Source organism: Streptomyces sp. S.PNR 29 (genome assembly GCF_030386795.1).
Lineage (GTDB): Bacteria > Actinomycetota > Actinomycetes > Streptomycetales > Streptomycetaceae > Streptomyces.
The window spans coordinates 1-41,347 of sequence record NZ_JANUQM010000024.1 but is presented as its reverse complement, the minus strand read 5'-3'; the positions used below and the strand labels follow the sequence as shown (position 1 = coordinate 41,347).

Here is a 41,347-nt window from a genome sequence, read left to right as displayed (position 1 = left end):
GGAACTCCTTCAACGAACCAGGATCAATCCCCGCCCGCTCCAACGCCTCCCACGACGTCTCCAACAACAACCGCTGCTGCGGATCCATCGCCAACGCCTCACGCGGCGAAATACCGAAAAACCCCGCATCGAACTCCGCAGCGTCATACAGAAACCCACCCGACCGCGCGTAACTCGCCCCCACACGCTCCGGATCCCCATCGAACAACCCCGCCAGATCCCAACCCCGATCCGCGGGAAACCCACCCACAGCATCCACCCCACCCACAACAACACGCCACAAATCCTCCGGAGAGGACACACCCCCCGGAAAACGACACCCCATCCCCACGATCGCGATCGGCTCGTGGCTCTCTTCCTCGATTTCTTGCAGGCGTCGGTTGGCCTGCCGCAAGTCAGCCGTCACGCGCTTGAGGTATTCGAGGAGCTTCTCCTCGTTCGCACTCATAGTTCATCCTCCTCGGGATTCCAGAAACCAGGCGCGGGCTGTGTACGGGTCAGGAGCTCAGGCTTTGCCGAATTCCTTGTCGATGAGATCGAACATGAAGTCCGCACTCGCCGATTCGATATCGCCGTCACTCGACGGTTCCGGCCCGGAACCGGTGCCCGTACCGCTGGCCCATTGATTCAGGAGTTCCTCAAGACGCTGTGTCAGTTGGGCGCGTACCGTGTCGTCGTCGATCGTCTCGAATCGTTCGGCCATCGTGCCGATGTCCCGGATGAGGGATGCGGAGACGTCCTCACGGCTCGGTACGAGCTGGGTGGACAGGTATTTCGCCAGGGCACCCGGTGTGGGGTAGTCGAAGATGGTGGTCGGCGGCAGTGGAAGTCCGATCGTCGCCCCGATCCGGTTGCGCAGTTCCAGGGCGGTGAGCGAGCTGAATCCCATGTCCAGGAAGCCGCGGTCGAGGTCCACGGCACCGGGGTTGCTGTGGTTCAGCACCGCCGCCGCCTCTTCGCGGACCAGTTGTTGCAGTGACTGCACCCGCTCCTGATCGGTCATGGCCGCCAGGCGGTCCTTGAGCGTGCTGCCGTCCGGCGGTACAGCCTTCCGTTGCTCGGCCGCCGGGGGTTTCGCCTGCCGGCGCGCGTACTTGGTGAGCAGCGGGGTGGGGGGCGCCGTGATGCTGTCGGAGAGGTGTCGTAAAGCCAGGCGGACCGGCAGCAGTACCGGCTCGTCGAGGCCGAGTGCGATGTCGAAAGCCGTCAGGGCGTCGGAGGTCGACAGCGGGGCGATACCGGTGCGGGCCAGGCGCAGCAGGTCCGCCTGATCGAGTTTCTCGCTGATTCCGCTGCGTTCCTCCCACAGTCCCCAGGCGAGCGACAGCGCGGGGAAGCCCGCTGCTCGCCGTCGCTGTACCAGCGCGTCGACGCAGGCGTTGGCGGCCGCGTAGTTCGCCTGGCCCGCCGTCCCCCACCAGCCCGCGACGGACGAGCAGGTCACGAACCATTCAAGATCCATGCCGCGCGTCAGCTCGTCCAGATGAGCCACGGCATCGGCCTTCGCCCGCAGTACGGTCTCCAGACCGTCGGGGGTGAGTGCTTGGACAACGGCGTCGTCCACCACACCGGCCGCGTGAATCACCCCGCGCAGGGGGAAGTCCTGCGGCACCCGCGCGAAAACCGCCGCCAGCTGGTCCCGTGCGGCGGCGTCGCACGCTTCGACGGTGACCAAGGCGCCCAGCTCACGCAATGCTGTCGCCAACTCGGCCGTCCCGGCTGCCCGTTCACCTCGGCGGCTGAGCAGAATGACATGGCCCACTCCCTGAGCGGCGACGGCATGCCGGGCCAGTGCCGAGCCCACGACACCGCCGGCCCCGGTCACCAGCAGCGAAGCGGTGCTCCAGCGGTCGCCCGGCCGGGTACGCGGGGCGGCCCGCGTCTCTTCCCGCAGGCCCGGGCTGCCGGCCCGTACGAGGCGTGGCATGCGCAGTTCGCCGGCGCGTATGGCGATCTGGGGTTCCTGCGAGCGCATGGCCGCGGCCACCGCCGCGACCGACACCGGATCTTCATCGAGGTCCACCACCTGGAAGACGCCCGGATGCTCGGTCTGCGCCGATCGCACCAGACCCCATAGCGCGGCCTGGGCCGGATCCACGTCCTCGCCCGGCACGGCCGCCACAGCGCGGCGTGTCACCAGCGCCAACCGCCCGTCGGCCGAGCGTCCGTCGGCCGGCCATGACTGCACCACGCCCAGTGCAGCGGCCAGACCGGCCCGCACCTGCTCCGGCAGTGGTCCACCGGTGGGCGCACCCGCCGGTGGCTCCTCGGCCGCCACGCCGATGTCGGTCAGCTCCCCGGCCAGGCTGCCTCCGGCCAGCACCACGCACCGGTTCTCCGGCTCCCCGGCACCCGTTGCCGTGGATGCCTGAGGCTCCCACACCACCCGGTACAGAACGTCCCGGGCGGGCGACACGGCCGTCCGCATCCGCTGCCCCGGAACCGGGAGCAATGTGACTGTCCCGGCGGTGACCACGGGGTCCCCGGCCGTGTCCCAGGCCGACACGGACACCGTGTCCGCGTCGACGGCCGTCAGCCTCACCCTCAGCTGGGAAGCACCCGCCGCCCGGACAGCCAGACCGGAGAAGGAGAACGGAAGCCGCGCTCCCCCATCGGCCCGAGGCAGCAGGTCACTCGCGTACACCGCGTGCAGAAGCGCCTCGAAGAGCGCCGGGTGCACCAGATACCGGTCCGCCTGGTCCGCCGCTCCCCGGGGCAGGCGCACCTCCGCGAAGACCTCGCCCTCGGCCGTGCCGTGCCAGACGGCCTCCAGCCCGCGAAACGCCGGGCCGTACTCCAGTCCGTCGGCCGCGAGCCGCTCGTACAGGCCGTCCAGCTCGACCGGCGCCGCTCCGACCGGGGGCCAGCTCTCCAGCCGCTCGTCCGGGGCGACCGGCGCTGAAGCCAGCACGCCCGAGGCGTGCCGGTCCCACTCGGCTTCCCCCGCGGGTCGGGCCAGCAACTCCAGATGCCGTTGTGCGGGCGTGCCGCCCGCTGCCACCCGGACCTGGACATCCAGCGCGCCCTCGGCCGGGACGACCAGCGGGGCGTGCAGGAGCAGCTCGTCCAGTCGCGGGAAACCGACCTGCGTGCCCGCCCGGAGCGCCATCTCCGCCAGCCCGGTGCCGGGCACCACGACGGCTCCCCCTGCTCGTCCGTCTGCGAGCCAGGGCACACTTCGGGCGGACAGCCGCCCCGTCAGGACGGCTCCGTCGTCCAGGGGCAGGGCCGCACCGAGCATCGGGTGTTCCACCGCCTCCAGGCCCGCCGACTCCACATCGGCGGCAGAGGAGGCCGGGTCCAGCCAGTACCGCTCGTGCTGGAAGGCGTATGTCGGCAGTTCGGTGCGGAGCGTGCCTGATCCGGCGTGGAAGGCACGCCAGTCGACGGAGGCGCCCACCGCGTGCAGGTGCCCGAGCGCCAGGTTCAGCGCCACCGCCTCGGGCCGGTCCCGTCGCCCTGTCGGCACCACCAGGTGGCCGGTCATGTCCGGGCAGTTCTGGGCCATGGCGGTCAGCACACCGTCGGGTCCCAGCTCCACGAAGCGGGTGACGCCCTGCTCACGGAGGTACCGCACACCGTCGGCGAACCGTACGGTCTCGCTGATGTGCCGCACCCAGTGATCCGCCGATCCCAGCATCTCCACCGGGAGCGGTGTCCCGGTCAGGTTCGACACGACCGGGACGGCGGGCTCGGAGTAGGCCAGTCCCTCGGCTGTCCGCCGGAACGCGACGAGCATCGGCTGCATCAAGGGCGAGTGGAACGCGTGGCTCACCGCAAGCCGCCGTGTCTTCCTTCCCCGCGCTTCCCAGTGCAGCGCCAGGTCGCGTACGGCGTCCTCGTCGCCCGACAGCACCACGGCATCGGGTCCGTTGACGGCGGCGATGCCGACCCGGTCGGTGAGCATCGGCCGGACCTCGTCCTCGGCCGCCTGCACGGCCACCATCGCTCCGCCGTCGGGCAGTTCGTCCATCAGCCGACCGCGGGCAGCCACCAGGGCGGCCGCGTCCGGCAGGGAGAACACTCCGGCGACATGCGCGGCCGCCACCTCACCGATCGAGTGTCCGGTCACGAAGTCCGGACGAACATCCCAGGACTCCAGCAGACGGAACAGCGCCACCTCGAAGGCGAACAACGCGGCCTGGGTGTGGACCGTGCGGTTCAGCAGGTCTGTGTCCTCGCCCCAGACCACTTCGCGCAGCGGTCGGCCCGTGTGCCGGCCGAGGTGCTGGTCCAGCTCGGCAGCCACGGAGTCGAATGCACGGGCGAAGACGGGGAACTCGTCGTACAACTCCCGTCCCATGCCGAGCCGTTGAGCTCCTTGGCCGGTGAACATGAACGCGATACGGCCTCCGGCACGTGCCCGCCCCCGTACGAGGTTCGCCGCGGAACGACCGTCGGCCAGGGCCTCCAGACCACCGAGCAACTCCTCGCGGTCCCGGCCGACCACGACGGCGCGTTGGTCCAGCGCTGCCCGTCCGGTCGCCAGTGAGTACCCGACTTCTTCCGGACTCGTCTCCGGCTGCCCGGACAGGTGCGTCAGGAGCCGGCGCGCCTGCGCCGCCAGCGCCTCGGACGTGTGACCGCTGACCACCCACGGCACCACACCCCCCGAACGTACGAGCTGCTCGCCCTCAGCCTCCTGCGGGGCCTGCTCCAGCACGACGTGCGCGTTGGTGCCGCTGATACCGAAGGAGGACACCGCCGCCCGCCGCGCCCGGCCCACCTCCGGCCACGGCCGCGCCTCCGTCAGCAGCTCCATCCTGCCCGAGGACCAGTCCACGTGCGGCGACGGACGGTCCACATGGAGGGTCTGCGGCAGCACACCGTGGTGCAGCGCCATCACCATCTTGATGACGCCCGCCACACCGGCCGCCGCCTGCGTGTGCCCGATGTTCGACTTCAAAGAGCCCAGCCACACCGGGCTGCCTTCGTCCCGCCCCTGACCGTAGGTCGCCAGCAACGCCTGCGCCTCGATCGGATCCCCGAGCGTCGTGCCCGTACCGTGGGCCTCCACCACATCGACCTCGGCCGCCCCCACGCCCGCATCCGCCAGCGCCTGCCGGATCACCCGCTGCTGCGCCGGACCGTTCGGCGCCGTCAACCCGTTCGACGCCCCGTCCTGATTCACCGCCGAACCCCGCACCACCGCCAGCACCCGATGCCCATGACGCCGCGCGTCCGACAGACGCTCCACCACCAGCACACCCGCACCCTCGGCCCAACTGGTGCCGTCCGCCGCGGCTGCGAACGCCTTGCACCGACCGTCCGCCGCCAGCCCCCGCTGTCGGCTGAACTCCGTGAACATGGACGGTGTCGCCATCACCGTCACGCCGCCCGCCAGTGCCAGCGAGCACTCCCCGCTGCGCAGCGCCCGTATCGCCAGGTGCAGGGCCACCAATGACGACGAACACGCCGTGTCCACGGACACCGCGGGACCCTCAAGCCCCAGCGCGTACGCCACCCGGCCCGACACGACACTGCCCGCGCTGCCGGTCAGCAGGTAGCCGGCCAGGTTCTCCGGGGTGTCGCGGAGATGACGGGCGTAGTCGCCGGCCATGGCCCCGACGAAGACGCCACTGCGGCTGCCCCGGAGCGAGTGCGGATCGATGCCCGCCTGCTCCAGCGCCTCCCACGACGTCTCCAGCAGCAGCCGCTGCTGCGGATCCATCGCCACCGCCTCACGCGGCGAAATACCGAAGAACGCCGCGTCGAATGCACCGGCGTCGTGGAGGAAGCCGCCCTGGTAGGGCTCGGCGCCCCAGCCTCGGTCGGTCGGGGGGTCCCCTATGGCGTCGCCGCCTTCGGTGACGAAGGCCCACAGGTTCTGTGGCGACCGTATTCCTCCGGGTAAGCGGCAGCTCATGCCGACGATGGCGATGGGGTCGCCGGGGAGGAGTGGGGCCGCCGACGGTACCGGCTCCGCGTCTTCGTCGACGGGGCTGCCGCCGCTGGTCAGCTGCGACTGGATCTCCGTCGCGAGCGCGGCGGGCGTCGGGTGGTCGAAGACCACACTCGTCGGCAGGTTCAGAGAGGTGACGGCGTTCAGACGACGACGGAGCTCGACGGCCATCAGCGAGTCGAAACCGAGGTCCTTGAAGGTGCGGTCGGCGTCCACCTCGTCAGGGGTGGCGTGGCGCAGCACGACGGCGGCTTGGGTGCGGACGAGATCCAGTACGGAAGTGACGTCGTCGAGCCGGTGACGCTGGTGCTGGGGGGCGTACGGGGGCAGGTCCACGGGGGTGTCCGGGGTGCCGGTGACGGTGTTCCAGTCGACGTTCGCACCGCGGACGAAGAGTTCGGCGGCCGAGGCCAGCACACGCTCCGGACCGCCCTCGTCCCGGCGCAGCGTTCCGGTGGCCACCACGTCGGCCACGCCCCTGTCCGCGGCGGTCTCCTCCACGCCCACGGTCAATACCGGGTGGGGGCTGCACTCGACGAAGAACCGGAAGCCCTCGTCCAGCAGCCCGCGCACCGCCTCCTCGAACCGCACGGGCCGACGTTCGTTGCGCACCCAGTACCCGGCGTCCAGCCGACTACCGTCCACCCAAGCGGCCTCCACCGTCGAGTACACCGGCACCCGCGCGGCCCCCGGGGACACTCCCGCCAGCTCCCGCTCCAACCGGTCGGCGATCTGCTCCACCTGCACCGAATGCGAGGCGTAGTCCACCGGGATCCGACGGACCCGCACCCCCTCTCCCTCACCGATGGCCACCAGCCGGTCCAGAGCGGCCAGTTCTCCGGAGACCACCACCGACGCGGGCCCGTTGACCGCCGCCACCGACACCCCCTCCCCCACCGACACACACCACTCCCGCACGCGCTCCACCGGTGCCGCCACCGACACCATGCCTCCCCGGCCGCTCAGCTCGACGACCGTCCGGCTGCGCAGCGCCATCACCCGGGCCCCGTCCTCCAGCGACAGCGCACCGGTCACCACCGCGGCAGCGGTCTCCCCCATCGAGTGCCCCACCACCGCATCGGGACGGACTCCCAGGGACTCCCATACGGCCGCGAGCGCCACCATCACCGCCCACAACGCCGGCTGGACCACATCCGACCGCTCCAGTGACGCGGCTCCCGCGGCTCCGCCCAGCACTTCGTGCAACGACCAGTCCACGTACGGCGCCAGCGCCTGCGCGCACTCATCGATCCGCGCGGCGAACACCGGTGAGGCCGCATACAGTTCCCGTCCCATTCCGATCCACTGCGGCCCCTGCCCCGGGAACACCAACGCGACCTTGCCCGTCACCGAGGCCGCGCCCGTGATCACGCCGGCGCCGGGCACACCCTGTTCGACCTCACCCAGGCCGGCGAGCAGCGCCTCTCGGCCACTGCCCAGCACCACGGCACGGTGCTCGAACACCGGCCGGGAGGACGCCAGCGCCCCCGCGACACGCCCGGCATCGAGCCCCTCGGTCTCCCGCACCCACTGCGCCAGCCGGGCCGCCTGCCCTCGCAACGCCTCCGGGGTGTGACCACTGACCGTCCACGGCACGACGGACGCCCGCTTCTTGGCCAGTACGGTCTCGATGAGTCCGACGATGCCGGACGCCCCGAGAAGGCCGGTGTTCGTTTCGGCGGCGCTCAGCACGCAGTGGACGGTGTCTCCGTCGGCGACGGCCCGGCGTAACGGCTTGAGGACGACCAGACCGCCGGATTCCTCGTCCGCCATCGTGTTCTCGTGCTTCGGACCACGGTGCACTCCGCCCGCGAGGGCGAGTGCGGACTCTCCGGTTCGCAGGCTTTCGCAGGCCAGGTGCACGGCCGACAGGGAGGAGACCTGTTCGGGCTCCACGGTGCAGCTCGGTCCGCGCAGGCCAAGGGCGTGGGAGACGTGGTGGGCGAGGCGCCCGCGACTCAGGCCGGTGGCGCCGAGGAAGACGCCGGTGGGTCCGCCAGTCAGGCTCTCCGGGACGATGCGAGCACTGTTCAAGGCCTCGCGGGCGAGTTCGAGCGCCAGCCGCTGCTGGGGGGTCAGGCCGGGGCCGTGGAGGGCCTCGGCGTCCCGGGGCTCCCCGGGCGGGCGGCAGGCGACGCCGATGACGGCGATTCCGCCGTCGACACGTGCGGTATCCGGGGAGTCGGACGCGTTCTCGGGCCTCGTCTGGTCAATCACGCCTTCTCCCGGCTCTTTGATGACTGCCTCGATGCCGACCGGGCGCCGGTTCCCGGGCACCCCTTCCTTCACTCTGGCAGGGCGCACTCGCAGGTAACTCGAACACCAGCAGTGCCGTTCCGAGCTCCGCGCCTGTCCGGACGGACAGGGCGTTCGGATCGCGCCGCGTCTCGGCCGGCCACTGAGTCGGCTACGAGGTGGCGCCCCAGCTCACGGCCCTCTTCCTTGTGCCTTCGGTGGTCAGCGGAACGCCGCGTGGCCGGTGATCGCCTGTCCGACGACCAGGGTGTGCATCTCACTGGTGCCTTCGTAGGTCAGGACGGACTCCAGGTTGTTGGCGTGGCGCAGCGGCGAGTACTCCAGGGAGATGCCGTTGGCACCCAGGACGGTGCGGCACTCCCGCGCGATCGCGAGGGCCTCCCGGACGTTGTTGAGCTTGCCGACGCTGATCTGCTCGGGCCTGATGCGGTGCCGGTCCTTGAGCCGGCCCAGGTGCACGGCGAGCAGTGCGGCGCTGCCCAGGGTGACGCTCATGTCGGCGAGCTTCTTCTGGGTGAGCTGGAAGGCGCTGATCGGCTTGTCGAACTGCACCCGGGAGTCGGCGTACTCGATGGCCGCCTGGAGCGAGTCGCGGGCAGCGCCGACCGCGCCGAACAGGATGCCGAAGCGGGCCTCGTTCAGACAGGACAGCGGTCCGCGCAGGCCCTCGGCGAGCGGCAGTCGGGCCGAGTCGGGCAGCCGTACGTCGTCGAAGGACAGCTCGGAGGTGATGGAGGCGCGCAGCGACATCTTCTGCTTGATGTCCTGGGTGGTGAAGCCGGGCGTGCCCCGTGGGACGAGGAAGCCACGGACGCCGTCCTCGGTCTGCGCCCATACGGTGGCCACGTCGGCGATGCCGCCGTTGGTGATCCACATCTTGGAGCCGTTGAGGATCCAGTCGTCGCCGTCGCGGACGGCTCTGGTGCGCATCCCGGCGGGGTTGCTTCCGAAGTCGGGCTCGGTCAGGCCGAAGCAGCCGATCGCCTCACCGGCGGCCAGCCGGGGCAGCCACTGCTGCTTCTGCTCCTCCGAGCCCCACTTCCAGATGGAGAACATCGACAGCGAGCCCTGCACGGAGACGAAGCTGCGGAAGCCGGAGTCGGCGGCCTCCAGCTCCAGACAGGCCAGTCCGTAGCTGACGGCGTTGGTGCCGGCACAGCCGTAGCCCTCCAGATGCATGCCGAGCACGCCCAGCTTGCCCAGCTCGGGAGCGAGTTCGCGGGCGAAGTGGGCGTTCTCGAACCACTCGCCGATGTGCGGGCGCACCCGGTCGGCGAGGAACCTGGCGACGGTGGCCTGGATCTCCCGTTCCTCGTCGGTGAGGGTGGAGGAGAGGTCGAGCAGGTCGAGAGGGTCCTTCATCGGCTTGCGGGTCATCGTGAGCTCCTGTTGGTCGCGGTGGTCGGTTCGGTCGTGGTGCCTGCGCGGGGCACGGTCATGTGGCCGGTCCTTCCGGCGCGCGGGGGTGGTCGGAAAGGTGGTCGAGGATCTCGGCGGTGTGCTGTCCCAGGCGCGGCGGCGGCAGGCGGTACCGGGCAGGCGTGCCGCTCAGCCTGATGGGGTTCGCGACCTGGCGGGAGGGCCCGCTCCCCGATCCGTCGGCGGGTGCGGCGGGCAGGTCGACGATGCCGGGAACGCCGAGTTGCCGGGCGAAGGCGAACGCCTCGTCGAGGGTGTTGACGGCTCCGGCGGGCACTCCCGCGGCCAGCAGGGCGGCCGACCAGTGGTCCGCGTCTGCGGCGCCCAGCCGCTCGGTCAGGATGTCCCGTAGTTCGGTGCGGTGGGCGACCCGGTCGGCATTGGTGCGGAAGCGGTCGTCGAGAGCGAGCCCGGGATCGCCGACGACCTCGGCGAGCGCCGCGAACTGCCGGTCGTTGCCCACCGCGATCGCGATCGGACGATCGGCGGCCGGGAACGTCTCGTACGGAGCGATGCTCGGGTGGGCGTTGCCCAGGCGGCCCGGGACCACGCCGGCGACGGCGAACGCCGACGCCTGGTTGACCATGGCCGACAGCAGCGAACCGAGGAGGTTCACCTCCACCCGCTGCCCCTCGCCTGTGGCGTCCCGGTGCCGGAGGGCCGCGAGGACACCGAGCGCGGCGTGCAGACCGGTGATCACATCGACCAGGGCGACGCCTGCCTTCATCGGCTCCCCGGCCGCGTCCCCGGTCACGCTCATCAGACCGCCGACGGCCTGCACGAGGAGGTCGTATCCGGGGATCGCCGCGCCCGCACCGCTGCCGAACCCGCTGATCGAGCAGTAGATCAGCCCGGGGTGCCGGGCGCGGAGTTCGCCAGGGCCGAGCCCCAGCCGTTCCATCGTGCCGGGGCGGAAGTTCTCCACCAGGACGTCGGACTCGGCGACCAGGGCACGGGCCTGCTCGACGCCGGCGTCGGTCGTAAGGTCCAGGACGACGGACCTCTTGTTCCGGTTGACGCCGAGGAAGTACGTCGAGGTGCCGTTGTGGTCCGCCGGGGGATGCCAGGCCCGGGTGTCGTCTCCGGTGCCCGGCCGCTCGATCTTCACCACGTCGGCGCCGAGGTCGGCGAGGAGCATGGTGGCATAGGGCCCCGCGAGAACCCGGGAGAAGTCGGCGATGCGCAGACCGTCCAGTGCGCCTCGCTCCGCTCCGTGGAGAACGCCGGCCCATCCGTCCGGCGCGTTGTGCTGGGTGCCCACGCACCCTCCTCTCTTTCCCGTCACCACCAACGCTCCGAAGGCGGCGCCGGCGAGGTGAGTTCGACAACGGGAAAGCCCTGACCGAGGTGGGCGACGGCCCGTACGACCTTCACCCGCGCGCCGACCGCGACCGCGACCGGCGCCGTCCTGGTGACCTGGCAGACCAGCGTGAATCCCTCGTCCATCGCGACGAACCACGTGTTCTGCGTGGAGGGGCCGTTGCGGCGGACGACGACCCCGGCGCCCGCACTGCGCTCCCCTTTGAAGGCCATGGACCCGCAGGCGCGGCAGAACGAACGGCGGTAGGCCGGAGTGCCGCACCAGAGGCAGCGGTGGAAGAGCAGATCAGTGGCGGCGGCCGCCGTTTCGCGCTCTTCCCCGGGATCGGTGTGTTCACGGGTGTCTGTCTGGAGCATCACGGCCTCCTGCACGCAGTCCGGTGACCGAAAACGGGTGATCGGAATCCGATATGGCTCCACCAGACTGGCGTTTCCGCAGATGACCGGTCAACGACGAACTGCCGCATCTTTGTGCGCGACAAGCGCACAGGCGCCGGGCAGCAAAAAGCCGGGGCCCCCGGAAGGGGGACCCCGGCCGGCGAATCCGTCGGCTACGCGGTGTGTCAGGCGAAGTGGACGTTGTCCTTGGCGAAGCCGGTCCCGATCACCACATCGCGGTCCCAGGGCATCTCGTTGAAACCCCGGCCGTTGTGCCACGCCTTCACATCACCGTTGTCCAGCACGGTGACAATCTCCGAGCGCCCATCACCATCCAGATCCGCGAAATGCACGTTGTCCTTCGCGAACCCCGTCCCGATCACCACGTCACGGTCCCACGGCATCTCACTGAAACCCCGGCCGTTGTGCCACGCCTTCACATCACCGTTGTCCAGCACGGTGACAATCTCCGAGCGCCCATCACCATCCAGATCCGCGAAATGCACGTTGTCCTTCGCGAACCCCGTCCCGACCACCACATCACGGTCCCACGGCATCTCACTGAAACCCCGGCCGTTATGCCACGCCTTCACATCACCGTTGTCCAGCACCGTGACAATCTCCGACCGCCCATCACCATCCAGATCCGCGAAATGCACGTTGTCCTTCGCGAACCCCGTCCCGATCACCACATCGCGGTCCCACGGCATCTCACTGAAACCCCGACCGTTATGCCACGCCTTCACATCACCGTTGTCCAGCACCGTGACAATCTCCGAGCGCCCATCACCATCCAGATCCGCGAAATGCACGTTGTCCTTCGCGAACCCCGTCCCGACCACCACATCACGGTCCCACGGCATCTCACTGAAACCCCGGCCGTTGTGCCACGCCTTCACATCACCGTTGTCCAGCACCGTGACGATCTCGTCCCTGCTGTCACCGGACAGCGACGACCCGCGGTCAATGATGTTGCGGTACCGATAGGGCTTGAAATCGCTCGGCGTACTGAAGTACGGGTAGGGAATCTTCCGGTAGACCGTCCCGGTGTCCCCCGCCTGTTCGTAGCCCCAGTACGAGGTCTGCGCGCTGTCGGCCCACCTGTCGAAGAGCACGACATGGCGGGTGTTCGCATCGCCCTGGGCGTCGAGCAGTATGTCGCCGGTCTTCAGATCGCCCTTGGCGATGGGGTAACTGTGGTCCAGCAGACCCACGGTGTTCGGCCCGGGCCCTGGCAGGCCCCAGGCCATCGACACGTATCCCGAACAGTCCGTGCGGTAAGTGCCGTACTCGTTGCGGTGGGTGGCGGTCTGGCTGTACGGCACCGAGGGCCGCAGCCAGCTCTGGGCCCGGGTGATGACCTCCTGGCGGCTGATCAGCGGGGCTGCCGCGAGGGCAGCCGCCTCCCCCGACCGGCCGTCGGACGCTGCCTCACCGATCCCGGAAGCCGGCCGGGCCACGGCCGGCTGAACCGTGGTGGTCAGCAGTGCCGCGATCACCGCTGTCGTGGCGACGGCCCATCTGGTGGCGCTGGCGTTCTTCCTACCGGACATGTGACTCCCCCCTGGAGCTTCGATCACCGAGGTGATGTGGTCCGGGCGACGCTCGCCCGTACCGGACGCCCCTCACTGCCGTCGACCGGGGCAGGTGGGGCGCCCGCCGCTCCAAGGTGTACCTGCTCTTTGTTTGTTCGGAATCGGCTCCTGGTGCCGAACAAACGGATGCCGAAAAATGCCGCACACATCAGCGCCGCTGTCGAACCGGCGGGCCGAGAAGCCGTCGCCGCGTCAGGGACAGGCGAGGCCATCGCGGTGGCCCGGCTCCAGGCTCGGCTCCTTCCCCGGGCCGGGTGGGCCGATGGCTCGGCAGATGTTCGCGATGCGGCGCCGCACATCCATGTCCCAGATCCTGACGGTGCCGTCGGTACTACCCGTCAGGAGGGTGTCGGTGGCCGAGTACGCCACCGCCGACACGGCTGCGGTGTGGCCGGTGAGTGTCGCCGCGATGCGGCCGTCGGCACGGTCCCAGAGTCTGGTGGTGCCGTCGTTGCTCGCGGTGGCGAGGGTGCGTCCGTCGGGACTGAACGCCACGGACCGCACGGCGCCCGTGTGCCCGGTCAGGGTCGCCGTCGACCGACGGTCGGTCAGGTCCCAGAGCCGGGTGGTGCCGTCGTTGCCCGCGGTGGCGAGAGTGTGCCCGTCGGGGCTGAACGCCACGGAGCGCACAGCCCCGGTATGTCCGGTCAGGGTCGCCGTCGGCCGACGGCCGGTCACCTTCCACAGCCTTACCGTCCGGTCATCACTCGCGGTGGCCACGACCCGCCCGTCCGGGCTGAAGGCCACGGTGTTGACGAAGTCGCTGTGTGCGGCCAGCACCGCGGTCGACGTACCGCCGGCCACCTCCCAGAGCCTGACCGTTCGGTCGGTGCCGGCGGTGGCGAGGGTGCGTCCGTCGGGACTGAACGCCACGGACTGCACGGCACCGGTGTGCCCGGCCAGGGTCGCCGTAGTACGGCGGCCGCCGAGATCCCAGAGCCGGGTGGTGCCGTCGTTGCCCGCGGTGGCGAGGACGTGGCCGTCGGGACTGAACGCCACGGACCGCACGGCCCCCGTGTGCCCGGCCAGGGTCGCCGCCCGCCGACGGCCGGGCAGGTCCCACAGCTCCACCTTCCGGTTGTCGCCCGCCACGGCCAGCGTGCGGCCGTCCGGGCTGAGGGCCAGCGCGCCGACCTCGCGCAGCGGATGGCTGATCAGGACCGACCTGTCCAGGTCCCACAGCGCCACGGTGCCGTCGAAGCCGGCGCTTGCCAGCACGTTCGCCGTGGCGCTGAACGCCACGTCCATCACGTAGTCGGTGTGGCCCGGCAGCACGGCGATCAGCCTGCGGTCCGCCACGTCCCACAACCGCACCACGCCTTCGCCTCCGGCACTGGCCAGCATGCTGCCGTCATGGCTGAACGCCACGCTGTTGACCTGGTCCGTGTGACCGCGCAGACGGGCGAGCGAACGGTGTCCGAGCGCATCCCACAGTCTGACCGTGTGGTCCGTGTACCCGACGGCCAGCGTCTTGTTGTCGGGGCTGAAGACCACACTGTTCACGGCGTCGCCGTGGCCCCGCAGTACCGCCAGGGTGCGGTGCCGGGCCAGACTCCACAGCCTGACCGTGTGGTCGTCGCTGCCCGAGGCGAGCCTCGTTCCCCGGCGGTCGAACGCGAGGCTGTTCACCGAGTCGCCGTGGCCCCGCAGTACGGCCGTGATGCGGCCCGTGGCGACCTGCCTGAGGGTGACCCGGCCGTCTGATCCGCCGTAGGCCAGGGACCTGCCGTCCGGGCTGAAGGCAAGGCCGCGCGCCCGGCCCGGGAAGACGGCCACGGAACGCCGCCGGTCGACGTCCCACACCCTGACCTTCCGGTCGGCGGTGCCGGCCGCCAGCAGCCTGCCGTCCGGGCTGAACGCGATGGCAAGCACGATCCCGGCGTGTCCGCGCAGCGTGGCGACCTCGCGGCGACGGCCCACATCCCAGATCCTGACCGTACGGTCGGAACTCGCCGTGGCCACCTGTCTTCCGCCCGGCCGGAAGACGATCGCGTTCACCGGACCCGAATGGCCGGTGAGCCGTCCGTCGAAGTACTCGGACTGGGTACTGAGCAACGCGCTGCGTGCCTCCGTCGTCCGAGCCGTGCCGAAAGCCTGTACCGCCAGCATCATCGACGCCTCCGGCTGCCCCTCCGCAATGGCGGCGGACTGGGCGGCCATCGCCCGGGACAGAGCGACGCGCCGCTGTACCAACGCGTCCGACCGCTGGTCATAGGCCACTGCCCCTGCGGTGACGGTCACGGCCAGGAGCACGATCAGGGTCAGCAGGAGCCGGCGCTGGCGGCGCATCTGGCGCCGCGCCGCCGCCTCTTCCGCCCTCCGAGCGGCCAGGCTGGCCCGGAGGAACTCACGCTCACCGGTGGACAGAGAGCTCTGGGAAAGGCCGGCGGCCGACGCGAGGCGGGCGCCGCGGTACAGCGCGCCCTCATCGCGCCCCAACCGCTCCCATTCCTGAGCCGAATCGGTGAGCTGCCGCTGGGTCCGCAGGGCTTCCCGGTCCTCGGTCAGCCACTCGTGCAGTCTGGGCCAGCAGCGGATCAGCGCCTCGTGGGCCAGCTCCACCCGGTCCCTGTCCAGCGTCAGCAGCCGCGCACGGGCCGCACCGTCCAGGACGGCGCCAAGACCGTCGCCGTCGGCGCCGGCCAGCCCCTCCAGCTCCTCCAGTTGTGCCGGCCGCCGCGTGTCCTCCGTACCGTCGCCGAGCGCGGTCAGCCGCAGGAACACCTGCCGGGCGAGCTCTCGCTGCCGTCCCTCCAGTCCCTGGTAGAACGCCTCCGCCGTACGCGCCAGAGAACCCTCCAGGCCGCCGGTCGCCTGGAACGCCTCCAGGGTCAGAGCGTTGCCGCGCCGCCGTCGCCAGGTCTCCAGCAAGGCGTGCGACAGCAGGGGCAGCACGCCGGCCTGTCCGTGCGCCTGGGCCGTCAGCGTGGCCAGCAGCGCGCCCTGCACCGTCAGCCCGGCACGCTGGGCAGGTCCGGCCACCGCTCGCCGCAGCTGCTCCAGCGTCATCGGCCCGACCGGGACCTGCGCGTCCCGCATGGCCTCGGCCAGCTCCGGGTGGCGGGTGCAGTGCGCGTAGAAGTCCGCCCGGACCCCCAGCACCACCCGGCAGCGACTGCCGTCGGCGGCCGCGGCGGTCAGCAGCGCGGTGATGAAGCGATGCCGTTCGGCCTCGTCCTTGCAGAGAGTGAAGGTTTCCTCGAACTGGTCGACGACGAGTACGACCTCACCGCCGCCGTTCTCGGCCCGCGCGGCGATCTGCCGGACCACCCGCCCCAGATTCTCCGCGTCCGTGCTCAGCTCCGCCTGTAACGCGCCCGGCGTCACCCCCGCCAGGGCGCCCAACCGCACCGCGCACTCCTCCAGCGGCCGGGCACCCGGCGTGAACACCACCACCGTGGCCGCCACTGCCAGCCGGGGCACCAGCCCGGCCCGCAGCAGCGACGACTTTCCCGACCCCGAGGCCCCGACCACCACCACGAACCGCTGCCGTCCCAGCCGCTGTGCCAGCTCGGCGACCAACTGCTCCCGGCCGAAGAACCACTCGGCGTCCTGGGCCTGAAACGCCGCCAGCCCCACATACGGCGATCTGCTCCCGGCCTCGGTGGGGTCCGGGTCCGTGACGCCACCCACCTCGGCGGCCACTGCCCGCCACGTACGTTCCCACTCCTCCACGTCCCCGTCGCAGGCCTGGACGTACGCCAGTGTCACCGCCAGCGTCGGCAGCCGCTGTCCGGACGCCGCACTCGACAGCGTCGAGATCGAGTAGTGGGCGCGCTCGGCCAGCGTCCGGTACGGCGGGTTGCCGGCCTTCTGCCGCAGCCTGCGCAGGTCCGCGGCGAACCGCACCAACGGGTCGTCTCTCGTCTCCAGCGGTCGCTCCCCACGCGGCACCGCCATCACCCCCTGCAATCCAGCACGTCACGCCGCTACGGCGGTGTCACATTCTCAGGCACCAACACCCGAACCGGCTGCGGCACACGGAAAGAAGGTGGCCGGCTGTGTGCCGGCCACCTTCCTGTGGCGACGTCCCGCGGAGACCTGGCGTCAGAAGCCGGTCAGCGACCACCAGTTCTTGGCGTCACTGGTGTTGTTGTCCAGGACTACGACCTGGTTGGGCAAGTTGTGGTAGGGAGTGATGGCCTGGAGCGTGGAGCGGTTGATGATCTTGTAGAGGTCGGTGTACGGCGAGTACTGCAGCAGCCACTGGAACTCGTAGCTGTTGTTGCAGTTCGCCTGGGTGACGTAGGTCTTGCCGAAGTAGGTGAGACCGGGCTTGAGGCACTTGCGGGTGATGTTGTTGCGGATGAGGTAGTAGCCGTTCATCTGCTCGTCGAACGTCCACTGGTCGCTGCCGTAGGTGGCGCCGTTCCAGGCCCACATCCAGATGTCGTCGTTGTGGTTGGCGCCCAGGTCGTTGGGCACGAGATGGCCGCTGGTGGCCGAGTTGACGATGGTGACGGGGCCGATCTGGTCTCCGGGGGCGGCGCTCGCGGGCGCCGTGAAGGGAACGAGGACTGCGGCCAGGACGCTGAACAGGGTGGCCAGACGGCTCAGGGCGGCGCGGCTCATGCGGTTTTCTCCTTCGGTGTGCGGTTCCGGCGTGCCCGAGAGGTCGGTGCTTCTCGCGGGCCGGGCCGGTGTCCCTCACTTGGATAGCGGGCCGGCCTCGCGGCCTCTCCGCCACCGACCGTGACGAAACCCCACGAAGGCGGTAGCTGGTGGCATATGGGCACGAGAGCCGCGCGTGCACGCAACGGGACGGACAGGCGTACGCGGGCGAGTGGGCCGGAAGTGCGCGACTACGTACGGAGATTCACGCATGGGGCGGGGTTGTGCGCGGGTGAGCGCCCATCAACTGCGTGATCGGGCTGCCGCCGCGAGCACAGCAGGATGGGGAGCAGCCGGTCCGCCACCACTGAAACACCACGGGCCCCGGATCCAGTGATCCGGGGCCCGTGGACGAGCGCAGCGGGTCCTCAGTGGGTGCCGGCGTGGAGGTGCCCGTCCGCCACGAGCCCCTCGGCAGAGCCGGCGGCCAGGAGGTCGGCGCAGAGGTCCCCGAGCGGCGTCTCGAGGCTGAGATTACCGGCGCCGGCGCCCGCGAGGCCGCCGGAGACCTTGTCCAGGTCGCCGTCGGACATCTCGGCGGTTTCCACCTGGGGCGTAACGTTCATGACGCGCATTCCCTTCGAATAAGCATTTCCGCAGGGCGGAGTCCGCCCGATTCCCGGATCCGGAAACCATTCGCGGCGACTTCGCCAGGCACAGGATCAAAGCACGTGGGCGACGGGACGACCAGCCGCCCGAGGTGCGAGCGGAATGCAGGGCGAAATGCGACTTCACCGGTGTGACGACGCGATGACCGAAGGCGCCGAGTCCTTCACACGCCCTTCCGTCTCGCTGCACGCACGACTGTTGCCGCCGGATACCAAAAACGGCCCCTCTCGCGCCAAAACCCTCGGACCACGGAAAAGGTGTGTCGACCATTCAGTGTCGCCTGAGCCCCCGCACCGACCTGCCGGTGAACGGTGTGCAGATTTGCTGAATGTCGGGTGCCCTCAGCTGCCTCCTCCGGTCATCCGGCATCCGGGGCTGGCGCCCGACGGGACGGCTTGTAAGCTGCTGCCGTTGTGTGGGTGTCCGGGCGATGGGCCCGGTTTTGACTGGGGGTAGTTGACGTGGTTGCCGGTCGTGTGGTGCGTTTCGACGGTCTTCGGGGTTATGGGTTCATCGCTCCGGACCACGGCGGGGAGGACGTGTTCCTGCATGTGAACGATCTGCGGATCCCGGAGCAGCAGGTCCGTCCCGGGCTGGCCGTGGAGTTCACGGTCGAGGAGGGTGAGCGCGGTCTGAAGGCGTCGGACGTGCGTCTGGCCGTGACGCCGGACGGCAGGCCGGTGACGCCGCCGAACGGCGTGGCGAGGACGTCGTCCCCCGGTGGGGGCAGGCACGCCGACGACGATTCGCTGTGCGACGTGCTCACCACCGACGAGTACCTGCATGAGGTCACCGAGGTACTGCTCGCCGCGGCGCCGTCGCTGACCGCGGAGCAGATCCTCGCGGTCCGGCGCCGGCTGCTGCAGTTCGGCAAGGACCACGGCTGGACCGAGGACTGACCGGACCGCGCCGCGCCCCCGCGCTCGGCCGAGGTGCGATGCCCCCACGCGACGGGGGATGGACGTCGTGGGGGCACCGCGGTCTCAGGTGGTCGCCAGCGCCTCCGTCGGAGGGAGGCGGGCGGCCCGTACGGCCGGATAGAAGCCGGCCAGACCACCGATGATCAGGGTCGCGCCGACACCGCCGGCCATCGCCCAGGCCGGGACGACGGTCGGCCAGCCCTGGTAGGCCGCGTACCCGGTGGTGACGCCGATGCCCAGGATCACGCCGCCGAGGCCGCCCAGCGCGGACAGCAGCAGCGCCTCGGCCAGGAACTGCGTGCGGATCTGACCGCGGGTGGCGCCCAGGGCGCGGCGCAGGCCGATCTCGGAGCGGCGTTCCAGCACGGAGATGACCATCGTGTTGGCCACGCCGACCCCGCCCACGAGCAGGGCCACGCCACCGAGTCCGAGCAGCAGGCCGCTGAGGGCGTCGTCCGTGGCCTGCTTGGCGGCCAGCGCGTCGGACGGCCGGGAGACCTCTACCTCGCTGGGCGTCTCGGGATTGGCGGTGGCGCCCAGGATGGACTGGACCTCACTGACGGAGGACTCCTCGGCGCGGGTGTAGATGCTGGTGGGGTAGCCGTCGAAGTCCAGCGTCTTTTCCGCGACGGGCCAGCCGACCAGTGCGGCGGAGTCCAGGGTGGGCACGAGTTCGTTGGGGGCCAGCAGACCGACGACGGTGAACCAGTGTCCGCCGAGCCACACCCGTACGTCGGAGCCCACGCGGTCCACGCCGAGCTGTTCGGCGGCCTTGGAGCCGAGGACGACGGCCGGGTACCGGCTGCTGGCGGCGTTCAGCCAGTTGCCCGCGACGACCTCGGCGCCCACGGACTTCGGCAGGTCGGTGCGGGCGGCGGCGACGGTGAGGCCGCCGGTCTCCTGCTTCGGCACATGGTCGTTGCGGTAGACCTTGGCGTCCGTACGGCCGATCGCCGACACCGACTCGACCTCGTCGATGTTGCCGATCATCCTGACCGACTCGGCGGGCAGATGGGCACCCTCGCCGCTGAAGGACGTGCCGGGCGTGACGGTGAGCAGGTTGGTTCCCAGGGCCGCCAGCCGCCGGTTCAGATCCTCCGTGGAGGAGGTGGAGATGCCCACCACGCCGACCATGGCGGCGATGCCGATGGCGATGCCGAGCGCGGAGAGGAACACCCGCATCGGCCGGGAGCGCAGCCCGGAGCCACCCACTCTCAGCACGTCGGCCGGGGACATGCGGGCGGGTTTGGGCCGCCTGGGCGGCGTGCCGCCCTCCGGCAGGGCCGGCGGCTTCGTGGCACTGATCGCGCTCATCGCACGGCCTCCTCGCGGACGAGGGACACGGAGACGGTGTCCGGGGTGGCGGAATCGTGCTCGATCCTGCCGTCCTTGACCCGCACTTCCCGGGGCAGGGAGGCGGCGATGTCCCGGTCGTGGGTGATGACCACCACCGTCGTCCCGGACTCGTGCAGTTCGTGGAGCAGTTCGAGCACCACCGTCCCCGAGCGGGAGTCCAGGGCGCCGGTCGGCTCGTCGGCCAGCAGCAGCGGCGGGTCGCCGAGTACCGCCCGGGCGATCGCCACACGCTGTTTCTCGCCTCCGGAGAGCTGGTGCGGCTCGTGCTGCAGACGGTGACCGAGGCCGACCCGGCGCAGTGCGCGTTCGGCCAGTCGCCGCCGCTCACCGCGCGGGCGTCCGCTGTAGAGGAGCCCGTCCGCCACGCTGTCCAGCGCCGGCACCCCGGGGGCGAGATGGAAGTGCTGGAAGACGAAGCCGATGGTGCCGGCGCGCAGTGCGGACAGCTCTCGGTCGGTGAGCCGGGCCACGTCGTGCCCGTCGATGCGCACCAGACCGGCCGTCGGCCGGTCCAGGGTGCCCATGATGTTGAGCATGGTGGACTTCCCCGAGCCCGACGGGCCGACGATGGCGAGGAGTTCGCCGCGCCGGACGACGAGGTCCGCGCCGCGCAGGGCGGCGACGTCGCCGTACGTCTTGGACACCCCGGCCAGTTCGACGAGTGGCGGGGCCGTGGGGTTCAGGGGGGTGGACGCTGTCACTTGGGAACCCCCACGACCGTGCCCTCCGTGATGCCGGTGCCGGACACCTCGACCATGCCGTTGGCGAACATGCCCAGCTTGACCGGCCGCATCTCGGTGCCGCCGTCGGTGACGACCTCCAGGGCGTAGCCGCCGCCCTGCCTGGCCATCAGGGCCTCGACCGGCACGGCGAGCACGTTCTTGCGGCTGTCGGCCTTCAGGGTGACCTCGACGGCCGCGGCCTGGTAGCGGCCCAGTCCCTTGGGGTCCTTGACGGTCAGCTCCACGGGCAGGGTGGCGTCGTCGCTGCCCGAGGAGCCACCGGAGCCGGAGTCGCCCGAGCCGCCGCCCTCGCCGGAGTCGTCACCGGCGGAGGTCGGGGTGCCGATGTCCGTCACCTCGGCCTCGACGGTGCTGTTGTCGGGGAGTTCGACCGTGGCCTTGGTGCCCTCGTCGACCAGGTCCTCGTAGGCGACGTCCAGGTCGACGCTGACGATCCGCTCGGTGTCGGTCCAGGACAGCACGGCCCCGCTCACCGCGGCGCCGGGCACGGTCTGGAGGGAGGCGACGCGCCGGGCGCCTGAGGCGACCACGGCGTCTCCGGGCGAGACGGTGCCGGTCTCCTCCCGGCCCAGGTCGTCCTGCCACTCCCGCACCGCCTCGGCCGTACCCGAGGTGTACTCGTCGTCGACGGTGAAGCCGTCGTAGCCGAGGGCGTCGAGGTTCTTCTCCAGCATCTCGACGTCGGCGCCCTCGCTGCCGGTCTGCAGGGTGCGGTAGAGCGGGAAGGAGCCGTACAGCAGCGGCACCTTCTGCTCGTTGACGCGGTAGACGGCGTCGCCGCGCTTGAGGACCCTCCCCTCGTCGGGCAGCCAGGTGATGATGCCGCTGGAGCCCGAACCGCCCTGTGCCTGCTGGCCGTTGCCGTTCGCGGAGCCGGTGCCGGACTGGGCGGCGGGGGCCTGCACGGTGGTGGCGCTGCCGTAGCCGAGGTTGCCGTCCACGGTCTGTGTGTCGGTCAGCGTGGTGCGCTGCACCTTCGCGGTGGCCGGTGGCGCCGTGGGCGCGGCACTGCCCGAGTCACCGCCGTCGCCGCCGAGGGCGCCGGTGGCGGCGATGCCGGCCGCCGCGGCCACGGCGATCGCGGCGAGCAGGATCAGGGCCCTGCGCAGCCCTCGGCGCTTGCGGCCGGCTGCCGGTGCCTCGGGGGTGCCGTCCCCGCCGCCTTCACCGGCCGCGACGGGGGTGTGCTCCTCGTCGTCCCGCCGGGCGAGCGATCGTTCGTCGTCGCTCGCGGTGGCGACGGCGCCCGCCTGCTGGGATGCCATCTCGTGGGAGGTGCGGCGCTCCAGGGCGCCGGAGCCGTCACCGCCCGGGGATGGTCGCGCCTCGCTCTCGTCGTGACTGGTCACTGGCCACCCCTGCCGAACTGGACGGCGCCGCCCGGGTACTTGCTCTGGCAGGTCTGCATGGCCTGCTGGAACTTCGGGTCACTGGGGTCGACTCCGGCGCCCATGATGTCGATGTTCAGGCTGCCGCCGTTGATCTCGGGGTCCGGGAACTTCGGCACACCGTTGTCACGGATGCACTTCGCCCACGCGGCGACCTTGGCCGAGTCGAGCGTCCCGCCACCGCCGGCGCCGCCCGGGCCGCCCTGCGGGGCGAGGTCCTGGCACGCCTGCTGGGCGTCCTTGAACTCCTGGGAGTTGGGGTCGAGGCCGTCTTGCGGGCTGATCCGGATGCCGCCGCCGTCGGCCTGTGGATCCGGGAAGTTGGCCACGCCGTTCTCACGCATGCACTTCGAGTAGGCCAGCGCCCGGTCCCCCGCGCTGGTCGGGGACGCCGAGCCGGACGAGGCGGCGGCGTCGTCGTCGGAGCAGCCGGTCAGCAGGGTTCCGGTGAGCAGAGCGGCTGCCGCGACGAAGGTCCGGACGGCCGTCTTCTTGTGTGTGGTGGTGAACATGGTCCCAAGTTCTACGCAGCGTCCGGTCACACCGAGGACACAGAATCATGTGCGTGCACAGGCGCTCTGACATGGGCGGACGGGGCTTTTCCGGGCATGCCGAAGGGCCGCGCCGCCTGGGGCGGCGCGGCAGTTTCGGTCGGGTGTTCGACTGGACTCCTGGTGCGTCCCCGCACCTCAGGGACGTGCCAGGAGTGACTCAGGTGTGTTCGGGGCCGCTGCTGCCGGGCTCGCCCGCCCCGGCCGGTACCGGCCGGGGCAGTTCTCCGTACCGGCGGAAGCCGTACAGCAGCGCGCTGTCGTGGTCCAGATGGTCCACGGCACGCACGGCCCCGACCACGATCATGTGGTCGCCGGCGCCGTGGGTGCGTTCCACGGCGCACTCGGCGACGGCGTGCGCGGCCTCGATCAGCGCCGGGCTGCGGGTGAGGCGGGACGGCCGCCACGCCACCCGGTCGAACCGGTCGGGCGCGCCGGAGGCGAACAGGGCGGCGACCCACTCGGACTCGCCGTGCAGCAGGTTCACCGCGAACGCGCCGCTGGCGAGGACGGCCCGCAGGGTCGGGCTCTGGGTCCGCAGGCAGACCAGCAGGGTCGGTGGATCGACGCTGAGGCTGCACAGCGAGGAGCAGGTCATGCCCCAGGGGCGGGCGTCGCCGGACCGGGCGGTCACCACGGACACACCGGTCGGGAACGCCGCCATCATGTCGCGGAACGCGTCGTCCGCGAGCGTCGGACCGCTGTGCGCCGGCGGCCGGTACCTCTCCCGCTCGTTCATGGGTCCCGCTCAGAGCCCCTCTCGCATCTTCTTGAAGTACTCGTTCTGCGTCGGCAGGCTCCCCACCAGGGCCCGTGCCTTGTCACGGATCGCCTGGAACTCGGCGAGGGCGTCCTTCTCGTCGGTGAGGTCGATCGCGGGCGACGGCTTGACGTCGATGCCGCCGGTGCCGAGCAGGATGCAGTTGTAGGAGTACGGCGGCAGGCCGTGGTAGCGGGGGTACACGGTGTTCGCGTCGGGCACCTTGCTCTGCCACAGTTCGAGCCGCTCGGCGAGGGCGTCGGGCACGGTACGGGTCTTGGTGTCGCGCCAGTACTGGTTGTCGGCCCGCTTCGCGCCCCGGTAGTGCAGCACGAGGAACTCCCGTACGCCGTCCATGACGTGCGCCATCGAGCTGTTGTACTGGTCGCGCAGCGAGGCGTCCCAGTCGGCCGCCGGGTAGTACTTGACCAGCTGCTCGATCGCGTAGTGGATGAAGAAGATGCCGGTCGACTCCAGGGGCTCGACGAAGCCGCCGGCGAGCCCGACGGCCACGCAGTTGTTGACCCAGGCGCGGCGGCTGCGTCCGATGCGCATCCTGATGTGGTTGGCGGGCACGTCGACCGCCGCGGGGCCGACGAAGTCACGCAGGGTGCGCTCGGCCTCCTCGGGTTCGAGGTAGTCGCGGGCGTAGACGTAGCCGGTGCCGATCCGGCTGACCAGCGGGATCGTCCAGATCCACCCGGCGTCCTGCGCGGTGGCGGTGGTGCACGGCCGGATCGGGTCCTTGTCCATGTCCATGGGGACCTGCAGCGCGACCGCGCTGTCGTTGGGCAGGGTGTCCTGGTACGACACGAAGGGCTCGCCGAGCGCCTTGTTGAGCAGCAGCGCCCGGAACCCGGTGCAGTCGACGAAGAGGTCGCCGTCGACGCGCCCGTGCTCGGCGGTCTGCACATGCGTCACCCAGCCGCGCTCGTCCAGGCCGACGTCCTGCACGGTGTCGACGACGTGCCGCACTCCCCGGGCGGTGGCGTACCTGGTGAGGTACTTGGCCAGCAGATGCGCCTCGAAGTGGTAGGCGTAGGGGAACTGGGCGCCCTGGTACTCGGCGATCGTGGACGGCAGGTCGTCGGACTCGACGAACTCCTGTTCCAGCAGGCCTCCGTCGAGGTACCGCGGGCTGCGTCCGGCGTCGCACAGCGAGGCCATGACGAAGCAGTCCACGTCGAACCGGTCGGTGGTGGGGTGGCGCAGCCACCAGTCGGTGAGCGGGAAGCCCTTGACGGACCGCAGCTGCTCGAAGGGGTGGTAGAAGTGGTGGCCGGGCTCCCGCCAGTTCTCGAAGCGGACGGCGAGCTTGTACGTCGCGTTGCACGCGGGCATCCAGTCCCGCTCGGCGAGGCCGAGGAACTCGAAGAAGTGCCGGATGTCGCTGAAGGTCGCCTCGCCGACGCCGATGGTGCCGACGTCCGCGGACTCCACGAGCGTGACGGTCACCCGGTCGCCGAAGGCGGCGGTCAGGTAGGCGGCCGTCATCCAGCCCGCCGTGCCGCCGCCCACGATCACGACGTTGCGCACGGTGGCCGTGCCCCCGGCCCCGGGTATGTCGGTGTGCGTCATGTCCCACCCCAATCTCGGAAAGGTTGTCGGTCGTTCACCAGGTCACCGGCAGGCGCAGCACGCCGTACGCGGTCGACAGCACCCGGAAGGGCACGTCCTGGGCCGGGATGTCGAGGCGCAGCCGGGGGAAGCGGTCGAGCAGTGCCGTGAAGGCGATCCGCAGCTCCAGCCGGGCCAGTGCCGCGCCCAGGCAGTGGTGGACGCCGTGGCCGAAGGCGACATGGGCCACGGGGTCGCGTGCGAGGTCGAGGCGATCCGGCTCCTCGGTGAGCGCCGGGTCGCGGTTGGCCAGGGGGATGGAGCAGACGACGGTCTCCCCGGCCCGGACGAGCTGCCCGCCGACCGTCACGTCCTCCAGGGCCGTGCGCGGGGTGGGGGCGTGCGGCACGGACAGGTAGCGCAGGAGTTCGTCGAGGGCGCGGTCCAGTTCCGCCGGTTCGGCGCGCAGCCGCTCCAGCTGGTCGGGGTGCTGGAGCAGGGCCAGCGTGCCGAGGCCGATCATGCCGGAGATGTTGTCGAGGCCGGCGAGCATGAGGAGGACGCAGATGCCGCGCAGCTCCTTGTCGGTGAACTCGTCGCCGTAGTCGCGTACGAGCATGCCGAGGAAGCCGTCGTCGGGGTTCTTGCGGGCGCGGGTGATCAGCGCGCTGAGGTAGCGGGTGAAGGCGGTCCCGGCCGCGGCGCGTTCCTGGCGGCCCGCGGTCGCGAGGTGGGCGTGGCAGCGGCGCAGGAAGTCGGCCTGGTCGTCGCGGGGCACCCCGATGAGCTCGCAGAGCACCGGTCCGGGGACGGGGTCGGCGAAGTGCCGCACCAGGTCGGCGGGCGGCCCGACGCGTTCCATGGCGTCGAGGCGTTCGTGCACGATGGCCTGGATCCGGGGTTCGAGCCGGCGGGTGCGCCGCTGGGTGAACTCGGCGGTGAGCATCTTGCGCAGCCGGGTGTGCTCGGGCGGGTCGTAGTCCATGAGCTGGCCGATCGCCTCGTCCGGCCGCCAGTCGTCGCCTGAAGCCCCGGTGCGGGTGCCGAACCGGCGACGGGTGGAGAAGCGGACGTGGTCGCCGAGGACCTGGCGCACCTCGTGGTAGCCGGTGACGAGCCAGACGGGCCGGCCGTCGGCCCCCGGGTCGCCGTCGATCCGGGTTACGGGCCGCCCGGCGGTCAGGCGGCGCAGCTCGTCCGCCGGGTCGAAGCCGGTGCGGCGGATGTGGACGGGCGGGGACTGTGTGTCGTCGGCCATGGCTGCCGCCTCCTACCAGGCCACCGGCAGTGTTTCCACGCCGTAGATGCCGGACGGTGACTTGTAGCGCAGGTCCTCCACGGGCACCGCCAACCGCAGCCCGGGGAAGCGGTGCAGCAGCGCGTGGACGGCGGTCCGCAGGGTGAGCCTGGACAGCGGCGCGCCGAGGCAGTGGTGGATGCCGTGCCCGAAGGCCACGTGGCCCGCGTTCTCCCGGGTGATGTCGAAGGCGTCCTCGGCGTGCGGGCACCCGGACCGGTTGGCCCCGAGCAGCGAGCACAGCACCACGTCACCGGCCTTGACGACCTCCCCGGCCAGCGGCACGTCCACCAGGGCGGTGCGCGGCGAGGCGGTCGAGACGACCGAGGTGTAGCGGAGCATCTCCTCCACCGCCCGGTCGACGAGGTCGTCCCGCTCCCGCAGCAGGGCGAGCTGGTCGGGGTGCTGGAGCAGGGCGAGGACGCCGAGCGACAGGGTTCCGGTGACGTTCAGGATCGCGGGGGCCAGCAGGGTGGCCACGGTTCCCGCCAGCTCGGCGTCGCTCATGTCCATGCCGTGGTCGTGGATGAGCGCGCTGATCAGGTCGTCACCGCGGTGCCGGCGCCGGCTCCTGGCGAACTTGATCAGGTAGGCCATGTAGGCCTTGCCGGCCGCCATCCGCTGTTCCCTGGGGCGGTTGTCGCTGCGGCTGAGGTCGAGGTTGCGGGCCAGTTCGGCGTGGTCGTCGCGGGGGATGCCGAGCAGCACGCAGCCGACGAGGGCCGGGATGGGCTGGGCGAAGTGCCGGACGAGGTCGGCGGGTTGCCCGGCGCGTTCCAGGGCGTCCAGGTGGTCGTCCACGATCTTCTCGACCAGGGGCTCCAGGCGGCGCATCCGGCGCTGGGTGAACTCCGGTGCCTGCATCTTGCGCAGCCTGGTGTGCTCGGGCGGGTCGTACTGGAGCAGGTTGCCCTCCTGGATCAGGCGCCGGGAGTCGGCTTCGGTGTCCGCGGGAGGCCGGGTGCTGAAGCGTTCCGCGTCGCCGAGTACCGCGCGCACCGTGTCGGGGCCGACGGCGAGCCAGGTGCGCTCGGCGGTGTTGGCCGCGTCGATCAGGACGAGCGGGGTCTGCCGGCTCATCAGGCCCAGTTCGGGCAGGGGGTCGATCCCGTCGCGGCGCTCGTGGACGGGAACGTCCCGGGTGCCGGGGGGCTGCTCCGCTGGTGTGCGCTGGTCAGGCATCGGCCGGCTCCGTCCCGTCGAGTGCGGCGGTGATGACCCGCCCGATCTGTGCGGAGGGTTCCGGCTGGAAGATGTCGTAGTGCCCGACGGCGAGTTCGTGGGCGTGGATGTCCCCGGCGATGTAGGGCCGCCAGCTGTCGATCGCGGCCGGCACCGGCAGTTCCTCGGGCCGGTCCTCGGTGGCGACGAACAGCAGGAGGTCGCCCGGGTAGTGCGGCGGGGTGTGGTCGGGGGCGAAGTCGGCGGCGTTGCGGATGACCTTCTCCATGTTCTTGCGGAGGCGGTCGTCGACGCCCATGCGGACGGCCTCGATGTCGGCCGGCATGGCGCGTGCGCGGTCGTCGGGCACGTCCGGGCCGTCGCCGTCGGACGGCGGGCGTTCCTCGGAGGTGACGAACCGGCCGACGCCTCCGGGGTAGGCGTCGAGGATGCCGAGCAGCGCCACGTCCTCGTCCTGCTCGCGCAGGCGTGTGGCGATGGACTGGGCGAGCAGTCCGCCGAAGGAGGATCCGATGAGCTGGTAGGGGCCGGTGGGCTGGACGGTCCGGATCTGCAGCAGGTAGTCGGTGACCATCTCGTCGAAGCTGCGCGGCATGGGTTCCGGTCCGGCCAGGCCGCGGGCCTGCAGCCCGTAGACCGGCAGGTCCGTCGGCAGGTGCCGCAGCAGGGAGCGGTAGCCCCAGGCGAGGCCCATGGCGGGATGGACGCAGAACAGCGGGGGCCGGGTGCCTTCGGTGCGCAGCCGCAGCAGCACGCCGAGGTCGCCGGTGCCGCGGCCGGCGCGGCGGGTGCCGCTGATCCGGCCGGGGCCGTCGTCCCGGACCAGGAGCAGCCCGGCGGGGGTGCGCTTGGCGCGCCGGCCGGTGTGCAGCATCCTCTCGCCCTCGGGTCCGTAGGGGCAGGCGACGAAGCGTTCGCCGGTCGCGCCGGGGACGCCCGCGTATCCGCGGGCCAGGGCGGCTCCGGCGACGTACAGGTCGCCGACGGCTCCCTGGGGTACGGGGCGCAGGAAGTCGTCCAGTACGTAGGCGCGGGTGTTCCACACCGGTTCCGCGGACGGCGCCTCGCCCGGCCGGACGCGCAGGTCGAGCCAGGTCCCGGCGGTCTCCGGGGTGGCGTGGGCGCTGACCGGGACGGCGTCCGGCGGGAGCCCGAGGCGGGTCACCGGGGCGCCGGCGCCGTTCGCCGGGGCGGCGTCCGGCGGGAGGTCGAACCGGGCCGGTCCGCCGTCACCGCCGCCGCCCAGCAGCATGAGCTGCGGCCGGCCCGCGCCGCCGGCCTCCGTGCCGGGCCCGCCGTAGCGTACGCCGGCGCCGGCGCACAGCGCCGCGAGGAGCCGGGTCACCTGGGCTGCGGCGGGTGCCCGCGTGTCCAGGTCGGCGGGGCGGCCCGGGAGGACGGTCTGCATGCGGTACGCGGTGTGGTTGAGCAGGGTGCGGTGTTCGACGACGGTGCCGGCGGGGCTGCCGGTGCCGAGCACGAGCGCGGCCTGTCCGGGCTTCGGCGGCGTGAGGGGCGCCGGCTTCGGCGCCGTGTCGTCCACCGGGGCGGCGGCGTCCAGGGTCAGCAGCGGAACCGTGGTGTCCTCCGGCAGCAGGGCCGGGGTGGCCGTGGTACCGACGACGGCGGCGGGGCCGGTGCCGGGCAGGGCGGACTCCGCGTCCCGCAACGGGTGTTCCGGGTCGGCGAGGAGGCAGGCGGCGCCGGCTTTGAGGACGCCGAGCAGGGCGGTCACCTGGCCGGTGCCGGGCGGCACCGCCACGGCGACGGTGTCCTCCGCTCCGATGCCCTGCCGGGCCAGGCGATGGGCCAGACGGGCGGAGGCGGCGGAGAGTTCGCCGTAGGTGAGGGTGCCGTCGTCGTCGGTGACGGCGACCGCGTCGGGGCTCTGGGCCGTCCGCTCGGCCAGCAGCCCGAGGACGGTACGGCCGGGGAGTTCTGCCTCGGTGCCGTGGCCGGTCTCCAGCACCTGCCGCAGTTCGTCCTCGCCGAGGAGGACGTCGAAGCGGCCGAGGGGTGTCTCCGGGTCGGCCGCCGCCTGCTCCAGGACCCGTACGAGCCGCTCGGTGAGCGCGGTGACGGTCGACGCGTCGAACAGCTCGGTGGCGTAGCGGAGGTGTCCGTCGATGCCGTCGGGGTCGCCGTCGGGCCGGTGCCGTTCGGTCAGCCGGAAGGACAGGTCGAGTTCCGTGGTGGTGGCGCCCGTGTCCAGCCGGGTGGTGTGCAGGCCGGGCAGTTCCGACGCGTCCCACTCCTCGGTGCGGTCGTCGTGCACGTCCAGCCCGACCTGGAAGAGAGGGTGCCGGGCCGCGGAGGCGGGCGGCGCGAGGACGTCCACCAGGCGTTCGAACGGCACGTCCTCGTAGCCCTGTGCGTCCTGGACGGTTTCCCGGACCCGGTCGAGGAGTTCGAGGAAGGTGGGGTCGCCGGAGGTGTCGGTGCGCAGGACGAGCGGTCCGGCGAAGGGCCCCACCGCGCCTTCGAGGTCGCCCTCGGTGTCCCGGCGCGGCAGGAGGGTGCCGAGCGTGATGTCGGTGCCGGCGCCGAGGCGGGTGAGCAGCAGCGCGAGCGCGGCGTGCACCAGCATGGCGGCGGTCGTGCCGTCGGTTCCGGCCGCGGCCATCAGCCGCCGGTGTGTGTCGGGGTCGAGCCGTACCGGCACGGAGTCCGCGCGGTGGGAGGCCAGGACCGGCCGGGGCCGGTCGGTGGGCAGGGGGAGCTCGACGGGGGCCTCGGCGAGGGTGTCCTTCCAGTAGGCGAGCTGGTCGCTGACCAGGCTGTCGGGGTCCTGTTCACCGCACAGCAGTTCCCGCTCCCACAGCGCGTAGTCGGAGAACTGCAGGGGCAGCGGCGCCCGTTCGGGGGCCCGGCCCTCACGCCGCGCACGGTAGGCGGCCGCCAGGTCCCGTACGAGGATGTCGAGGGAGGCGTCGTCGGCGGCGATCCGGTGCACCACGAGCAGCAGGACGTGGTCGGTGTCACCGAGGCGGAACAGGTGCTGCTTCCAGGGCAGTTCGCGGGAGAGGTCGAAGCCGGCCGTGGCGTGCTCGGCGAGCAGGCCGGGCAGTTCCTCCTCGGTGGTGGGGGTGACGGCCGGTTCGGGCCGGGCGGCGTCGGCGTCCAGGATGTGCTGGTGCAGGTCGCCGCCCACGCGGGCGAAGGTGGTGCGCAGGATGTCGTGGCGGCGGGCGACGTCGCCGAGCGCGGCGCGCAGCGCGTCCGTGTCGAGATCGCCGCCCAGGCGCAGCGCGATGGTCGACTGGTAGGCGGCGGTGTCGCCGGTCAGCCGGCTCATCGCCCAGGCGCGCTGCTGGGCCGCGGTGGCGGGGATCTCGTCCGGGTCGTCGACGGGTTGCAGCACGGGGCGTGCCTTCGCCGTGAGCATGCGGGCCACGCCCCTGGGGGTGGACTCGCCGAACAGGCGCCGCATGCTCAGTTCGACGCCGAACTCCTCGCGGACCCGGGCGGCGAGCCGCATGGCCAGACCGGAGTCGCCTCCGAGGTCGAAGAAGTTGTCGTCGGCCCCTACCCGTTCGAGGCCGAGGATGTCGGCGAACAGGGCGCACAGCTTCTCCTCGGTCTCGCCCTGCGGGGCGACGTCGGAGACGCGTCCGGAGAAGTCGGGCGCGGGCAGCGCGGCCCGGTCAACCTTGCCGTTGCGGGTGAGCGGCAGGGCGTCCAGCAGGGTGACGGCGCTGGGCACCATGTAGTCGGGCAGGGAGCGCGCCGCGTGTTCGCGGACGTCGGCCAGGTCCGCCTCCGGGTCGGACGGGACGACGTAGGCGGTCAGGCGCCGGTCGCCGGGCCGGTCCTCGCGGGCGACGACGGCGGCCTGCCGCACCGCGGGGTGGGCGGTGAGGACGGCCTCGATCTCGCCGGGCTCGATCCGGAAGCCGCGGATCTTCACCTGGGTGTCGGCGCGTCCGTCGAAGCGGAGCAGTCCGTCGGGCGTCCAGTGGGCGAGGTCACCGGAGCGGTACATGCGGCTGCCGTCGGCGAACGGGCAGGCGACGAACCGCTCGGCGGTCTGGCCGGGCCGTCCGGTGTAGCCGCGGGCCACGCCCGTGCCCGCCACGTACACCTCGCCGGTCACGCCGGCGGGTACCGGCTTGAGGAAGGCGTCCAGGACGTAGACGCGGGTGTTGCCGACGGGCCGTCCGATGGGCGGCGGCTGGTCGCCGGGCGCGATCGGGCCGTCGAGGGGCGTGGCGGTGGCGATGACGGTGGTCTCGGTGGGGCCGTAGGTGTTGGAGACCCGGGCCCGGCCGGTCCAGCGTGCGGCCAGGTCCGCGGTGAGGAGTTCGGCGCCGAGGACCCAGGTGCGCACCCCGGGCACGTCGTCCGGGTCGAGTTCGGTCAGCAGGGAGGGCACGACACTGGCGGCGCTCACGCCGGCCGAGCTGATCATGCGGGTCAGGGCGGGGGTGTCGGTGCGCTCGTCCTCGGTGGCGATGGCGAGGGTGCCGCCGGCGGCCAGGGTGGTCGCGACGTCGAGGACGGCCGCGTCGAAGCTGAAGGAGGCGAACTGCAGGGCGGTGACGCCCTCGGAGACGTCGAGGACGGGCCGCATGGCCTCGGCGAGGTTCGCCACGCTGCGGTGGGCGACGGCCACGCCCTTGGGGCGGCCGGTCGAGCCGGAGGTGTAGATGACGTAGGCGAGCTGGTCCGGTTCGAGGGACGCGTGCGGCGCCTCGGCGGGCCGGTCCGCGAGGGCCTGCTCGGCCTTGTCCAGGAGGACGGCCTGTGCGGTGCCGAGCGGCACGCCGTCCAGTGTCTCGGCGGTGCCGAGGACGACGGCCGCCTCACTGTCGTCGATCATGTAGCCGAGCCGGTCGGACGGGTGGCGGGGGTCCAGCGGCACGAACGCGCCCTGCGCCTTCCACACGGCGAGGAGGGCGACGACCATGTCCGCCCCGCGCGGCAGGCACAGCCCCACCCGGGTCTCGCGGCCCACGCCGAGCCCGGTCAGGTACCCGGCGAGCCGGCCGGCGCGCTCGTCGAGTGCCCCGTACGACAGCTCTTCGTCGCCGCAGCGCACGGCCACGGTCCGAGGGGTGCGGGCGGCCCAGCTCTGGACGGCGTCGACCAGGGTGCCGGGCGGGACGGACCGGCCGGTGTCGTTCCACGCGTCGACGAGCAGCGACCGCTCCTCGGAGTCCAGGAGGTCGATGTCGGCCACCCGCCTCTGCGGGTCGGCGGCCATCTGTTCCAGCACCCGGACGACCCGGGCGAACACCGCGCGGGCGGTGTCGTCGTCGAACAGGTCGGGCCGGTAGTCGAGTTTGCAGTGCAGGCGGGTGCCCGGCGTCACGACGAGGGTGAGCGGGTAGTGCGAGGCGTCCTGGGCCATGCCCGACGGCCGCATGGTCAGCGCGCCCGGTGTGCCGGCGCCCTCCGGCGGGTGCGGGAAGCTCTCGTACAGGACCAGGGTGTCGAAGACCGAGCCGGGACCCGCGATCTTCTGGATCTCCAGCAGGCCGACGTGCTGGTGGCCGATCAGCCGGGCGTGGTGCTCCTGCAGCGCGGTCAGCATCTCGGCGACGGTGTGTCCACCGTCGAGGCGCACCCGCACCGGCAGCGTGTTGATGAGGAGACCCACCATCGACTCCACGCCCGGCAGGTCCGCGGGCCGGCCCGCCGCCGTGCTGCCGAACACCACGTCGGCCCGGCCGGCGAGGCGGGCCAGCACCAGCGCCCACGCGCCCTGGACGACCGTGTTCATGGTGACGCCGAGGCGGCGCGCCAGCCCGGCGAGGGACGCGGTGAGTTCCTCGGGCAGGTCGGCGACGATCCGCTCGGGCAGCACCGGGAGCCGGGTGGGGTCCGCCTTGGCCACCAGGGTCGGTTCGTCGGTTCCCGCCAGCTCGGTGCGCCAGGCCTCGCGGGCCGCCTCCTTGTCCTGCCGGTTCAGCCATGCCACGTACGAGCCGTACGACGCGGCCCGCTTCAGCCCGGAGGCGTCGCCGCCGGCCGCGTACACCTCGGACAGTTCGCCCAGCAGGACCGGCATGGACCAGCCGTCCATGAGGATGTGGTGGAACGTCATCACCAGGCGGTGCCGGTCCTCGCCGAGCCGGACCAGCAGCAGCCGCATCAGGGGCGGTACCGCCGTGTCGAAGCGCTGCGCGGTCTCGCTCTCGGCCAGCCGGCGCAGTTCCTCCTCCGCCTCGGCAGCGGTCAGCCCGCTGACGTCCTCCTCACGCCAGGGGACGGTCACCTCGCGCAGCACGACCTGCACCAACTGGGCGCCGCTGACGGGACGGAAGCAGGCCCGCAGCGCCGTGTGCCGGGCCACGAGCGCCTCCCAGGAGGCGCGCAGCCGGGCCGCGTCCAGGGGGCCGTCGATGTCCAGCGCGGACTGCACGGTGTAGACGTCGGGGCCCTCGTCGGCGAGAGCGGCGTGGAACAGCAGCCCCTCCTGCAACGGCGACAGCGGCCACACGTCCTCGACAAGGGATCGCGTCATCGCTCCTTCTCCTCAACGACGGTTGGTGCGGCAACGGTGGTGCTCAGGCCTGTGCCTAGCGGGGACGGTGTCCCTGGCCGAACGCCGCTTCGAGCTCCTCGATCTGGTGCTGTGCGAGGTCGAGCAGGGGGAAGTCGGACGGGGTGTGTCCGCCCGCGTCCTCGGACGTGGTGTGGTCGGCCAGGCCCCGCAGCACGGCCAGCCAGGTACGGCCCAGCCGGTCCGCGTCGGCCTCCCCCAGCAGCCGTCCGGCCCAGCTCAGCGTGATCTCCAGTTCGGGCCCGTCCGCGGTGTCCCGGACGACGGCGGCCGCCGCCACGGCGTGGGTCACCGGCAGGTCCGGGTCCACCGAGCCGCTGACCGCTCCGGCCAGCTGCCAGGGCCCCGCGGGGCCCGTGCTGCGGCCGGTGCTGAACCGGCCCAGGTAGTTGAAGCCGATCTGCGGTGCCGGAGCGGCTTGCAGGGCCGGTGCCGTGTCGGGGTTGAGGTGACGCAGCAACTCGTAACCGAGCCCGTCCCCCGGCACCGCCCGCACCTGCTCCTTGACCGCTTTCACCAAGCTACCGGCGGCCGGCCCACCGGCCATAGCCTCGTCCAACTGACCAACGGGCACCGTGAGCCGCACCGGATGCGAGCTGGTGAACCAGCCCACCGTGCGGGACAGGTCCACCCCGTCGACCGGCTCACGCCCGTGCCCCTCGATGTCCACCAGCACGCCCGGGGCCCGCCGCCAGTGCGCCACGGCGCCCGCGAGACCGGCGAGCAGCACCTCGTGCACCCCGCAGTGGAACGCGGCCGGCATCCGCTCCACCAGCACGGCCGCCTGCTCCGCCGGCACCGTCCACGAACGGTGGAGGAGGGTGGGCGCGGTGTCCACGGCCGGATCGAGGGGGCGACCGCCGACAGGGGGCTCCGCCTCCCCCAACAGGGCCTTCCACGCTTCGAGTTCGGCGATCCGTTCCTCGGACACCGCCTGTTCGGACAGCAGCTGCGACCAGCGCCGGAAGGATGTGCCGACGGGGTCCAGTACCGGGTCGCGTCCGTCGGCGACCGCCTCGCAGGCCGCCTGCAGGTCCGGCACCAGCACCCGCCAGGACACACCGTCCACGACCAAGTGATGGGCGACTATGACGAGTTGACCGGTCGTGCCGGGTCCGGAGTCGACCCACACCACCTGCATGTTCACGCCCGCCGCCGGATCCAGGCGCGTCAGGGCCTCCCGTGCGAGCTCCTCCGGCGATCCCGCTTCCACGCGGGCGACCAGCGCGGCGGCGTCCACCGAACCCGGCTCGCCCACCACGAGCTTCCGTTCGCCGGGCACCGCACGCGCCCGCAGCATGTCGTGCGTGTCCAGTACGGCTCGGAGACCTGCCGTGAGCACGTCCAGCCCGAGTCCGGCCGGTGCCCCCAGCACCACCCACTGAGCGAACCCCTGGCCGGTGACCCGCTCCCCCAGCGCGTGCATCACGGGGGTGAAGGCCAGCTCACCGACACCGACGTCCGCGACGTCCGTGCCCGCCTCGGTGGGCTGCACGACCTCGGCCAGCCGTTCCGGCGTCTTCTCCTCGAACACCTGACGCGGGGTCAGCGCCAGTCCGGCCCGGCGAGCTCGCGAGGCGAGCTGCATCGACATGATGGAGTCGCCGCCGAGTTCGAAGAAGCCGTCCTCGACACCCACCCGTTCCAGGCCCAGCACCTCGGCGAACAGCTCGCACAGCACCCGCTCGGTCTCCGTCCGCGGCTCACGGCCCGATACCCGGGCGGCGAAGTCGGGGGCGGGCAGCGCTGCCCGGTCCACCTTGCCGTGGGGCGTCAGCGGCAGCCGGTCGAGGGGGACGAACGCCGTGGGCACCATGTGCTCCGGCAGGCGGTCCGTCAGATGGGCCCGCAGCTCCTCCGTGTCGACCTCGCCCCGCGCGTCCGCGACGACATAGGCGACCAGGCGGTTCTCACCGGGCCGGTCCTTGCGGGCGACGACGACCGCCTGGGCGACCTCGGGGTGCCCGGCCAGAGTGGCTTCGATCTCGCCGGGTTCGATCCGGTGACCCCGGATCTTGACCTGGTCGTCGGAGCGCCCCACGAAGACCAGCTCGCCGTCGCCGGTCCACCGCACCACGTCCCCGGTGCGGTACATCCGCTCCCCGCTGCCGTACGGGCAGGCCACGAACCGCCCGGCCGACAGTCCGGCACGGCCCAGGTAGCCGCGCGCGAGCCCGGCCCCGGTGACGTACAGCTCGCCCGCCACGCCGACCGGTACGGGCAGCAGGAACTCGTCCAGGACGTACGCCCGGACGCCGGCGACCGGGCGGCCGATGGGCACCTGGTCACGGCCGCCCGGTGCGAGCGGGGTGCTCATCGCCGCGCAGACCGTCGTCTCGGTCGGCCCGTACGCGTTGACCATCCGCCGGTCCGCCGACCAGCGGTCCGCGAGCCCCGGCGGGCAGGCCTCGCCCGCCACGATCAGGGTCTGCAGTGTGTCCGGCAGCGCCTCCTCCGCGCCGAGCACGCTCGGCGGCACGGTGACATGGGTGGCCCGCGCCTGGCGCACTGCCTCCCCGAGCGACGTCCGCGGGGGCAGCTCCTCCGGGGGCGCCACCACCAGTGTGCCGCCCGACAGCAGGGCCATGCACAGCTCCGACACGGCGGCGTCGAAGCTGAGGGACGCGAACTGCAGCACCCGCGAGTCGTCCCGTACGGCGAACCGCGCGATCTGCTCCCGGGCCAGGTTCCCCAGCCCCGCGTGGCTCACCACGACGCCCTTGGGGCGTCCCGTCGAACCCGAGGTGTAGATGACGTAGGCCGCGTTGCCGGCCCGCAACGGCAGGGTCCGTTCGCCGTTCCCGACCGGCCCGCCGGCGTACTTCGCCACGGCTGCGGCGACCGCCGGGTCGTCCAGCACCGTCGGCCGGGCCGCCGTGTCCCCGGGGACGGCCCGCGCGGTCCGCCCGGTGCACAGGACCAGGCCGGGGTCGGAGTCCCGCAGGACGTACGCGATCCGCTCCGCCGGATAGTCCGCGTCGACGGGCACGAACACCCCGCCCGCCAGCGACACCGCCAGCAGGGAGACGACGGTGGCCACCGACCGTTCCGCCAGGACCGCGACCCGGCACTCCGGGCCGACCCCACGGTCGATGAGGAACCTCGCGAGCCGCCCGGCCTGATGCATCAACTCGGCGTAGGTAAGGGCCTGTTCGCCGGCGGTGACGGCGATCGCGTCCGGGGTGCGCCGCACCTGCCGTGCGAACAGCTCCGGAAGCGGCACGGCCTGGGCGGCCGCCCCGGTCCCGTTCCACTCCCGCACCACCAGCTCGCGGTCGGCCGCGTTCACGGCCTCCACCCGGCCGACGGGCCCCGACGGCTCGGCGACCATCTGCTCCAGCACCCGCACGAGCGTGGTGATCATGGCGTCGGCCCGGTCACGGTCGAAGAGGTCCGGCCGGTAGACGAAGTCGCCACGCATGCGGTCCCCGGGCGAGACGACGAAGGTCAGCGGGTAATGGCCCATGTCGTCCGGGGCGCCGATCGGACGGATCGCGAGCATGTCGGGGTCGGGGGCGCCCGCGGGGGCGTGCGGGTAGTTCTCGTACACGACCAGCGTGTCGAAGACGGCACCGGAGCCCGCGAGCCGCTGGATCTCCGCCAGTCCCAGGTGCTGGTGACCCAGCAGCCCGACCTGGCGTTCCTGGACGTCGGCGAGCAGCTCCGCGACCGGCCGCCCGGGGTCCAGGGACACCCGCACCGGAACCGTGTTGATGAACAGGCCGATGGCCGACTCCACGCCCGGCAGATCGGTGGGCCTGCCCGCCACCGTGGCACCGAACACGACGTCCGTACGGCCCGTCAGCCGCGCCAGGAGCAGCGCCCACGCGCCCTGCACCACCGTGTTCACGGTGAGTCCGTGCGTACGGGCCAGGTCCGTGACCGCCCGCGACAGTTTCTCCGGGAACTCGAACCGCACCCGGTCGGGCAGCACGGACTCGGCGCCCGAGTCGGCGGGGGCCACGAGTGTCGCCTCGTCGAGCCCGGCGAGTTCCGCCTGCCAGGCGGCGCGCGCGGCGTCCTTGTCCTGTCGGTGCAGCCACGCGAGATAGTCCCCGTAGGAGGCGGCCGGTGTCAGGGCCTCGCCGGTGTTCCCGCTCACGCGGGCGGCGTACGCCGCCGACAGGTCCTGGATCAGGATCGGCAGGGACCAGCCGTCCATGACGATGTGGTGACTGGTGAGGAGCAGCCGGTGCCGGTCCTCGGCGAGCCGGACCAGCAGCACCCCCAGCAGCGGCGCCCGCGTGACGTCGATCCGTTCGGCCTGTTCCTCGCCGGCCAGCCGCCGCAGTTCGGCGAGCGCGTCCTCCTCCGTACGGCCGGAGAGGTCGGCCTCGCGCCAGGGCAGCACCACGTCCCGGGCGACGACCTGCACGGCCGTGCCCGAGGCCAGGCGGTGGAAGCCGGCCCGCAGGACGGGGTGCCTGCGCAGCACCGTGTCCCATGCCGCGCGGAGGCTGGGCACGTCCAGCGGTCCGTCCAGGGCGAGCATCCGCTGTCCCTGGTAGAGGTCGGGGCCCCCGTCGTCGAAGGAGGCGTGGAACAGCATGCCTTCCTGCAGCGGCGACAGCGGCCACACCTCGGCCGGCGCAGGCACCGCGGCCTCCACCTCGTCCACGTCGTCCTGCGTCAGCGTGAGCAGCGGGAAGTCGGAGGGCGTGTGCCCGCCCGCGCCGGGGGAGGCGGTGTGGCCGGCCAGGCCACCCAGCATCTCCAGCCATGCGCGGCCCAGCCGCTCCGCGTCGGCCTCCGCCAGCAGCCGTTCCGGCCAGCTCAGAATGATCGTCAGCTCGGGCCCGTCGGCGGTGTCCCGCACGACCGCGCCCGCCTCCAGCGTGTGACCGGCGGGCAGGTCCGGGTCGACGGAGCCGCCGAGGGCCGACTCCCCGGCCGGCTGCCACGCGGTGACCGCGCCACCGGGTCCCCGGCCGCCGAACCGGCCCAGGTAGTTGAAGCCGACCTGGGAGGTGGGCGCGGTCCGCAGGACGGGGGCGGTCTCGGGGTTGAGGTGGCACAGCAGGTCGTATCCGAGTCCGTCCCCGGGGACCGCCCGCACCTGCTCCTTGACCGCCTTCAGCAGACGGCCGGCGGCCGGGCCGCCCGCCGGAACCTGCGGCAGCTCGCATCCGGTCACGTCCAGCCGGACGGGGTGGGAGCTGGTGAACCAGCCGACCGTGCGGGACAGGTCCATGCCGTCGCCCAGCGGCTCACGGCCATGCCCTTCGACGTCCACCAGGAGGCCGGTGGCGCCCTCCCCGTCCTGCCGCCAGTGCGCCACGGCGCCCGCGAGTCCGGCGAGCAGCACCTCGTGCACACCGCAGTGGAACGCGTCCGGGGTACGGCTCACCAGCGTCGCCGCGTGCTCCGGCGGGAGCGTCCAGGTACGGCGGCGCAGGGTGCGGGCGGTGTCGACGGCGGGGTCGAGGGGGCGGCCGGCCAGGGGGGCTTCCGGTTCGCCCAACAGGGCTTTCCAGGCGTCGAGTTCGGCGATGCGCTCCTCGGCGGTGGACTGTTCGGACAGCAGCTGCGACCAGCGCCGGAAGGATGTGCCGACGGGGTCCAGTACCGGGTCGCGTCCGTCGGCGACCGCCTCGCAGGCCGCCTGGAGGTCCGGCAGCAACACCCGCCAGGACACGCCGTCCACGACCAGGTGATGCACCACCACGATCAGACGGCCGACCTCGTCCGGCCCCGCGTCCACCCACACGACCTGCACGTTCACACCCGACACCGGGTCCAGTCGGCCTGCCGCCTCGCGGGCCAGCTCGTCCACGTCCGTCGCCGCGGCCGCCACGCGGGTCACGAGTCCGGCCGTGTCCACCGTGCCCGGCTCACCGACCACGAGCTTCAGCTCGTCGGGCACCGCACGGGCCCGCAGCATGTCGTGCGTGTCCAGTACGGCTCGGAGACCGGCCGTGAGCACGTCCAGCCGGAGCCCGGCCGGCGCTCCCACGGTCATCCACTGGGCGAACCCCGGACGCACCGCCTCCTCGCCCAGCGCCAGCATCGCCGGGGTCCACGCCACCTCACCGGTTCCCACGTCTTCCGGGCGTGTCTCCGGCTGAACTGGTTCCGTGACGGTCGCGAGTCGTTCCGGCGTCTTCTGCTCGAAGACCTGACGCGGGGTGAGGGACAGTCCGGCGCGGCGGGCCCGTGAGGCGAGCTGCATCGAGCTGATGGAGTCGCCGCCCAGAGCGAAGAAACTGTCGTCCACACCGACCCGGTCGAGGCCCAGCACCTCGGCGAACAGCTCGCACAGCACCCGCTCGGTCTCGGTGCGCGGCTCACGGCCGGAGGTACGTGAGGCGAAGTCGGGGGCGGGGAGTGCGGCCCGGTCGACCTTGCCGTTGGGGGTCAGCGGCAGCTCGTCCAGTACGAGTACGGCTGCCGGCACCATGAACTCCGGGAGCCGGCCGGACAGATACGTCCGCAGCTCCTCCGGATCGACCTCGCCCCGCACGTTCGCGACGACGTAGCCGACGAGCCGCTTGTCACCGGTCTCCTCCGACTCCCGCGCGGTGACTACGGCCTGGGCGACGGTCTGGTGTCCGGCCAGGGCGGCTTCGATCTCGCCCAGCTCGACCCGGAACCCACGGACCTTGACCTGGGCGTCCGCACGTCCCGCGAACAGCAACTCACCGTCCGGCGTCCAACGCGCCAGGTCCCCCGTGCGGTACATACGCTCACCAGGCACATACGGGCACGCGACGAACCGCTCCCCAGTGTGGCCGGGTCGGCCGACATAGCCACGGGCCACCCCCGGACCCGCCAGATACAACTCACCCGTCACACCCGGAGGCACCGGCCGCAGGAAATCGTCCAGCACGAACGTCCGCACATTCGCCAGCGGACGCCCGATGGACGGAGCCTCGTCCGACGCCCCGATCGCGGCATCCACCGGACCGGCCGTCGCCATGACGGTCGCCTCGGTCGGCCCGTAGGTGTTCCACAGCCGGGCCCGCCCAGCCCACCGACTCGCCAACCCCGCCGTCAGCAAC

20 protein-coding genes are annotated in these 41,347 nt (G+C 72.0%); 1 reads left to right on the top strand and 19 read right to left on the bottom strand.

Annotated elements, in window-relative coordinates; all coding sequences use genetic code 11:
• The 9 genes from NW895_RS40175 to NW895_RS40135 form a co-directional block, all read right to left on the bottom strand.
• Positions 1 to 448 (bottom strand): beta-ketoacyl synthase N-terminal-like domain-containing protein (locus tag NW895_RS40175; protein ID WP_289942137.1); only part of this gene is annotated, 448 nt, incomplete at its 3' end.
• Between the two features lie 57 nt (positions 449 to 505).
• Entirely contained in the window at positions 506 to 8,119 is a 7,614-nt protein-coding gene (locus NW895_RS40170; RefSeq protein WP_289942136.1) for a type I polyketide synthase, read from the bottom strand.
• Positions 8,120 to 8,359: 240 nt separating this feature from the next.
• Complete coding sequence (locus NW895_RS40165; RefSeq protein ID WP_289942134.1) at positions 8,360 to 9,535, bottom strand: acyl-CoA dehydrogenase family protein; 1,176 nt, start codon at positions 9,533 to 9,535, stop codon at positions 8,360 to 8,362.
• A gap of 58 nt (positions 9,536 to 9,593) precedes the next feature.
• A complete protein-coding gene (locus tag NW895_RS40160; RefSeq protein WP_289942133.1) occupies positions 9,594 to 10,838 on the bottom strand; it encodes a CoA transferase in 1,245 nt (414 codons plus the stop codon).
• A 20-nt stretch (positions 10,839 to 10,858) separates the two neighbouring features.
• Positions 10,859 to 11,254, bottom strand: coding sequence for a hypothetical protein (locus tag NW895_RS40155; protein WP_289942132.1), 396 nt, complete (start codon positions 11,252 to 11,254; stop codon positions 10,859 to 10,861).
• Between the two features lie 206 nt (positions 11,255 to 11,460).
• A complete protein-coding gene (locus NW895_RS40150) occupies positions 11,461 to 12,828 on the bottom strand; it encodes a VCBS repeat-containing protein (RefSeq protein ID WP_289942130.1) in 1,368 nt (455 codons plus the stop codon).
• Positions 12,829 to 13,062: 234 nt separating this feature from the next.
• The gene (locus NW895_RS40145; RefSeq protein WP_289942129.1) at positions 13,063 to 16,770 is read right to left on the bottom strand and encodes an AAA family ATPase; all 3,708 of its coding nucleotides are present in this window, start codon (positions 16,768 to 16,770) and stop codon (positions 13,063 to 13,065) included.
• Between the two features lie 147 nt (positions 16,771 to 16,917).
• Positions 16,918 to 17,442 carry an RICIN domain-containing protein gene (locus NW895_RS40140; RefSeq protein ID WP_289942128.1) on the bottom strand — a complete coding sequence of 175 codons (525 nt, stop codon included), beginning with the start codon at positions 17,440 to 17,442 and terminating at the stop codon, positions 16,918 to 16,920.
• 407 nt (positions 17,443 to 17,849) lie between these two features.
• The gene (locus tag NW895_RS40135) at positions 17,850 to 18,047 is read right to left on the bottom strand and encodes a hypothetical protein (RefSeq protein WP_289942126.1); all 198 of its coding nucleotides are present in this window, start codon (positions 18,045 to 18,047) and stop codon (positions 17,850 to 17,852) included.
• A gap of 504 nt (positions 18,048 to 18,551) precedes the next feature.
• On the opposite strand from NW895_RS40135, the gene NW895_RS40130 reads away from it, so the two are divergent.
• Entirely contained in the window at positions 18,552 to 18,989 is a 438-nt protein-coding gene (locus NW895_RS40130) for a cold shock domain-containing protein (RefSeq protein ID WP_289942125.1), read from the top strand.
• Positions 18,990 to 19,073: 84 nt separating this feature from the next.
• Here NW895_RS40130 and NW895_RS40125 read toward each other — a convergent pair whose 3' ends face one another.
• The 10 genes from NW895_RS40125 to NW895_RS40080 all read right to left on the bottom strand — a co-directional run bounded on the left by NW895_RS40125 (position 19,074) and on the right by NW895_RS40080 (position 41,331).
• Entirely contained in the window at positions 19,074 to 20,315 is a 1,242-nt protein-coding gene (locus NW895_RS40125; RefSeq protein ID WP_289942138.1) for an ABC transporter permease, read from the bottom strand.
• Between the two features lie 5 nt (positions 20,316 to 20,320).
• The gene (locus NW895_RS40120) at positions 20,321 to 21,067 is read right to left on the bottom strand and encodes an ABC transporter ATP-binding protein (RefSeq protein WP_289942124.1); all 747 of its coding nucleotides are present in this window, start codon (positions 21,065 to 21,067) and stop codon (positions 20,321 to 20,323) included.
• Positions 21,064 to 22,458 carry a peptidoglycan-binding protein gene (locus NW895_RS40115; protein ID WP_289942123.1) on the bottom strand — a complete coding sequence of 465 codons (1,395 nt, stop codon included), beginning with the start codon at positions 22,456 to 22,458 and terminating at the stop codon, positions 21,064 to 21,066. Before NW895_RS40115 ends, NW895_RS40120 begins: the two co-directional genes overlap by 4 nt.
• Positions 22,455 to 23,009, bottom strand: a complete 555-nt coding sequence (locus tag NW895_RS40110; RefSeq protein ID WP_289942122.1) for a hypothetical protein — start codon at positions 23,007 to 23,009, stop codon at positions 22,455 to 22,457. The genes NW895_RS40115 and NW895_RS40110 overlap by 4 nt, the downstream gene beginning before the upstream one ends.
• A 199-nt stretch (positions 23,010 to 23,208) precedes the next feature.
• Positions 23,209 to 23,787, bottom strand: coding sequence for a flavin reductase family protein (locus NW895_RS40105; RefSeq protein WP_289942120.1), 579 nt, complete (start codon positions 23,785 to 23,787; stop codon positions 23,209 to 23,211).
• Between the two features lie 9 nt (positions 23,788 to 23,796).
• Positions 23,797 to 25,386, bottom strand: coding sequence for a tryptophan halogenase family protein (locus NW895_RS40100; RefSeq protein ID WP_289942118.1), 1,590 nt, complete (start codon positions 25,384 to 25,386; stop codon positions 23,797 to 23,799).
• Positions 25,387 to 25,420: 34 nt separating this feature from the next.
• Entirely contained in the window at positions 25,421 to 26,623 is a 1,203-nt protein-coding gene (locus tag NW895_RS40095; protein ID WP_289942117.1) for a cytochrome P450, read from the bottom strand.
• 12 nt (positions 26,624 to 26,635) lie between these two features.
• Positions 26,636 to 27,844: a cytochrome P450 gene (locus NW895_RS40090; RefSeq protein WP_289942116.1), complete on the bottom strand. Its 1,209-nt coding sequence runs from the start codon at positions 27,842 to 27,844 to the stop codon at positions 26,636 to 26,638.
• Complete coding sequence (locus NW895_RS40085) at positions 27,837 to 34,310, bottom strand: non-ribosomal peptide synthetase (RefSeq protein ID WP_289942114.1); 6,474 nt, start codon at positions 34,308 to 34,310, stop codon at positions 27,837 to 27,839. Before NW895_RS40085 ends, NW895_RS40090 begins: the two co-directional genes overlap by 8 nt.
• A 55-nt stretch (positions 34,311 to 34,365) precedes the next feature.
• The gene (locus NW895_RS40080; RefSeq protein WP_289942113.1) at positions 34,366 to 41,331 is read right to left on the bottom strand and encodes a non-ribosomal peptide synthetase; all 6,966 of its coding nucleotides are present in this window, start codon (positions 41,329 to 41,331) and stop codon (positions 34,366 to 34,368) included.
• Positions 41,332 to 41,347 lie beyond the last annotated feature (16 nt).

Coding starts and splice junctions, on each gene's coding strand:
- NW895_RS40165 (WP_289942134.1), bottom strand. CDS start 9,535: ATGACCCGCAAGCCGATGAAGGACCCTCTCGACCTGCTCGACCTCTCC.
- NW895_RS40155 (WP_289942132.1), bottom strand. CDS start 11,254: ATGCTCCAGACAGACACCCGTGAACACACCGATCCCGGGGAAGAGCGC.
- NW895_RS40150 (WP_289942130.1), bottom strand. CDS start 12,828: ATGTCCGGTAGGAAGAACGCCAGCGCCACCAGATGGGCCGTCGCCACG.
- NW895_RS40145 (WP_289942129.1), bottom strand. CDS start 16,770: ATGGCGGTGCCGCGTGGGGAGCGACCGCTGGAGACGAGAGACGACCCG.
- NW895_RS40140 (WP_289942128.1), bottom strand. CDS start 17,442: ATGAGCCGCGCCGCCCTGAGCCGTCTGGCCACCCTGTTCAGCGTCCTG.
- NW895_RS40135 (WP_289942126.1), bottom strand. CDS start 18,047: ATGAACGTTACGCCCCAGGTGGAAACCGCCGAGATGTCCGACGGCGAC.
- NW895_RS40110 (WP_289942122.1), bottom strand. CDS start 23,009: ATGTTCACCACCACACACAAGAAGACGGCCGTCCGGACCTTCGTCGCG.
- NW895_RS40105 (WP_289942120.1), bottom strand. CDS start 23,787: ATGAACGAGCGGGAGAGGTACCGGCCGCCGGCGCACAGCGGTCCGACG.
- NW895_RS40100 (WP_289942118.1), bottom strand. CDS start 25,386: ATGACGCACACCGACATACCCGGGGCCGGGGGCACGGCCACCGTGCGC.
- NW895_RS40095 (WP_289942117.1), bottom strand. CDS start 26,623: ATGGCCGACGACACACAGTCCCCGCCCGTCCACATCCGCCGCACCGGC.
- NW895_RS40090 (WP_289942116.1), bottom strand. CDS start 27,844: ATGCCTGACCAGCGCACACCAGCGGAGCAGCCCCCCGGCACCCGGGAC.
- NW895_RS40085 (WP_289942114.1), bottom strand. CDS start 34,310: ATGACGCGATCCCTTGTCGAGGACGTGTGGCCGCTGTCGCCGTTGCAG.